Origin of the sequence: Escherichia sp. E13S3 (genome assembly GCF_004212325.1) — a bacterium.
In the GTDB taxonomy this organism is placed as follows: domain Bacteria; phylum Pseudomonadota; class Gammaproteobacteria; order Enterobacterales; family Enterobacteriaceae; genus Escherichia.
The window spans coordinates 57,672-115,342 of the sequence record NZ_RHJR01000015.1; the positions used below are offsets into that span (position 1 = coordinate 57,672).

The 57,671-nt window shown below is 55.3% G+C and carries 35 protein-coding genes and 1 other annotated feature (1 of these 36 only partly in view); of the genes, 14 read left to right on the top strand and 21 right to left on the bottom strand.

The genetic code is table 11. From position 1 onward, the window contains the following. The 3 genes in view from tesA to cnoX are tightly spaced (at most 60 nt apart) and all read left to right on the top strand, a layout consistent with a single transcriptional unit that may run on beyond the window. Window positions 1-41, top strand: the final stretch of a protein-coding gene (tesA, locus tag D9597_RS14935; RefSeq protein WP_001295836.1) for a multifunctional acyl-CoA thioesterase I/protease I/lysophospholipase L1. 583 nt of this gene lie to the left of the window's left edge; 41 of the gene's 624 nt are visible here — the last part of the coding sequence; its start codon lies beyond the left edge, outside the window; the stop codon is at window positions 39-41. Beyond that, a complete protein-coding gene (ybbO, locus tag D9597_RS14940; protein WP_130223164.1) occupies window positions 31-840 on the top strand; it encodes an NADP(+)-dependent aldehyde reductase in 810 nt (269 codons plus the stop codon). Before tesA ends, ybbO begins: the two co-directional genes overlap by 11 nt. Before the next feature lie 60 nt (window positions 841-900). Then, complete coding sequence (gene cnoX, locus D9597_RS14945; RefSeq protein ID WP_016159169.1) at window positions 901-1,755, top strand: chaperedoxin; 855 nt, start codon at window positions 901-903, stop codon at window positions 1,753-1,755. A 62-nt stretch (window positions 1,756-1,817) separates the two neighbouring features. Here the strand turns inward: cnoX and fetB are convergent, their stop codons facing one another. Then, window positions 1,818-2,597, bottom strand: a complete 780-nt coding sequence (gene fetB, locus D9597_RS14950; protein ID WP_130223166.1) for an iron export ABC transporter permease subunit FetB — start codon at window positions 2,595-2,597, stop codon at window positions 1,818-1,820. After that, window positions 2,584-3,261, bottom strand: a complete 678-nt coding sequence (gene fetA / locus D9597_RS14955) for an iron ABC transporter ATP-binding protein FetA (RefSeq protein WP_130223168.1) — start codon at window positions 3,259-3,261, stop codon at window positions 2,584-2,586. The genes fetB and fetA overlap by 14 nt, the downstream gene beginning before the upstream one ends. Before the next feature lie 144 nt (window positions 3,262-3,405). Between fetA and D9597_RS14960 the strand changes: the two genes are divergently transcribed. Then, window positions 3,406-4,323 carry an SPFH domain-containing protein gene (locus tag D9597_RS14960; protein ID WP_000904498.1) on the top strand — a complete coding sequence of 306 codons (918 nt, stop codon included), beginning with the start codon at window positions 3,406-3,408 and terminating at the stop codon, window positions 4,321-4,323. After that, a complete protein-coding gene (locus D9597_RS14965) occupies window positions 4,320-4,778 on the top strand; it encodes an NfeD family protein (protein WP_130223170.1) in 459 nt (152 codons plus the stop codon). Before D9597_RS14960 ends, D9597_RS14965 begins: the two co-directional genes overlap by 4 nt. A gap of 185 nt (window positions 4,779-4,963) precedes the next feature. On the opposite strand, the gene D9597_RS14970 is transcribed toward D9597_RS14965, so the two are convergent. Next, the gene (locus D9597_RS14970) at window positions 4,964-5,326 is read right to left on the bottom strand and encodes a hypothetical protein (protein ID WP_001001643.1); all 363 of its coding nucleotides are present in this window, start codon (window positions 5,324-5,326) and stop codon (window positions 4,964-4,966) included. Window positions 5,327-5,691: 365 nt separating this feature from the next. On the opposite strand from D9597_RS14970, the gene D9597_RS14975 reads away from it, so the two are divergent. The 3 genes from D9597_RS14975 to D9597_RS14985 are packed head-to-tail and all read left to right on the top strand — an operon-like array spanning window position 5,692 to window position 7,783. Continuing rightward, window positions 5,692-7,107: a YadA-like family protein gene (locus D9597_RS14975; protein ID WP_130223172.1), complete on the top strand. Its 1,416-nt coding sequence runs from the start codon at window positions 5,692-5,694 to the stop codon at window positions 7,105-7,107. Between the two features lie 53 nt (window positions 7,108-7,160). Continuing rightward, a complete protein-coding gene (locus D9597_RS14980; RefSeq protein WP_130215525.1) occupies window positions 7,161-7,583 on the top strand; it encodes a hypothetical protein in 423 nt (140 codons plus the stop codon). Then, window positions 7,580-7,783 carry a hypothetical protein gene (locus D9597_RS14985; RefSeq protein ID WP_130215523.1) on the top strand — a complete coding sequence of 68 codons (204 nt, stop codon included), beginning with the start codon at window positions 7,580-7,582 and terminating at the stop codon, window positions 7,781-7,783. Before D9597_RS14980 ends, D9597_RS14985 begins: the two co-directional genes overlap by 4 nt. Window positions 7,784-7,786: 3 nt before the next feature. On the opposite strand, the gene cueR is transcribed toward D9597_RS14985, so the two are convergent. The 7 genes from cueR to glsA form a co-directional block, all read right to left on the bottom strand. Then, on the bottom strand, window positions 7,787-8,194 hold the full coding sequence (gene cueR / locus D9597_RS14990; protein ID WP_001026752.1) for a Cu(I)-responsive transcriptional regulator: 408 nt from the start codon (window positions 8,192-8,194) through the stop codon (window positions 7,787-7,789). Beyond that, window positions 8,191-9,366 (bottom strand): HlyD family type I secretion periplasmic adaptor subunit, encoded by a 1,176-nt coding sequence (locus tag D9597_RS14995; RefSeq protein ID WP_001014326.1) that lies wholly within the window; start codon window positions 9,364-9,366, stop codon window positions 8,191-8,193. Before D9597_RS14995 ends, cueR begins: the two co-directional genes overlap by 4 nt. Continuing rightward, a complete protein-coding gene (locus D9597_RS15000) occupies window positions 9,363-11,525 on the bottom strand; it encodes a type I secretion system permease/ATPase (protein WP_130223174.1) in 2,163 nt (720 codons plus the stop codon). The genes D9597_RS14995 and D9597_RS15000 overlap by 4 nt, the downstream gene beginning before the upstream one ends. A gap of 3 nt (window positions 11,526-11,528) precedes the next feature. After that, window positions 11,529-33,197 (bottom strand): Ig-like domain-containing protein, encoded by a 21,669-nt coding sequence (locus D9597_RS15005; RefSeq protein WP_130223176.1) that lies wholly within the window; start codon window positions 33,195-33,197, stop codon window positions 11,529-11,531. Between the two features lie 108 nt (window positions 33,198-33,305). Then, window positions 33,306-34,661 (bottom strand): TolC family outer membrane protein, encoded by a 1,356-nt coding sequence (locus tag D9597_RS15010; RefSeq protein WP_130223178.1) that lies wholly within the window; start codon window positions 34,659-34,661, stop codon window positions 33,306-33,308. Between the two features lie 342 nt (window positions 34,662-35,003). After that, window positions 35,004-36,296, bottom strand: coding sequence for an APC family permease (locus D9597_RS15015; RefSeq protein ID WP_130223180.1), 1,293 nt, complete (start codon window positions 36,294-36,296; stop codon window positions 35,004-35,006). 2 nt (window positions 36,297-36,298) lie between these two features. Then, the gene (glsA, locus tag D9597_RS15020; RefSeq protein WP_130223182.1) at window positions 36,299-37,231 is read right to left on the bottom strand and encodes a glutaminase A; all 933 of its coding nucleotides are present in this window, start codon (window positions 37,229-37,231) and stop codon (window positions 36,299-36,301) included. 261 nt (window positions 37,232-37,492) lie between these two features. On the opposite strand from glsA, the gene copA reads away from it, so the two are divergent. Beyond that, window positions 37,493-39,997: a copper-exporting P-type ATPase CopA gene (copA, locus tag D9597_RS15025; protein WP_130223184.1), complete on the top strand. Its 2,505-nt coding sequence runs from the start codon at window positions 37,493-37,495 to the stop codon at window positions 39,995-39,997. Between the two features lie 207 nt (window positions 39,998-40,204). Here copA and D9597_RS15030 read toward each other — a convergent pair whose 3' ends face one another. Both D9597_RS15030 and D9597_RS15035 read right to left on the bottom strand, forming a co-directional pair. Continuing rightward, window positions 40,205-40,546, bottom strand: a complete 342-nt coding sequence (locus D9597_RS15030; RefSeq protein WP_000806442.1) for a HigA family addiction module antitoxin — start codon at window positions 40,544-40,546, stop codon at window positions 40,205-40,207. Window positions 40,547-40,581: 35 nt separating this feature from the next. Further along, a complete protein-coding gene (locus tag D9597_RS15035; protein WP_000057523.1) occupies window positions 40,582-40,884 on the bottom strand; it encodes a type II toxin-antitoxin system RelE/ParE family toxin in 303 nt (100 codons plus the stop codon). Window positions 40,885-41,016: 132 nt separating this feature from the next. On the opposite strand from D9597_RS15035, the gene D9597_RS15040 reads away from it, so the two are divergent. Continuing rightward, window positions 41,017-41,811 (top strand): TraB/GumN family protein, encoded by a 795-nt coding sequence (locus D9597_RS15040; RefSeq protein WP_130223185.1) that lies wholly within the window; start codon window positions 41,017-41,019, stop codon window positions 41,809-41,811. A gap of 202 nt (window positions 41,812-42,013) precedes the next feature. Next, window positions 42,014-42,493: a Cys-tRNA(Pro)/Cys-tRNA(Cys) deacylase YbaK gene (ybaK, locus tag D9597_RS15045; RefSeq protein ID WP_130215505.1), complete on the top strand. Its 480-nt coding sequence runs from the start codon at window positions 42,014-42,016 to the stop codon at window positions 42,491-42,493. A 36-nt stretch (window positions 42,494-42,529) separates the two neighbouring features. Here the strand turns inward: ybaK and ushA are convergent, their stop codons facing one another. Beyond that, the gene (gene ushA, locus D9597_RS15050; RefSeq protein WP_130223187.1) at window positions 42,530-44,182 is read right to left on the bottom strand and encodes a bifunctional UDP-sugar hydrolase/5'-nucleotidase; all 1,653 of its coding nucleotides are present in this window, start codon (window positions 44,180-44,182) and stop codon (window positions 42,530-42,532) included. A gap of 217 nt (window positions 44,183-44,399) precedes the next feature. Between ushA and fsr the strand changes: the two genes are divergently transcribed. Further along, entirely contained in the window at window positions 44,400-45,620 is a 1,221-nt protein-coding gene (gene fsr, locus D9597_RS15055; protein ID WP_130223189.1) for a fosmidomycin MFS transporter, read from the top strand. A 238-nt stretch (window positions 45,621-45,858) separates the two neighbouring features. Then, window positions 45,859-47,535, top strand: coding sequence for a YbaL family putative K(+) efflux transporter (ybaL, locus tag D9597_RS15060; RefSeq protein ID WP_130215499.1), 1,677 nt, complete (start codon window positions 45,859-45,861; stop codon window positions 47,533-47,535). A 130-nt stretch (window positions 47,536-47,665) separates the two neighbouring features. Here ybaL and gsk read toward each other — a convergent pair whose 3' ends face one another. Beyond that, window positions 47,666-48,970 (bottom strand): inosine/guanosine kinase, encoded by a 1,305-nt coding sequence (gsk, locus tag D9597_RS15065; RefSeq protein ID WP_130215497.1) that lies wholly within the window; start codon window positions 48,968-48,970, stop codon window positions 47,666-47,668. A gap of 151 nt (window positions 48,971-49,121) precedes the next feature. Here gsk and aes point away from each other — a divergent pair, with 151 nt between their 5' ends. After that, window positions 49,122-50,090: an acetyl esterase gene (aes, locus tag D9597_RS15070; RefSeq protein ID WP_130223191.1), complete on the top strand. Its 969-nt coding sequence runs from the start codon at window positions 49,122-49,124 to the stop codon at window positions 50,088-50,090. Here the strand turns inward: aes and hemH are convergent. The 7 genes from hemH to apt form a co-directional block, all read right to left on the bottom strand. Beyond that, window positions 50,065-51,027 (bottom strand): ferrochelatase, encoded by a 963-nt coding sequence (hemH, locus tag D9597_RS15075; RefSeq protein WP_130206309.1) that lies wholly within the window; start codon window positions 51,025-51,027, stop codon window positions 50,065-50,067. The genes aes and hemH overlap by 26 nt on opposite strands. 131 nt (window positions 51,028-51,158) lie before the next feature. Next, window positions 51,159-51,803: an adenylate kinase gene (adk, locus tag D9597_RS15080; protein ID WP_001313630.1), complete on the bottom strand. Its 645-nt coding sequence runs from the start codon at window positions 51,801-51,803 to the stop codon at window positions 51,159-51,161. Between the two features lie 218 nt (window positions 51,804-52,021). After that, on the bottom strand, window positions 52,022-53,896 hold the full coding sequence (gene htpG / locus D9597_RS15085; protein ID WP_000678201.1) for a molecular chaperone HtpG: 1,875 nt from the start codon (window positions 53,894-53,896) through the stop codon (window positions 52,022-52,024). Between the two features lie 109 nt (window positions 53,897-54,005). Next, window positions 54,006-54,611 carry a recombination mediator RecR gene (gene recR / locus D9597_RS15090; RefSeq protein WP_130206305.1) on the bottom strand — a complete coding sequence of 202 codons (606 nt, stop codon included), beginning with the start codon at window positions 54,609-54,611 and terminating at the stop codon, window positions 54,006-54,008. Beyond that, complete coding sequence (locus tag D9597_RS15095; RefSeq protein ID WP_001515903.1) at window positions 54,611-54,940, bottom strand: YbaB/EbfC family nucleoid-associated protein; 330 nt, start codon at window positions 54,938-54,940, stop codon at window positions 54,611-54,613. The genes recR and D9597_RS15095 overlap by 1 nt, the downstream gene beginning before the upstream one ends. 52 nt (window positions 54,941-54,992) lie before the next feature. After that, window positions 54,993-56,924 carry a DNA polymerase III subunit gamma/tau gene (gene dnaX, locus D9597_RS15100; RefSeq protein WP_130223193.1) on the bottom strand — a complete coding sequence of 644 codons (1,932 nt, stop codon included), beginning with the start codon at window positions 56,922-56,924 and terminating at the stop codon, window positions 54,993-54,995. Continuing rightward, window positions 55,596-55,660, bottom strand: a sequence feature (DnaX frameshifting element). Its footprint overlaps the gene before it by 65 nt. Window positions 56,925-57,042: 118 nt before the next feature. Next, the gene (gene apt, locus D9597_RS15105; protein WP_064529079.1) at window positions 57,043-57,594 is read right to left on the bottom strand and encodes an adenine phosphoribosyltransferase; all 552 of its coding nucleotides are present in this window, start codon (window positions 57,592-57,594) and stop codon (window positions 57,043-57,045) included. Window positions 57,595-57,671 lie beyond the last annotated feature (77 nt).

Here is a 57,671-nt window from a genome sequence, read left to right on the forward strand (position 1 = left end):
TGGCGAAGCAGTTGCAGCCTTTAGTAAATCATGACTCATAAAGCAACGGAGATCCTGACAGGTAAAGTTATGCAAAAATCGGTCTTAATTACCGGATGTTCCAGTGGAATTGGTCTGGAAAGCGCGCTCGAATTAAAACGCCAGGGTTTTCATGTGCTGGCAGGTTGCCGGAAAACGGATGATGTTGAGCGCATGAACAGCATGGGATTCACCGGTGTGTTGATCGATCTGGATTCGCCAGAAAGTGTTGATCGCGCAGCCGACGAAGTGATCGCCCTGACCGATAATTGTCTGTATGGGATCTTTAACAATGCCGGATTCGGCATGTATGGCCCCCTTTCCACCATCAGCCGTGCGCAGATGGAACAGCAGTTTTCCGCCAACTTTTTCGGCGCACACCAGCTCACCATGCGCCTGTTACCGGCTATGTTGCCGCACGGTGAAGGGCGTATTGTGATGACCTCATCGGTGATGGGATTAATCTCCACGCCGGGTCGCGGCGCTTACGCGGCCAGTAAATATGCGCTGGAGGCGTGGTCAGACGCACTGCGCATGGAGCTGCGCCACAGCGGAATTAAAGTTAGCCTGATCGAACCCGGTCCCATTCGTACCCGCTTCACCGACAACGTCAACCAGACGCAAAGCGATAAACCGGTCGAAAATCCCGGCATCGCCGCTCGCTTTACGTTGGGGCCAGAAGCGGTGGTCAACAAAGTGCGCCATGCTTTTATTAGCGAGAAACCGAAGATGCGCTATCCGGTGACGCTGGTGACCTGGGCAGTAATGGTGCTTAAGCGCCTGCTGCCGGGGCGCGTGATGGACAAAATATTGCAGGGGTGAGTTGAAGCGCGCGCTTAAGCCCCCATGTCAAAGAAAATATCGACAACAGAGAGCGACTCCATGTCCGTAGAAAATATTGTCAACATTAACGAATCTAACCTGCAACAGGTTCTTGAACAGTCGATGACCACACCGGTGCTGTTCTATTTTTGGTCTGAACGTAGCCAGCACTGTTTGCAGTTAACCCCAATTCTGGAAAGCCTCGCGGCGCAGTACAACGGGCAATTTATTCTGGCGAAGCTGGACTGCGACGCCGAGCAGATGATTGCTTCCCAGTTTGGTCTGCGCGCGATTCCGACCGTGTATCTGTTCCAGAACGGGCAACCGGTAGACGGCTTCCAGGGACCGCAACCGGAAGAAGCGATCCGCGCCCTGCTGGATAAAGTGCTGCCGCGCGAAGAAGAGCTGAAAGCGCAGCAGGCGATGCAACTGATGCAGGAAGGCAATTACACCGACGCCCTGCCATTGCTGAAAGACGCCTGGCAGTTGTCGAATCAGAACGGGGAAATCGGCCTGCTGCTGGCAGAAACGCTGATTGCGCTGAACCGTTCTGAAGATGCAGAAGCGGTGCTGAAAACCATTCCGTTGCAGGATCAGGACACCCGCTACCAGGGGCTGGTGGCGCAAATCGAACTGCTGAAGCAGGCGGCAGATACGCCGGAAATTCAGCAGCTGCAACAGCAGGTGGCGGAGAACCCAGAAGATGCCGCACTGGCGACGCAACTGGCACTGCAACTGCATCAGGTTGGGCGCAATGAAGAGGCTCTGGAGTTACTGTTTGGGCATCTGCGTAAAGATCTCACCGCCGCAGACGGTCAGACGCGTAAAACGTTCCAGGAGATCCTCGCTGCGCTGGGTACGGGTGATGCACTGGCGTCGAAGTATCGCCGCCAGCTGTATGCGTTGTTGTATTGATTTTCCGTTGATCGGCACATGAACCACAACGCCGGATGCGATGCTGCGCATCCGGCATCGCATTATTTCTTCTTCAATTGCGTCACCACCAACTGGTGGCGCGAATTGTAAAACTTACGATAGGTTAAATAGCAGGCAATAATGGTCGACAGGCTGGCGGTTGAGAGCAGCATAAAGGTCACCATAATCTGATATTTAATCGCCTTCACCGGATCAATCCCGGCAAATATCAGCCCGGACATCATTCCTGGTAAACTCACTAAGCCTACCGTTTTTGCTGAATCGACCGTCGGAATTAAAGCCGCGCGAATACTGTCGCGAATCAATATCGCTGAAGCCTGTTTCGGCGTCGCGCCAAGACTCAGTTTCTCCTGAATCTGTTGCTGTTCGCTGATAAACCGCTGCCCGAGATTGTTATAACACAGCCCGACTGCCACCATGGCGTTACCGGCTATCATCCCGGCGATCGGGATCACCTGCATCGGGATAAACTCAATCGACCCTGAGAGAATCAGCACCGCCAGAGTAATTCCCGCCCCGACCGTAATAGCAATAAATGACGAGACAAAGGCTTTAGCAATATATTTACTGCGTTTTTGCGCATTCCACGCCGCATTAAAGCAGATAAATAACACCATCAATAATGTCAGGCTGGCATCATCCACGCTGAAAATATACTTCAGCACATAGCCGACAATAATCAGCTGAATTATCGCACGCCCCACACTCCAGAGAATATCTTTCTCCAGCGCCAGTTTTTCTTTATGGCTAATTAAGATTGCGACAACCACCAGCATTAATGCCAGTGCCAGTGACTCGTTGGTAATATTATGCGTGTTCATAGCGTGCTTCCTGCATTTCTCCGGCATGCGGTTGCAGTGTAATCACCTTATCCGCATGATTAATTTCGTCTTTATCGTGCGTCACCCACAACACCGCAATATTTTGCTCACGTACATAGCGGTGGATCATCTCATTGACGTTGCGTTTGTTGCTTTCATCCAGCGCACTGGTGATTTCGTCGAGCAATAAAACCTTCGGCATAAATTGTAGGTTACGAATCAATGAGATGCGTTGTTTTTCACCACCAGATAGCTCGGCGATATTTTTCGTCAAAATGGTGTCCGGCAAGGAGAAACGTTCGAGAAAATCGAGAAAAATGGCCGGGTCAGGCTGCTGGTTACGGATCTGCCAGGGAAAGATCAGGTTATCGTAGACCGTGTCGCCAAACAGAGCCGGCGTCTGGGCGCAGTAAGAAACTTGTTGGCGATAGGTTTCTGGCTTTAGTGTGCTGACATCCTCACCTTCAAACAGTAACGTTCCGCTGGTCGGGCTGATTAATGAAGCAACTATTTTTAGTAGCGTACTTTTACCGCAGCCAGAAGGGCCGGTAATTAACTTAAATTCGCCAGCACGCAGCGAAAAATTGATGTTATTGAGAATCTTCGTATCGCCCGCCTGATATCCAACACTTTGTAGTTGGAGCAAAAGACTATTTTCCTGCATTGCCCATCCCTTTTCTGATTTTTACTAAAAACAGTTTATCCTCCGCAAGAATAAGGGGGAACTCTCTTTCAGTAATCAGGTATAATTTGTTTAATCAAGCAGCAATTTTGCTCTTTATGGACGGTACAACAGGAGGTTTTTCCGATGCTTATTTTTATCCCGATTCTCATTTTTGTCGCGCTGGTGATTGTTGGTGCGGGCGTCAAAATCGTTCCGCAGGGCTATCAGTGGACGGTAGAACGATTTGGTCGTTATACCAAAACATTACAGCCGGGGCTCAGTCTGGTGGTGCCGTTTATGGACCGCATTGGTCGTAAGATCAATATGATGGAGCAAGTGCTCGATATCCCATCCCAGGAAGTTATCTCGAAAGATAACGCCAACGTCACTATCGACGCCGTGTGCTTTATTCAGGTGATTGATGCCCCGCGTGCCGCTTATGAAGTCAGCAATCTGGAACTTGCGATCATCAACCTGACCATGACTAATATCCGTACCGTTCTGGGTTCAATGGAACTCGATGAAATGCTCTCTCAGCGCGACAGCATTAACTCGCGTCTGCTGCATATTGTCGATGAAGCCACTAATCCGTGGGGGATAAAAGTCACCCGTATTGAAATTCGCGATGTGCGCCCACCGGCTGAGCTTATCTCTTCGATGAACGCACAGATGAAAGCGGAACGTACCAAACGCGCTTACATCCTTGAAGCGGAAGGGATCCGTCAGGCGGAAATCCTCAAAGCCGAAGGTGAAAAACAGTCACAAATCCTGAAAGCGGAAGGCGAACGTCAGTCGGCATTCTTACAGGCCGAAGCGCGTGAACGTTCTGCCGAAGCGGAAGCCCGCGCGACCCAAATGGTGTCTGAAGCCATTGCTTCTGGTGACATTCAGGCGGTGAATTACTTCGTGGCGCAGAAATACACCGAAGCGTTACAGCAGATTGGTTCCTCCAGTAACAGCAAAGTGGTGATGATGCCATTAGACGCCAGCAGCCTGATGGGGTCGATTGCCGGGATTGCTGAACTGGTGAAAGACAGCGCGAACGAGCGAAATAAATCATGATCGAGATGATAGCTATCCATCCGCATATTTTTTGGCTGAGTCTCGGCGGTCTGCTGCTGGCAGCCGAGATGCTGGGCGGCAATGGTTATCTGTTATGGAGCGGTGCCGCGGCGGTGATTACTGGCCTGGTGGTCTGGCTGCTGCCGCTGGGTTGGGAGTGGCAAGGGGTGATGTTTGCCGTCCTGACGCTACTTGCCGCCTGGCTGTGGTGGAAATGGCTGGCACGAGGCGTGCGCGAACAAAAGCACAGTGACAGTCATTTAAACCAGCGCGGTCAACAGCTGATTGGCCGACGTTTTGTGCTGGAATCACCGTTAGTCAACGGGCGCGGTCATATGCGCGTCGGCGACAGTTCATGGCCCGTCAGCGCCAGCGAGGATCTCGGTGCAGGTACGCATGTTGAGGTGATTGCGATTGAAGGGATAACGCTGATCATCCGTGCGATCATCGCCTGATGCGACGCTGACGCGTCTTATCATGCCTACAAAAATATGCCCGAACCGTAGGCCGGATAAGGCGTTTACGCCGCATCCGGCGGTTATGCGCCAATGCCTGATGCGACGCGGACGCGTCTTATCATGCCTGGAAGTCTGCGCCCGAATCGTAGGCCGCCTCCGCCATATTAACTGGCATTGGCAAATTACTCGTCACTACCTTTATTCATGTTTTTTTGGTCTTCATCCGGATAGTGTTTTTTTAGATATTCCAGGACGTTTTTATTGACCTTGTGTTGGGTATACACCCACCCTTTCCAGTAATCAGGCTGGTCCAGGTAAACTTCTGGCGGAATGGTGAAATCAGAAAGCGTTAACCATTCGGCTAACAGATCGGGGTTTCTCTTCTGGATCAACTGCAACAGCATGATCAGCGACATGGCAGAGGCAGGAGCCGTACTATCGCCGCTTAAATACTTCCACACCGTAGAGCGATTCGAACGAAAAAGGATGGGGAGCAGCGCCCTGTCCAGATTCATTTCATTAAAAATCTTCTCAAATTCATTCATTTAATTTTCCTGCCTGGCGTAAACCTCTTAAAAATTGAGATTTATCAAAGAAACGCATTCTAGCACACATCAGGAACCGCTTCACGTTTAGCCCAGAAACAACATTTATTTCGCTTATCAAAACAAGTCTTTACTCTTTTTTACATTGAAAGAGCACAAAATGATTTTCAATTTTATTTATATAAGAAACATTTTTTGTTTCTTATAGGTGATGTTTACGCTTACACAAGACAAAAACGCGCTTTACATCACACAAATGGCAGCGTAGATTTCGATTAAATTGCAACGCAAATTAATTCTTATAACAACGTTATACGTTGCTTATAGAAACAAATATGTGACTTACTTTGAACGAGAAAAAATGCATGAAAACTGTAAAGCTGTCTTTACTGGCTGTCGTTGTTGCTACCGCGGTAAGTCCATCTGCGTTTGCGGGTGATACTGTTGAGGCAGCAGCGACAGAATTAGCGGCAATCCAGCCAGGAATGTCGCAAATGGAAATTGATCAGAAAATTGGTCGATTTTTAGAAAGGACAGGAAATAGTGCAGCCGCACAAAATTACCTGATTGCGCATGATTACAAAACTACAACGCCTCAGGAAGATACAACTGCTTCTCCCGTACAGCCTACCAGTACGCTGAACCCGATAACCAATCAAGCGCAGATCGACCGCGACAACGGGCAGGATACCGCCATTCAGAACGCGCAGCACACTGCCAACTGGGCATCGCTGAAAGCCGATGATGCGCATCATGCCATTATGGTGGCGCAGACGGATATTGATGCCAATAAAGCCGCCATCACCAACACTCGCAATGATGTCTCCGCCGTACAGTCAGACGTCAGCACCATAAAAGGCGATGTCGCACATGCCCAGTCAACGGCTGACCATGCCAACGCTAACGCCAACACCGCACTGCTGAACGGCGTCAAACTCTCCGCTGCCGTGACGGAAAATAAAAATAATATCGAACAGAACCGCAGCGATATTGCTGGCCAGCAGCAACAGCTCGATGAAACTCAGAAAACCGTTGCCGCCACCGGTGATGTACAGACTGCTGCCCGATATCAGGGCATGATTGACGCCAGGCAGACAGCCGCTACCAACGCGCAGCAGGAACAAGCAGACACCCAGCAGCAACAAATTACCGATCAGCAGAAGCAAATCGACGCGACGCAAAAAACGGTTTCTGCACTTGGCGACGCCCAGACCAGCGCACATTATCAGCAGATGGTTAACGCCAGACTGACCGCACAAAACGATGCGAATGCGCGTACTGCAGCAGAACAAAAACAGAAAATTGATACTCTGGCGACCAACCAGGCAACTCAACAACATATCGATAGCGTGCAGTACGGGGAGCAAATTCAGCGTCTGGCGCAAGACTCAACGCAAACGCATGAACAAATTGACAGCCTGACACAAGACGCAACCCAAACGCATCAGCAGTTAAGCAACACGCAAAAACGAGTAGCGGATAACAGCCAGCAAATTAACACGCTCAATAACAATTTCAGTTCGCTGAAAAACGAAGTTGAAGATAACCGTAAAGATGCTAATGCGGGGATCGCGTCAGCCATTGCCATTGCCTCACAGCCGCAGGTGAAAACCGGTGATTTAATGATGGTGTCAGCGGGAGCAGGAACGTTCAACGGTGAATCTGCGGTGTCTGTCGGAACATCTTTTAATGCTGGAATTCATACGGTAATTAAAGCGGGAGTCTCAGCGGATACACAATCTGATTTCGGCGCAGGTGTCGGCGTGGGATATTCGTTCTAATTTTAATAGCAATTTCTTATTCGCAATTTTCCGCACATTATTTAAGGTTAACAATGATGAATAGCACCATTAAATCGTTTTCCCTGCTGGCGGTTATATTACTGGCTGGCTGTAGTTCACCCACTTCCCGCATCGCAGATTGCCAGGCGCAGGGCGTCAGTCATGACACCTGTTATCTCGCAGAACAACAGCGTCAGGCGGCTATTTTAAGTGCATCCGAGGCACAGGCATTTAAAAATGCAGAAGCCGCACAACATGCCCAGGCCGCTAAAAAATCCATTTATAAAGGATTTGGCGTCACTTTCAGAATGAGCAGTAAAAACTTTGCTTATCTCAATGATTCACTATGTGCCATAGATGAAGATAATACCGATGCTACGGTTTATCAGTCGGGTCTGTATAACGTCATTGTTTATCATCACACAGGAAAAGTCGCCTTAATGAAAGAAGGCCAGTTTGTGGGCTATTTAAAATGAAGGAGCAAAAGAAAATGGCCCTGACGCATATTATGATTATCGGTGCGTTTATTTTTGCCTTCTTGCAAGTAGCATTATTAGCCTCCCTGGTGCACGCTGTGAATGTTAACAACGAAATCCAGGAAGGCTTATTTCAGTCGGGGCGCATTATGGTAGAAAGTTTGCAACATATTCTTTCGGTGCAAACGGGGATTAACTGATTTTCACCCCGCCCGATGATGGCAGCAGCCGGAGAGATTTTCGATAATCGGGCAGTCGGCGCTGTCATCGCCAGGGCAGGCATTCGCCAGCGCCAGTAGCTGGTTGCGCATGGATTGCAGTTCTTCAATGTGGCGCTCGATCTCCGCCACCTTCTCCAGCGTACGACGTTTTACATCGGCGCTATGACGCTGCGGGTCGTTAAACAGATTCACCAGTTCGCCGCTTTCTTCCAGGTTAAAACCCACCTGGCGTGCCTGCCGCAGTAAGGTCAGTTCGTTGAGATGCTGCTGCGTGTAGGTACGATAACCGTTTTCGCTGCGCATCGGCGGTGTCACCAGTCCCTTCTCTTCATAGAAGCGAATGGCTTTGCTGGTCAGGCCGGTAATTTTTGCCACATCGCTAATGTTCATCGTTCGCGCAACGCCTCCTGTGCTTTGTTAAAGGGTTTCAACAGATAATCCAGCACGCTTTTTTTGCCGGTGCGGATATCGACCGTCGCCACCATACCGGGGAATATCGGAAACTGCTGTTTATGTTTATTTTCCAGATGGTTGCTGAAAGTGCGAATGTACACCCGATAGTAATAAACATCGCGCCGCACTTCATCCTGCACGGTGTCTGGTGATATCACTGCCACTTCCCCCGGCAGGCCGCCATAGATGGAGTAATCGTAAGCGGTTATTTTCACCAGCGATTTTTGCCCCGGATGGATAAACGCCACATCGCGCGGGGAGATTTTTGCCTCAATCAGCAGTTGCTCATCCAGCGGCACGATGGTCATTAGTTTACCACCGGGGGCAATGACGCCGCCAACCGTGGTGACGTCAATGTCCTGAACAATGCCACGTACCGGCGCAGTAAAGTTGAGCCTGGTGAGGGAGTCTTCCCGTCCACGGATCACCGAACGCTGGGTTTCCACTTCCGCATTGGCTTTCGCTAACTCTTCCCGCGCCTGAACGTAATATTGCGTGCGCACGTCGCTAAGTTTGTTTTCCAGTTCATTGGCCTGGCGTTGCAGGCGCAGCACTTCGACGCTGCTCGCAGCCCCTTGTTTCACCAGCGGCTGGGTCATCGCCAGTTCACGGTTGACCAGGCTAATCCCCTGCGTCAGCCCGGTGGTGGCTTTGTTCAACCCGTCGCGGCGAGTGTTGTACAACGCCGTTTCCGACTCGATAAGTTCGGGGAATTTATTCAGTTCGTCAGGGAACACCAGCGGTTTATTGCTCACTTCCGCCCGCAGCCGCGCCGAGGTTGCCAGCGCAGCGTACAGCCGCGACATCGCTTCCTGGACGTCGGATTCCGTTTTAGTGCGGTTAAGCTGCGCCAGCGGCTGGCCCTGTTCGACAATATCGCCCACCTTCACGTCGAGATGATACAGAATTCCGCCTTCCAGCGACTGCACCACCTGTTCGCGTCCGGAAGGTTCTACCGTACCGCTGCCGGTGGTCACTTCATCAAGCTGGAAATACCACGCCCAGCCGAGAAAACAGAGCAGCATCACAGCGGTCACACGTACCGCCAGCGCCGAGCGCGGCAGGCGGGGTTCAGTCAGGCCACGGTTATATTGCAGTTGTCCGTTCATGCGGCAGACCCCTTATTCTTCTCCTGCAACACCACCCGTCGCGCCGTGGGTTCGCCCTGTTCACGCAAAATGGCCTCTTTCGCGCCATCCATCACAATCCGCCCCTGATCCATCACGATGATTCTGTCGACCAGTTGCAGCATCGCCGTGCGGTGAGTGGCGATGACCAGCGTGCGATGTCCAATCCACTGTTTCAGTTGTTCGATTAAATACGCTTCCGCCATTTCATCCAGCGAGGCGCTGGGTTCGTCGAGCAGGACGATATTGGGTTGAGAGATGAGGAGCCGCGCCAGCAGCAGCGTTTGCCGCTGACCGCCAGAGAGGCCAAATCCCCCTTCCTGAATCATGTAGTTGAGGCCGTTTTTCTGCTTCTGCACAAACGGCAGCGCCCCGCTGAGGGTTAACGCGCGTTCGATATCTTCATCGCTGGCTTCCGGCATCCCCATCGTCAGGTTTTCCCGCAGCGAGCCGAAGAACAGTCGTCCGGTCTGGCTGAGCAGCCCCATGTCGCGGCGCAGATCCGCCGGATCAAGCTGCCCGATACTGATGTTATCCAGCAGCACCTGCCCCTGCTGGGCGATACGCATTCCGGCGAGCATTTGCAGTAGTGTCGATTTACCCGCGCCGTTGCGCCCAAGAATGGCGATTTTCTCACCCGCCTGAATGTTAAGTTTGCCAATCGCCACATCGGCAATCTTCTCTTCTTCGTCGTAATAAAACACCGCGTTGCTGAACTGATAATTACCGTGCAGCACCGCTTTATGCACCAGTTTGCCGTGTTCCGGTTGATCCACCGGGCGCTTCATCAGTTCATCGAGGCCGTTACGCGCCACTTTCGCCTGCTGCCAGCGCGAGAGCACGCCGGATATCTGCGACAGCGGCGCAATGGTGCGCGAAGCCAGGATCGTCGTCCCGACCAGCGCGCCGGTAGTCATGTCGCCGTTCATCACCATAAAGCAGCCCACCAACAGCACCACCACGTAGACGATGGATTGCACTTCCTGGGTCCAGGTGAGCAGCAGCCCGGTGAGAAAACGTTGCTTCATGCTGATGGACGAGGCCACGTCGTTGGTGTGATTCCACTGATTCTGAAAACGCTGCTCGGCGCGCAACAGTTTAATGTCTTCAATCGACTGCACGGCTTCCACAAGCGTCGCGTTGCGTACCGCCGACTCGCGCATCCCTTCGTTCGCCAGCCGCGCCAACGGGCGTTGCACCAGCAGGCCGGGGATCACTAATAAAGGCAGCGCCAGCAAAACCACCAGCACCAGCCAGCCGCCAATCATCCACAAAATAAAGACAAACAGCAGGAAGAATGGCAGGTCCGCCACCGCGCCAATGGTGGTGGAAGTGATCAGCTCCCGCACCGATTCCAGTTCGCGGATCTGCGAGATAAACGATCCGGTGGATTTCGATCGCACGTTATTTTTCAGCCGTAATGCGTGACCAAAAACACGATCCGAAATGCGCAGATCCGCCCGCTTGCCGATCACATCAGAAAGATGCGTGCGCACCATGCGCATACAGAACTCAAACAGGATCGCCATCATCACCCCGGCGAACAGCACCCATAGCGTCGGGTAGGACTGCGCCGGAACCACCCGGTCGTAAACCTGCATCGAAAAAATCATCGCCGCCAGCGCCAGCACGTTCGCCACCAGTGACGCCAGCATAATGTCGCCATAGCGCCGCCAGTCTTTCAGCGACAGACTCCAGAACCAGTTCGCCTGATACGGGCGAATGTAGTCATCTACGCGCGCATCGGGGATGGCACTGAGCGGGCGCAGCAGCGCCAGTTCGACGATTTTATCTTCAATATCCGCGACGTTAAGCGTAGTTTCCAGCCCTTCGTCACCGCTGAACTGAACGCTGATATTGTCGTGATTATCGCGGCGGGTGATTACGCCAATCTGCTGATTATCAAATACCGCGATCAGCGGCAGCCGCCAGGGGTTAAGCGAATCGGCGGAAAACTCCACCAGCCGCAGCCCCATCCCCAGTTGCCGCGCCATATCGGTAAGTAACTCTTCCCGCTTACTGTCGCGCTCCCAGTTGACGGTCGCGCGCACGTTCTCCTGAGAAAAATCGAGGCGGTAATAACGCGCCACGGCGATCATCGCCTCCAGCCAGGCTTCCACGGACTGGGCATTTTTTTTCATTATTTACACCACCATCAACTGATGATTCGCCAGCAATGTGGCGAGGTCGGTATGCACGCCCGTCAGCGTGACCACGTTAGTTGCCGCAAAAGTGCCGCCCGTGCCGTCGCGGTCGATCTGCACGATGGTGTCGCTGCCGCTCTGGGTGACTTTGACAAAATCACCGATGTTTCCGGCCTGCGCATCCAGCGTCGCCACGCCGTTGACGTAGCTGGCTTTGCCATTACCGGTATAGCCGCTGCCCTGTAACAGCTCGCGGATATCAATGCGATCGGTGTCGGCGGTGCCTTCCCATGTCCCTACCGTAAAACCATTCACCACGTCCGAGCCGTTGCCGCCAGTGGCGTCGCTGGCGTTGAGCAGTTTATAGAGCAAGGTGTCGTGACCGCCGTTGCCGATGTTGAGCGTGTCGTTACCGCCGCGCCCTTCCAGTTGGTTATCGCCGCTGCTGCCCGTCAGGGTGTCGTTAAAGTTTGAGCCGGAAATGCCTTCGATATTGGTAAATGTCGAGGTGTTAAAGCCGGTCGCCTGGGCAGTGGTGGTGCTTAAGTTGGCGGTGATCCCCACTGTGGAGAGGCGGAAATCGACCACGTCCATCCCGCCGTTCGCCAGCCAGGTTCCGGTGCCGGAGCTGTACACCCAGCCGCCGGAACCGTCGTAGGTGTCGGTACCTGCGGTAGCGAAGAAGGTATCGTTATAGCCGGTACCAACGAACTTACCGTTGTTGCTCGCCGTGCCTGCTTCGGCGCTGAGATCGTAAGCGTGGGTAGCATCAGTGGCATGTAAACCGCCCCAACTGGTATTCACCGTCTGGTCGATATTGCTGGCAGTGGTGCCGGTGGATTTGATCAGCACCGCGTTGTAAGTTTCCCCGGCATTCAGTCCGTAGAAATTGACCAGCGCCGAGGTGTCGTTGACGCCCATCCCCGACTGCGGGTTGATGATTTGCGTGGCGACCAGCACTCCCGCCGAGTTGTAGAGTTTTACGGTATTACCGTAATAGACGTTAATGCCGTTGGGATCGGTGATACGCAGGTGCAGCGAGGTGCCGTAGCTCACCGTGTTGGTGTTACGGATGAGGAACACGCTGCCCGACTGTTTGGTCACCAGCACATCCACCGCGCCGTCCCAGTCGTAATCCATTGCCGCCACGCCGCTGGTGATGCCGCTCTGGCTGCCGCCGAGGGTAGATTGTGTCCAGTTACTGGCATTACTGACGTTAGTATAGAGGTACGACTGCCCGGTCTGAGCAATACGCGCGATATCCATTAACCCGTCATGATCCCAGTCCACTGCCACGCTGAACTGGCTGGCATAGGTTGTACCCGTTGCCCCCACCGCCACCGGATTCCCCAACACGCCGTTGGTATTGAATAACAGCGAGCCGTAGTTAGCTCTTCCCTGGCTGGCGGGCAGGAAGAGGTCCATATCGCCGTCACCATCGAAATCTGCCCAGGTCATGGACACAGACGTCGAGTTACCACCACTGCCTGCAACACTGAGGAAGGTGTTGATGGTGTTCTGCCCCCAGACAAACGTACCGTTGCCCTGGCTGATGAGCGATGAAAGGGTGTAGTAGTTATTCAGGTTGAAGGTGTGCTGAACCAGGTCTACCCTGCCGTCATTATTCAGATCGACGCCGGAACCTTCGTTAAGGGAAAGATAGCCGTTTACTACCCCGCCGACCGTGGCGCTTCCTCCGTTGTTGGCGGTGGTGGAGTTGCCTACCAGAGTGCCTGCGTTATTCCACAGGAAGGTATTAGAGTCCGGCCCGCCCGCGTCGCCAATCCAGAAATCGAGATAGCCGTCGCCCTCTTTATCAAACGCCACAATCGAGCCATACCACGTCAGCGTGCCGACGTTCACCTGAATCGCGCTGGAAAAGGTGCCGTCGCCGTTATTGGTAAAGCCGTTGATATAGCCCGTACCGTAGTCATCACGGGTGATAAACAGATCGCCCGTGCCGTTACGGTCATAATCGGCAATTGAACTGGTGGCGTAGTTGTTGCCGCTTTGCACCAGCGTCAGTGCGGTCTTCGACCAGGTGAGCGGATCGGTTGATTGCATAATTTGCTGGTTAGCCAGCACCGTCCACATCCCGTGGTTGTCGAGGCCGTAGGTCAGCCCCCAGGCGGTCGTTTTATTGGCAGTTGTCCAGGCGGGCGTGTAATCAATCGCCGCGTTGACCGTCACCGTGCCGTTGCTGACGTTGGCGGTGTTGCCGTTACCCGCCGAGCTTTTTACCTGCGCGGTGACGTTATAGGCGGTCGCGGACGCCGCCAGCACATCGGTATCCGGTAACTGCACATACCAGGTGTTATGCGCCGGATCGACTACCACCGCACCGCCCGGCTGCGAGGTGTAGGTTTTGCCATTGATGACCACTTCGACATACTGCCCGCTGGCGAGCGCGGCAGTGATCACCCCGCTGATAATCGGCGTGGTATCGCGCGTGGTCTGGCTGGTGATTTGCGCCAGCGTGGTCGGAATAGAAGTATCGACCGTCAGAACAAAATCACTGGAGGAGGTGATATTCCCTGCCAGATCCACTACCCGCGCGCTGTAGGTGTACGCGCCGCTGACCAGCCCGCTGTCGCTGTAGGTCCAGTTCAACGCGCCGACCATCGTCACCGCGCCTAACAGCAGACCGTTACGGTAGAGGTAAACCACTTCGCCGCTGGCCAGCGGACCGGAGAGCACGCCGTTCAGCAGTGGCGAGGTATCGTCGGTGGCCTGCGAACTGCTTAACGTCCCCTGACGCTGCCCGACATCATCGGTATACGACACAATAGTTGGCGTGGCGGTGGGGTTAATCGTATCGACCACCACCGTTTTCGACACCACCGGGCCTGTATTTCCCGCCAGATCCAGCACCCGCACCTGATAAACATAGCTGCCATCGGTCAGCGTGCGGCTGTCGGTGTAAGTCCACTGCGTGCCGTTGGTAGTGAGCGTGGTCCAGGTCGCACCGCCATCAAGGCTAATCTGCGCCACTTCGCCGCTGGCAAGCCCCGCCCCCAGCGAACCGGTCAGCGTGAGCGAGGTATCACTGGTGATAAAGTCGGTGGACGAACTCCCCGTGTCGGTGCTGATGCTGGCGATGGTCAACACCTGCGCCGGGTTAACGGTGTCAATCTGCGCCGTCTGACTGCCCGTTGCGCCAACGTTGCCTGCCAGATCGACCACTCGCACCTGCCAGGTGGTCGTGCCGTTAGTCAACGTGCGCCCGTCAGCGTATGTCCAGTTGAGGCCGTCTGCCGCCAGCGTCACATTCACCCAGGTTGCACCGTTGTCGGTGCTGATTTGCGCGAATTCATTAGTGCCGAGCGCCGCGCCCAGTACGCCGCGCACGGTAAGCGAGGTGTCGCTGGTAATAAAATCGCTGCTGCTGGCTCCGGTGTCGTCACTGATACCGGTAATGGTGATGCTTTTCGCCGCTTCCGGACTGGTGGTATCGACCACCACGTTTTGCGTCGCGGTCTGCCCGACGTTCCCCGCCAGATCCACCACCCGCACCGTGTAGTTCCAGGTGCCGTCGGTCAGTGTGCGACCATCGGCATAGCTCCAGCTGGTGCCGATAACGGTTAACGTGGTCCAGGTAATCCCGCCGTCGAGGCTGATTTGCGCTCGTTCATCAGCGGCCAGCGCCGCACCGAGCGTACCGCGCACGGTCAGCGTGGTGTCGCGAGTAACAAAATCGCTGCTGCTTAACCCGGTGTCATCGCTGATGCCCGCAATGGCGATGGTTTTGCTCGCCAGCGGCGCGGTGGTGTCAACGGTGACAATCTGGCTGGCGGTCGCACCGATATTTCCGGCGGTGTCGATCACCCGCACCTGATAGTTGTAGTTACCGTCAGTCAGCGTGCGTCCGTCAAGGTACGTCCAGGTTAATCCGCTTACGGAAAGATTCTGCCAGGTGGTGCCGCCGTCGATGCTGATTTGCGCGAACTCACCGGCAGCCAGCGTCGCCCCCAGCGTGCCGCTTACCGCTAGCGTCGTGTCGCTGGTGACAAAATCATTAGTGATCAATCCGGTATCGGTGGTGATCGCGCTGATGGCGATGGTTTTTACTGCTGGATCTGGCGCGATGGTGTCGATCACCACGTTCTGGCTGTCGGTCGCGCCGACGTTGCCCGCTGCGTCAATCACCCGCACCTGATAGAGATAGTTGCCATCGGTCAGCGTGCGGCTGTCGTTATAGCGCCAGGTCGTGCCGGTAACGGTAAGCGTGGTCCAGGTTACGCCGCCGTCGATACTGATTTGCGCCGTCTCGTTACTGGCAAGCGCGGCGGTGAGCGAGCCGTTGACCACCACCGGGCTGACGCTAGTGATAAAGTCGCTGGCGCTAAGGCCAGTGTCGGCTTGCAGGGAATCGATATTAATACCCATCGCCGGGGCGCTGAGATCGACGGTAATGGTGTGATTGCTGCTGCCGGTATTGCCAATGGCATTGCTCACCGAGGCGTTAATCACGTAGGCGTTGCCGTCCGCCAGCGCGGTGACATCGGCGCTGCCGAGGGTGTAGCTCCAGCTACCGCCCGTCTGCACCGTGGTGGTGTAGGTTTTGCCGTTTAAGGTCAGGGTCAGCGTCTGCCCGACGGGCGCGGTGGTGGTGCCGCTGATCACCAGCGACGAGCCGTGTTCCGCTGCATTCACCACATCGTCGCCCGCAAAGGTGTTGATGGTGACCGTTGGCACGTCGCCATTGAGGGTCACGCCACGGCTGGCGCTGCCGAGGTTTCCGGCCTGATCGCTGACCGTCGCGCTGATGGTGTAGCTGCCGTCGCTTAATCCGGCAAACTGCTGCGCCGGAATAAAGACCGACCAGCTTCCGCCGCTGCCAACCATTGCGGTCCAGGTTTGCCCGTTAAAGGTAACGGTCACCGTCTGGCCCACTTCGGCGGTGGTGGTGCCGCTGATGGTTTGCCCGGCGAGCTGTTCGGCGTTGTTGATAATATCGTCACCCGCCACGGTGGCGATGGTCACCGTTGGCGCAACGGTATCGACGGTCAGGGCGTGCGTGGTTTGACCGGGGTTACCGGCGCGATCGTTCACGCTGGCGGTAATGGTCTGCGCGCCCTGCCCGAGCGCGGCCAGATCTGCCGCAGGCACGTTCAGCGCCCAGGTGCCATTGGCAGCAACCGTGGCGGTATAGGTTTTGCCGCCAAAGGTGACAGTGACCGTCTGCCCCACTTCCGCGCTGGTCGAGCCGTTAAGGGTTAACGGCTGCTGCTGTTCAGCGGCGTTGAGTCGGTCGTCCGTCGAAACGGTGTTAATGCTGATAACCGGCGCAGTGAGATCCACCGCTACGCTGCGCGAGGCCGTGGCACTGTTTCCGGCGCTGTCCTGCGCGGAGGCGCTAACCGTATAGCTGGTGCCATCTGCCAGTGCCGCGACGTCCGCCGCTGGCACATTCACGCTCCAGCTCCCGTTGCTTTGAATGGTGGCGCTGTAGCCTTTGCCGTTAAGCAACACGGTCACCACTGTACCTGCGGCAAAGTTCGTTCCGGTACCGCTCAGGGTCAGCGCACTGCCTGCTTCAGCGGCGTTAATAAGGTTATCGCCGCTGATGGTGCTGACCGAGAGCGACACTGCCGCCGTGTTCACCTGCACATTGTGCGTCTGCGTGCTGCTGTTGCCTGCGCTATCGGTGATAGTGGCGCTGATGGTCACCGTGCCGTCCGCAAGGCCGGAAATCACGCTGGCAGGCACGCCGACACTCCAGTTGCCGCTGGCATCGGTGCTGGTGACATACTGCTGCCCGGCGATGGTCACCACCAGGCGGTCACCTGCCACCGCGCCCGTGGCGGTGCCGCTGATAATCTGCGCCTGAGTGTGTTCGACGTTGTTAATCACATCATCGCCCGCCACGGTGTTAAAGCTGATCACCGGCGCGGTGGTATCGACGGTCACGCCTTTGCTGGCGCTGCCGGGGTTACCCGCCAGATCGCTGACCGTGGCGGTCAGGGTGTAGCCGTTATTGGCAAGTGCGGTTAAGTCGCTGGCGGGCAGCGTTAAGCTCCAGCTACCGTCTGCCTGCACCGTGGTCTGGTAGGTAGTACCGTTAAGCGTGACGGTGAGCGTCTGCCCGGTTTGCGCGGTGCTGGTGCCGGACACCGTTACGCCCGCCGCCGCTTCGCTGGTATTGATGATGTTATCGCTGGCAATGGTGTTGATAGTCACCGTTGGTGCGGCGCTATCGACGCTGTATTCGTGCGTTGCCGTGGCGCTGTTGCCGTTGACGTTAGTCACCCGCACCTGGGCGCTGGCATCACCGTCACGCAACGTCGCCATATCCGCAGCCGGAACGGTGGTGCTCCAGCTACCGTTAGCCGCCACCGTGGTGGTGTAGGTTTTGCCGCCAAAGGTGACGGTAACGGTTTGCCCCGCTTCGACGCCGGACGTGCTGCCGGAAAGCGTTAGCGCCACGCCTTTTTCGGCGGCGTTAATCACATCATCGCTGGTGATGGCGTTAATACTGACGGCGACGGTAGTGAGATCAACGGTCAGCGGATGGGTAATGCTGGTTTGCGTTCCGGCACTGTTCGCGCCGCTCACGCTAATGTTCAGCGTTCCCGCAGGCCAGTTGCTGACATCCGCCGCCGGAACGCCGACGCTCCAGGTGCCGTTTGCCAGCACCGTGGCGGCGTAAGTTTGGTTATTAATCACCACCGTCAATGCCGTCCCTGCGGCAAAACCGGAACTGCTGCCAGTAATCACCTGCGCCTGACTGTGTTCGATGATATTGACCACATCATCGCCCGCAACGGTATCGACTCGCAGACCTGGCAGACTGGCATCGATGGTGATATCGCGCGTGCCGCTACCGGTGTTGCCAACGGCGTTGGTGACCGAGGCGTTAACGGTTAACTCACCGTTACCCAGCGCCTGCCAGTCGGCTGAGGGGACACTCACGCTCCAGCTTAAATCTGGCTGGACGGTGGCGCTGTAGGTTTTGCCGCCCAGCGCAACGGTGACGGTGCTGCCCGCCGCCGCACCGGTTACCTGACCGCTGATGGTTTGTGCGCTGCCTGCTTCGGCGGCATTGATAATATCGTCCGTCGCCACCGGATTAAGGGTGACGCCCGGCAGCGCGGTATTGACCTGCACGTTATGGCTGGCGGTGCTGCTGTTGCCCTGAGCGTTGGTGACGCTCGCCGTCACGCTGTAGGTGGCTTCGCCCAGCGCACTGACTGCCGAGGCGGGTACGGTAACGCTCCAGTTGCCGGAAGCGTCGGTGGTAGTGCTGTAGTTTTGTCCATTCAGCGTCACGGTGATCGCCGTACCCGCAGGCTGATCGCTGGTGCCAGTCAGTTGTAGGTTCGATCCTTTTTCCGTCGCGTTGATCACATCATCGCCCGCGATGGTGTTGATGCTAATCACTGGTGCGCTGAGGCTGACGGTCACAGTGCGGCTGGCGTCGTCGCTGTTGCCCGCCCGATCGCTGACACTCGCGGTGATCGTCTGCGCACCGCTACCGAGTGCCGTAACATCCGCCGCCGGGACACCGACGCTCCAGTTGCCGGAGGCATCCAGGGTGGTGGTGTAGGTTTTGCCGTTGAGCACAACGCTCACCACATCGCCCGCTTCTCCGCCCGTGCTGGTGCCGGAAATCACCAGCGCCTGCCCGTGTTCGGCGTCGTTGATGATGTCATCGCCCGCCACGGTGTTAATGGTGAGAACGGGCGCGGTGGTGTCTATCGCCAGATTATGGCTGGCGCTGCCGGGGTTGCCCGCTTTGTCGTTGACCGTGGCGCTGACGGTGTAATTGCTTGCGGTCAGCGCACCTAAGGCTGAGGTGGGAACGCTGACGCTCCAGCTACCGTCCGCCTGCACATTACCGCTGTAGGTTGCGCCATTAAGGGTGACGGTGACCGTCTGCCCGGTTTCGGCGGTGCTGGTGCCGCTGATGGTGAGCGGGCTTCCGGCCTCCGTGGCGTTAAGAATATCGTCGCTGGCGATAGTATTAATGGTGAGCGTCGGCGCGCTGGCGTCAACGCTATACGCATGGGTCGCCGAGGCACTGTTACCGCTCGCGCTGCTGACGCTGGCCTGCACGTTCGCCGCGCCGTCTGGCAGAGTTGCCAGATCTGCCGCCGGAACGTTCACGCTCCAGCTTCCGTTGGCGGCGACGCTTGCGGTGTAGGTTTTGCCGCCAAAGGTGACGGTAACGGTTTGCCCGCTTTCAATCCCGCTGGTGCTGCCTGAAAGGGTCAGGTCGGCACCTTTTTCGGCGGCGTTAATCACGTCGTCGCTGGCGACCGTATTGATGCTGATTGCCACCGCCGTTAAATCGACGGTGAACGGATGGCTGACGCTGACCGGGTTTCCGGCACTGCTCTGTCCTGCCACGTCAACGGTTAACGGCCCCGCAGGCCAGGCGCTGACGTTTGCCGCCGGAATGCCGACACTCCAGCTCCCATCCGCCTGTACCGTGGCGGCATAGGCCACACCGTTGATGGTGACCGTCAGCGCTGCGCCTGCATTCAGGCCGCTACTGCCACCAGTGATTACCAGCGCCTGCCCGTGTTCGATACTGTTGACGATATCATCGCCCGCTACCGTATCCACGCGCAGCCCCGGCAGGTTGGCGTCAATGGTGATATCCCGCGTGCCGCTACCCGTATTGCCATTCGCGTTGGTGACCGAGGCGGTAATGGTCAAATCGCCATTGCCCAGCGCCTGGAGATCGGCTGCCGGAACGCTGATACTCCAGCTTAAGTTGCCCTGTACCGTGGTGGTGTAAGTGTTGCCGCCCAGCGTCACGGTGACCGTATCGCCAGCGGCGGCGCGGGTCACTACCCCGCTGATGGTTTGATCGGCCCCCGCTTCAGCGGCGTTGATAATATCGTCACCCGCCACAGTATTGATGGTGACGCCCGGCAGGCCGCTGTCGACCAGTAAATTCGCCTGGCTACTGGCGGTGTTGCCTGCCGGACTGGTGGCGCTGGCGCTGACCGTATAGTTGGCCTGGCCTAAAGCCGCCAGATCGCTCACCGGAACGGTTAAGGTCCAGTTGCCTGCTGCGTCGGTGGTGGCGCTGTAGTTATGACCGTTGAGCGTGACGGTAACCTGTGCGCCTGTCGCCAGCCCCGTACTGCTACCGCTGATGGTCAACGGCTGGCCTTTTTCATCGGCGTTCAGGACGTTATCGCCGCTGATGGCGTTAAAGGTAATTGACGGCAGGCCAGTATTGACCGTCACCTGGTGCGTGGCGCTGCCGCTGTTTCCGGCGGCATCGGTGACGCTGGCGTTAATGGTCACCGTGCCGTTCGCCAGTGCCGTGACGACGCTTGCCGGGACGCCGACGCTCCAGTTACCGCTGGCGTCCAGCACGGTGGTAAAGGTGTTTATGCCGATAGTCACCGTCACGGTGCTACCGGTTGCCGCACCCGTGGCGGAGCCGCTGATAATCTGCGCCTGGGCGTGTTCCGTCGCGTTGATCACATCATCGCCCGCCACCGTGTTGATGGTGACAACCGGAACGGAAGTATCCACCGTCAGGTTGTGATTAACCGAGGCCGGGTTACCGGCTTTGTCGCTCACCGCCGCGCTAACGGTGTAGTTGCTGGCGGTCAGGGCGCTTAAGTCGGCTGTCGGCACGCTGACGCTCCAGCTGCCGTCCGTCTGTACGGTGCCGGTATAGTTTGCGCCATTGAGTGTGACGGTCACCGTCTGCCCCGCTTCCGCCGTGCTGCTGCCAGTGATGGCCAGCGCAGCTCCCGCTTCGGCGGCGTTAAGAATATCGTCGCCCGCGATGGTGTTGATGGTCACCGTTGGCGCACTGGCATCGACGCTGTAAGCGTGGGTCGTGGTGGCGCTGTTGCCGTTAACATTGCTGACGCTGGCCTGCGCGCTGGCATCACCATCACGCAGGGCTGCCATATCTGCCGCCGGAACCGTGGTGCTCCAGGAACCATTCGCCACGACGCTTGCTGTGTAGGTTTTGCCGCCAAAGGTGACGGTGACCGTTTGTCCGGCTTCGACGCCAGAGGTACTGCCAGTGAGCGTTAACGCCGCGCCTTTTTCAGCGGCGTTAATCACATCATCGGCGGTAATGGCGTTGATGCTGACGGCAATCGCCGAGAGATCGACAGTCACCGGATGCGTAACGCTGACCGGATTTCCGGCTGTAGTGCTACCGCTCGCCGTAATCGTGACCGTCCCCGCAGGCCAGGCGCTGACATCCACCGCCGGAACGCCGACGCTCCATGAGCCATCCGCCAGCACCGCCGCAACATAGGTTTGCCCGTTAATGGTCAGCGTGACGTTACTGCCCGTCGCCAGACCGGAACTGCTGCCGGTAATCACCAGCGCCTGCCCGTGCTCGATAATGTTGACCACATCATCGCCAGCTACAGTATCGACCCGCAGACCGGGGAGATTCGCGTCTATGGTAATTTCCCGCGTGCCGTTACCGGTATTGCCTACGCTGTTCGTCACCGAAGCCGAAATGGTCAGTTCGCCGTTGCCCAATGCCTGTAAAGCGGCTGCCGGAACATTAATACTCCAGCTTAAATTCGCCTGCACCGTGGCGGTGTAAGTCGCCCCGCCGAGCGTGACGGTTACCGTGTCGCCTGCCGCCGCGCCTGTGACCTGACCGCTGATGGTCTGGCCCGCGCCCGCTTCGGCAGCGTTAATAATATCGTCGCTCGCCACAACGTTAATGGTGACGCCAGGTAGCGCGGTATTGACCTGCACGTTATGGCTGGCGGAACCGCTGTTGCCATCAACATCGGTTGCGGCGGCGGTTACGGTATAAGTCGCTTCACCGAGCGTACCAACCGCAGACGCCGGAACGGTCACGCTCCAGTTACCGGAAGCATCGGCAGTAGTGGTGTAATTTTGCCCGTTGAGCGTAACGGTTACCTGCGTGCCCGCAGGCTGGTTGCTGCTGCCGGAAATCGCCAGATCCGCGCCTTTCTCCGTGGCGTTGATGATGTCGTCGACGGCGATGGTGTTAATGCCGAGCACGGGTGCACCGAGCGCCACGCTGACAATGTGCGAGGCTGTGCCGCTGTTGCCTGCGGAGTCGGTGACCGTGGCGGTAATGGTCACATCACCCTGCGCCAGTGCGGAAATCACGCTGGCAGGCACGCCGATACTCCAGTTGCCGTTGGCGTCCAGCACGGTGGTGTAGGTGGTCGTGCCAATCGTCACGGAAACTGAGTTACCAGTCGTCGCGCCCGTTGCCGAGCCGCTGATAATCTGCGCCTGAGCATGTTCCGTGGCGTTGATGATGTCATCGCCCGCTACCGTGTTAATGGTGACGACCGGAGCGGCAAGGTCCACCGTCAGGTTATGCGTTGCCGAGGTCGGGTTGCCCGCTTTGTCGCTGACCGCCGCACTCACCGTATAGGGGCTGGCGGTAAGGTTGGCTAAATCGCCAGTCGGGACGCTGACACTCCAGCTTCCGTCTGCTTGTACGTTGCCGCTGTAATCGACGCCGTTTAGCGTCACGGTCACCGTCTGTCCGGCTTCTGCCGTACTGGTGCCGCTGATGGTCAGCGCCGATCCCGCTTCCGCAGCATTAAGAATATCGTCGCTGGCAATGGTGTTGATGGTGATCGTTGGCGCGGTGGCATCAACGCTGTAAGCATGCGTTGCCTGGGCATTGTTACCAGCTACGTTGCTGACGCTGGCTTGTACGTTTGCTGCGCCATCTGGCAAGGTTGCGAGATCCGCTGCCGGAACTGTCAAGCCCCAGCTACCGCCCGTTGCCACGGTGGTGGTGTAGCTTTTGCCGCCGAAAATAACGGTAATGGTCTGCCCCGCTTCCACGCCGGAGGTGGTGCCGGAGAGCTGCAAATCAGAGCCTTTTTCGGCGGCGTTAATGACATCGTCTGTGGAAAGGGTGTTGATGGTGATCGCCACGGTAGCGAGATCGACCGTGACCGGATGAGTAATGCTGGTTGTGGTTCCGGCAGTATTAGTGCCAGAGACGGCAATATTGACCGTCCCCGCAGGCCAGTTTGTGACATCCGCTGCCGGAACGCCGACGCTCCAGGTGCCATCGGCGAGTACCGTTGCGCCGTAGGTGACATTGTTGATAACCACCGTCAACGCCGCCCCCGCCGCCAGTCCGGTGCTGCTACCGGTAACCACCAGCGCCTGACCGTGCTCGATAATATTGACCACATCATCGCCTGCCACCGTATCGACCCGCAGGCCTGGCAGGTTGGCATCTATCACGATATCGTGCGTTGCGGTGCCGGTATTACCCACGTTATTAGTCACCGAGGCGCTGATGGTCAGCTCACCGTTGCCCAGCGCCTGCAAAACGTTCGCAGGTACGCTGACGCTCCAGCTTAAATCTGACTGCACGGTGGCGTTATATTGATTGCCACCAATGGTGACAATCACCGTATTCCCCGCAACCGCCGTTCCCGTCACCTGACCGCTGATGGTCTGCGCCACAGCGATTTCAGCCGCGTTGATAATGTCATCGCCCGCCACGGTATTAATGATTACCCCAGGCAGGAGCGATTCGACATTCACCGTATGGGTGGTACTGCCGCTGTTGCCTGCGCTGTCGGTGGCGCTGGCGCTAATCTGGTACACCGCCTCGCCCAGCGCGCCGACTGCCGAAGCAGGCACGGTAACGCTCCAGTTGCCGGAACCGTCGGTGATGGCGCTGTACGCCAGGCCGTTCAACATCACGGTGACCGTAGTGCCGGTCGCCAGACCGCTGGAGCCGCCGCTGATGGTCAGATCCTGAGTTTTCTCCGCATTATTAATGATGTCGTCGCCGGAGACGACATTGATGGTCAGCGTCGGGCCGCTGAGATCAACGGTCACATCGTGAGTCGTGCTGTCGCTGTTGCCCGCGCGATCGCTCAGGCTGGCGGTGATGGTCTGGCTACCGGTTGCCAGCGCCGTGACATCCGCCGCCGGAATACCCACGCTCCAGTTACCGGAGGCGTCCAGCGTGGTGGTGTAGTTTTTACCGTTCAGGTTAACCGTGACCACATCGCCCGCCGCCGCGCCCGTACTGGTTCCGCTGACGACCAGCGCCTGCCCGTGTTCGATGGCGTTAATAATGTCATCGCCCGCGACGGTGTTAATGGTGAGATCCGGCGCGGTGACGTCCACCGCCAGCGCATGGTCGGCGCTTGCCGGGTTGCCCGCTTTGTCGCTCACCGTCGCAGTCACGGTATAGCTACTGGCGGTTAATCCGCTTAAATCCGTTGCCGGAACATTCACGCTCCAGGTGCCATCCGCGAGAACAGTAGTCTGGTAAGTGTTGTTATTGAGCGTGACGGTCAGCGTCTGCCCGGCCTGCGCCGTGGTGGTGCCGCTGATGGTGATCCCCGCGCCCGCTTCGCTCACGTTAAGGATATCGTCGCTGGCGATGGTGTTGATGGTCACAAGCGGCGCGGTGGCATCGACGCTGTACGCGCGATCCGCCTGGGCGTTATTGCCGTTAATGTTGCTGACGCTTGCCTGCACGTTGCCCGCGCCGTCCGGCAGCGAAGCGAGATCGGCAGGCGGTACATTCACCGTCCAGCTACCGTTGGCTTCCACAGTAGTGGTGTAATTTTTGCCGCCAAAGGTGACGGTCACCGTCTGCCCAGCTTCCACACCGCTGGTACTGCCGCTTACGACCAGCGTTTCGCCTTTTTCGACGGCGTTGATCACATCATCGCCAGAGAGTGTGTTAATGGTGATGGCGACCGCCGCCAGATCGACGGTGACCGGATGGGTGATGGTGGAGGTTGTTCCGGCGCTGTTAGTGCCGCTTACCGTAATATCCACCGTACCCGCAGGCCAGTTGCTAACGTCTGCCGCCGGAACACCGAGGTTCCACGTGCCGTCGGCTAACACCGTCGCGGCGTAAGTGACGTTGTTGATCACAACCGTTAACGCCGTTCCTGCCGTCAGTCCGGTGCTGCTCCCGGTGATCACCAGCGCCTGATTGTGCTCAATGCTGTTAATAACGTCATCGCCCGCTACGGTATCGACACGCAGACCAGGCAGATTGGCGTCGATTGTGATATCCCGCGAGCCGCTGCCCGTGTTGCCAACGCCGTTGGTGACCGAGGCGTTAACTGTCAGAGAACCGTTACCCAGCGCCTGAATATCCGCTGCCGGAACGTCCACACTCCAGCTTAAATTAGCCTGCACCGTGGTGGTGTAGGTGTTGCCACCCAGCGTAACGGTGACCGTATCTCCCTGCGCCGCACCCGTGACCTGGCCGCTGATGGTTTGCGCATTGCCCGATTCGGCAGCGTTAATAATATCGTCAGTCGCCACCGCGTTAATGGTGACAGCAGGCAAGGCGCTGTTGACCTGCACATTATGGCTGGCGGAATTGCTGTTACCTGCCGTATCAGTGACGTTTGCGGTTACCGTGTAGTTGGCCTCACCCAATGCACTGACCGCCGAGGCTGGCACCGTGGCACTCCAGTTGCCGGAAGCATCTGTGGTGGCGGTATAATTTTGCCCGTTCAGCGTCACCGTAATGGTGGTGCCTGCGGGCTGATTACTGGTGCCCGTAATTTGCAGATCCACGCCTTTTTCCGTGGCGTTAATCACGTCATCCGTAGCAATGGTGTTGATGCCAATAGTTGGTAAGGTGAGATTTACGGTAACTGTGCGGCTGGCGTCATCGCTATTACCCGCGATATCCGTAATGGTGGCAGTAATGGTTTGCGGGCCGCTGCCCAGCGCGGTGACATCTGCCGCCGGAACGCCGACGCTCCAGTTGCCGGAAGCGTCCAGCGTGGTGGTGTAGGTTTTACTGTTTAGCGTGACGGTGATGACATCGCCCGCTTCGCCGCCAGTGCTGGAGCCGGAGATCACCAGCGCCTGTCCGTGTTCGGTAGCGTTAATAATGTCATCGCCGGAGACGGTGTTGATTGTCAGCACGGGAACAGTGAGATCCACCGCCAGACCGTGGGTGGCGGTCGCCGAATTACCTGCTTTATCGCTTACCGAGGCGCTGACCGTGTACGGGCTGGCGGTCAGATTGCTGAGATCCGCCGTCGGCACGCTGACGCTCCAGCTTCCGTCCGCCTGAACGGTGCCGCTGTAAGTAATGCCATTCAGGGTGACGGTTACCGTCTGACCCGCTTCGGCGCTACTGCTGCCGCTGATGGTTAACGGATTGCCCGCCTCGGCGGCGTTAAGAATATCGTCGGTGGCGATGGTATTAATGGCAAGCGTCGGTGCCGTGGCGTCGACGCTGTAGGCGTGGGTTGCCGAAGCCGTGTTGCCATTAATATTGCTGACGCTGGCCTGTACCGTAGCGTCGCCGTCTCGTAACGCGCTGAGATCGGCGGCAGGTACGCTGGTTGTCCAGCTACCATCTCCGGCAACGGTGGCGGTGTAGCTTTTACCACCAAAGGTGACGGTGACGGTTTGCCCCGCTTCCACGCCGAATGTGTTGCCGGAAAGGGTTAAATCTGCCCCTTTTTCGGCGGCGTTAATCACATCGTCGCCGGAAACGGTGTTAATGGAAATCGCCACCGCCGCCAGATCGACGGTGACCGGATGGGTGATAGTGACCGGGTTTCCGGCGCTACTGGCGCCTGAAACCGTGATATCCACCGTCCCCGCAGGCCAGTTGCCCACATCTGCCGCCGGAACACCAACGCTCCACGTGCCATCGGCTAATACTGTCGCAGCGTAAGTGACCGTGTTAATCACCACCGTCAGCGCCGCGCCCGTCGCCAGCCCGCTGCTACTACCGGTTATTACCAGCGCCTGAGCGTGCTCGATGCTATTGACCACATCATCGCCCGCCACCGTATCAACGCGCAGACCTGGCAGGTTGGCATCGATAGTTATATCGCGCGAACCGCTGCCGGTATTGCCAACGCCGTTGGTCACCGAGGCGTTAACCGTGAGGTCGCCATTACCGATGGCCTGAATATCCGCTGCCGGAACGTCCACGCTCCAGCTTAAATTCCCCTGCACGGTAGCGGTGTAGGTTTTCCCGCCTAGCGTCACGGTAACCGTATCGCCCGCCGCCGCGCCCGTCACCTGACCGCTGATGGTCTGCGCCACGCCCGATTCGGCGGCGTTAATAATATCGTCAGTCGCTACCGGATTAATGGTGACACCCGGCAACGCGGTATTGACCTGCACGTTATGGCTGGCGGAATTGCTGTTGCCTGCGCTGTCGGTGACGTTCGCCGTCACCGTGTAGCTGGCTTCGCCCAGCGCACCGACGGCAGAGGCTGGCACCGTGGCGCTCCAGTTGCCGGAGGAATCGGTTGTAGCGGTGTAATTTTGCCCGTTAAGCGTCAGCGTAATCGTGGTGCCCGCTGGCTGATTACTGGTGCCGGAAATTTGCAGATCCGCGCCTTTTTCAGTGGCGTTAATGATGTCATCGGTGGCGATGGTGTTAATGCCAATGGTCGGCGCGGTAAGGTTAACGGTGACCGTGTGCGTTTCGCTGTCGCTATTACCTGCCGCATCGGTAATGCTGGCAGTGATGGTTTGCGGGCCGCTACCCAGCGCCGTGACATCCGCCGCCGGAACGCCGACGCTCCAGTTGCCGGAGGCGTCCAGGGTTGTTGTATAGGTTTTACTGTTTAGCGTGACGGTGACGACATCCCCCGCTTCCCCGCCAGTGCTGGAGCCGGAAATCACCAGCGCCTGCCCATGTTCGGTGGCGTTAATAATGTCATCGCCCGCAATGGTGTTAATGGTGAGTACCGGAACGGTGAGATCCACCGCCAGATTATGCGTGGTGCTCGCCGGGTTGCCCGCTTTGTCATTGACCGTGGCGGTCAGGGTGTGGCTGCCATCGGTCAATGCTGCGAGATCTGCCGCCGGAATATTGATGCTCCAGCTGCCGTCCGCCTGCACCGTTGCCTGATAGGTCTGCACGGTCGGGCTGTTAAGCGTTATCGTAACAATCTGCCCCGCTTCGGCGGTGGTACTGCCGCTCACCGTCACGCCCGCATCGGCTTCGCTGGCGTTGACGATATTGTCGCTGGCGACGGTATTGATAATGATGGTTGGCGCGCTGCTGTCGACGCTGTAGTTGTGCACCGCCGAGGCGCTATTGCCGTTGATATTGCTGACGCTGGCCTGTGCGGAGGCGCTGCCCTCGGGTAATGACGCCAGATCGGCGGCGGGTACGGTGGCAGTCCAGCTACCATCGCTCGCTACGCTGGCAGTGTAATTTTTCCCGCCAAAGGTGACGGTGACGGTTTGACCGGGTTCTACGTTAGTGGTGGTGCCGGAAAGGGTTAAATCAGCGCCTTTTTCTGCGGCGTTAATCACGTCATCCGTGGCGATGGTGTTGATGGTGATCGCCGCCGGAGTGAGATCCACCGTTACCGGATGCGTAATGCTTATCGGATTTCCGGCGCTACTTTCCCCGGACACGGCAATATTAACCGTCCCCGCAGGCCAGGCGCTAACCTGCGCCGCCGTAACGCCCACACTCCAGCTGCCATCGGCCTGCACCGCAGTGGTGTAGTCCACATTATTAATTGTGACGGTAAGCGGCGTGCCTTCTGCCAGCCCCGAGCTGCTGCCGGTGACAACCAGCGCCTGCCCGTGTTCGATGATATTGACCACATCATCGCCCGCCACCGTATCGACCCGCAGACCGGGCAGATTGGCGTCGATGGTGATATCCCGCGTGCCGCTACCGGTATTGCCGTTTTGATTGGTGACCGAGGCGCTCACCGTTAAATCGCCATTACCCAGCGCCTGAATATCTGCCGCCGGAACGCTCACGCTCCAGCTTAAATTGGCCTGCACGGTGGTGGTGTAAGTATTACCGCCCAGCGTAATCATTACCGTGTCGCCAACGGCGGCTCCAGTAACCTGCCCGCTGATGGTTTGCGCTACGCCCGCTTCGGCGGCGTTAATAATATCGTCGGTTGCCACCGGGTTAATTGTCACACCGGGCAACGCGCTGTCGACCAGCACGTTATGGCTGGCGGTGGCGCTGTTGCCGATACTGCTTGTCACCGCCGCCGTTACCGTGTAGTTGGCCTGGCCCAGCGCGGTTACCGCCGATGCCGGAACCGTGACGCTCCAGTTGCCGGAGGCGTCGGTCGTCGCCGTATAGTTTTGCCCGTTCAGCGTCACGGTGATGGCGGTATTGGCTGGCTGATCGCTGGTACCGGTAATCTGGACATCGGCCCCTTTTTCGCTGGCGTTAATCACATCATCGCCAGCAATGGTGTTAATACCAATTACTGGCGCGGCGGTATCGACCGTGACGGTCAGCGACTGGCTGCCCGTGTTTCCGGCTTTGTCGGTTACTGAGACGCTGACAGGATAACTGCCGTCCACCAGCCCACTGACCACCGAGGCCGGAACGCCCAGACTCCAGTTGCCGGAAGCATCCACCACCGTGGTGTAATTCACATTATTCAGCGTCACAGTGACGATATCGCCCGCCTGTGCGCCAGTGACCGTGCCGCTGATAATTTGCGCCTGAGTGTGTTCCGGCGTGTTGATGACGTTATCGGTCGCCACCGGATTAATGGTTACTACAGGTGGCGTGGCATCGACCAGCGCTACGCGTGAAACGCTGGTCGGATTACCCGCGACATCGTTCACGCTGGCGGTGACCGTGGCGTTGCCGTCAGCCAGTGCGCCAACGTTGGCGGCAGGTACGGCCACACTCCAGGTGCCGTCTGCCTGCACGACGCCCTGATACGTCTGCCCATTCAGCGTGACGGTCACCGTCTGCCCCGGCTGGGCGTCAGTGGTGCCAGTGATTTGCAGATCCTGACCACTTTCGGCGGCGTTGATGACGTTATCGGCGGTCAGCGAATCGATACTTAAGGCTGGCGCCTGACTGTCGACGGTAATGGTGCGGGAGGTGTCGCCAGTGTTACCGCTGATATTAGTGACGGTCGCGGTGATTTCTGCTGCGCCATCGGGCAGGCTGCTTACCGCACTGGCGGGAACGGTCAGGCTCCAGCCGCCACCGGCCTGAACGGTGGTGGTAAAGGTCTGCCCGGCGAATTTCACTACCACGGTTTGCCCGGTTTCCACCAGCTGCGTGGTGCCAGTCAGCGTTAACGGCGCGCCTTTTTCTGCGGCATTAATAATGTCATCGCCGGAGACGGTATTGATGGTGATAAGCACCGCGCCCGGATTGACTTCCACGTTGCGATCGATGGAAACCGGGTTCCCGGCCGGGTCCGTTGCGCTAGCATTAACCACTATCGTACCCGGCGTCAGCGCCTGTAAATCTGCCGCAGGCACGCCTACCTGCCAGTTGCCGTTGCTGTCGGTCACCCCCTGGTAGGTGTTGCCACCGAGCAAAACAGTGACCACTCTTCCTGCGGGAAGATTGGTACTACTACCGGTGATGATCAGGTTTTGCTGCTGCTCAACGGCATTGATCACATCATCACCTGCGATGGTGTCAATGCGCAGCCCCGGCAGCCCGGCACTGATGGTGATATCAAGCGCACTGCTGCCTGTATTGCCATGTACGGTGGTAACCGAAGCATTAATGGTTAACGCACCGTCGCCCAGCGCCTGTAAATCTGCCGCCGGAACGTTCACGCTCCAGGTGAGATTGCTGCCCACTGTCGCCGTGTAAGTATTGCCGCCCAGCTCAATAGTTACCGTATCGCCCTGCGCGGCGCCCACCACGACGCCGCTCAGGGTTTGATCTGCCCCCGCTTCGGCGTTGTTGACAATGTTGTCGCCCGCAAAGGTGTTGATGATCACCTGCGGCAGCACCGTATCGACCAGCAAATTGCTCTGCGCGGTGCCGGTGTTGCCGGTCACATCGGTGGCGCTGGCGGTAACGGTGTAATTGGTGTTTGCCAGATTCAGGACATCGCTCACCGGAACGTTCAGCGACCAGACGCCGCCGCTGACCTGAGCGCTATACGTGACATTATTCAGCGTCACGTTAACCGTGCCGCCGTCAGGTAAATTGCTGGTGCCACTTAACGTGAGCGGCTGCTGAGATTCCAGCGCATTCAGTACGTTATCACCGCTGATGGTATCTATTGCCACCTGCGGCGCGACGCCTGCCAGCGTGATGTTATGGGTCGCTGTACCGGTATTTCCAGCGGCATCGGTAACCGTGACGATGATGTCGTTAGGGCCACGCGCCAGGGTGCGGGTTACCGCCGGATCCAGCGCCACATTCCATGTGCCGTCCGCCAGCACTACGCCTGTCAGAACAGTGGCACCTAACTTCACGGTGACGATATCCCCCGGAGAAGCCCCACTGACCTGACCGGAAATAATCTGCGCCACAATCTGTTCAGCGGTGTTAAGAATATCGTCGCCAGCGATGGTGTTAACGCTAACCACAGGCGCACTGGTGTCTACCGCGAAATTCGCATTGTTACTGGTGGTATTTCCTGCCCGGTCGCTGACGCTGGCGTTTACGGTGTAGTTGCCATCTGCCAGAGCCTGCACTTCTGCGGCAGGCAGCGTCACTTGCCAGGTTCCGTCACTACCGACGGTTGCTGTGTGGGTGACGCCGTTCAGGTTCAGGGTTACGGTTTGCCCCGCTTCCGCATTCGATGTGCCGCTCAGTACCAGCGCGGCGTTATGCTCGGCGGCGCTGACAATGTTGTCCTGGGCGATGGTGTTGATAGCAAGTGTCGGCGGTTGGGTATCGACCGTTAACAGTTGCGCGCCAGTGACCGTATTGCCCGTGGCATCTTTCCCACTGACCAGCACCGCCTGATTCCCTTCGCCTAACGCTTGCGCATCGGCGGTCGGCACCTGCACGCTCCACCCACCGTTAGCCCCAACGGTGGTGGTGTAGGTTTTGCCGTTTAGCGTAACGGTGAGTTCTGTTCCCTGTGCCAGATGGCTACTGGTGCCAGAAAGCGTAAATCCAGCGGCCTGTTCGCTGGCGTTAATGATGTTATCGCCTGCGGTGGTGGCGAGCTGTACGGCGGCCTGACTATTGTCGATGGTTAACGTTATCGAACCGGCGTTAGTAATGGTGCTACCGACGATTTGCACCACTGACCAGGTATGTTCGCCCGCGCTTTGCGTGGGCAAATCGACGCTCCAGCGTCCATCGCTACCAACCTGAGTACTGGCGATGGTGTCACCATTGCTGTCTTTAATCTGAATGGTCGCCCCCGCCTGTCCGCTGCCGCTAAAGGTTGGCGTAGTGTCATCGGTGGTATCGTTGGCGGAAAGAATACCGCGTTGATCGCCCTGATTATCGGTTACCAAAAACGATGGCGTGGCGTTGCCGGGTTCGGCTGGCGGTGGGTTGTTAACCACTTCAGTTTTTGAGCCATCATCGCCACCGCTTGCCAGTAAAGCGCCAAGCGCGCCGCCACCTACCGCCGCCCCCGCCAGCCATCCCCACGGGAAAGCCGTCGTCTGGCCGACGATATCAAGGTACGGCGCAATGCTTTCAATTGCCGTAGTCTGAGCGGTCAGCTCCACGAGCGCTAATCCACCTGCCGCGGTATCGGCAAAGGTGACATGAGTCAGCTGTTGACCATCGGCAAACACCAGTTCGGATTGTTCGCTGGTATTTGCCGCTTGCAGGAAATAACCGTTGCAGCGGATCACCGTGCCGTCCTGCATATAGATCAACAAGTCATTTCCGTCACGAACATAACGCGCAACGGCAGATGCCTGAGCATGAACCTGCACCACAGAGGGCTCATAAATGACAACCGTAACGTCGCCAGGATTGATCAGCGTTTGTTTGACGGATGTTTTTCGCGAAATAACATCAATAATCAGGCTCATAATGGCATTCCTGATAAATGGCGCACATCCTTAGCGAGTCCATTTATCTAAATAAGACAAAGGTAATCACTCAACAACGATGCATACCTGATATTAATAATGGCAGGATTATTTCAAGTCGGGTAAGTCGTTGTATAAGCCCTGTTTAATTCCCGCTAATGGAATAAGGTTATTAACCGCAGCGGCATAATTCACTGCGGCGACCCAGCCATCATAATTGGCATTTATTTCAGCCGATTGCGCCTGAAAGACATCTTGCTCGACGGTTAATAGATCATTCAGGCTGCGTTTACCCAATTTATATTCATTTTGGTACACATCTCTCGTTTTGTGCGCACTTTCAGATTGCGCTAACCCAGCCTCTTCACGACCCCGTGCGCCAGTCCAGTTGGCATACGCCACCGACGCTCGTTGAAGCACGTCCAGCTTTGCCTGCTCAACCTGCGAGGCAGAGATTTTTTGTTGCCCTTCGGCTTGTTGCACCTGGGCTGAAACCGCGCCGCCCTGATACAGCGGCGCGTTGACGTTCAGTTGTAACTGATCATCCCAATACGAGCGGTCGCTGGTCTGGTAGCGCGTTTTGCCGCCCTGAATACTGAGCGTAGGCCAGTATTGCGATTTAGTTTTTTCCACGCCGTACTGGGCAGACTGGCGTAAGTTTTCTGCCGCCAGTACCAGCGGGATGGACTGATAGTCGATATTTTTTAGCGACACTGGCTGTTCGGCTAATGCGGCTGGCGGCGAAGCTATCGCCTCCGGCTGTACGCCTGTGAGCACCGCCAGCTGTGCTTTGGCGCTTGTCATCTGTGCCTGATATTGTTCCAGCGTCGAGCGCATTCCCGCTATACGCGTTTGCGCCTGTAACTCATCGGATGATGAATTAAGCCCAGCGTTGGCGCGTAGTGCGGCCATGTTGTAGACGTTTTCCAGAGAGTGAATGTTACGTTGCGCTGCGTCGCACAAAGCCTGATAACGACTGACTTCCATATAGATCGTCGCCGTCTTTTCGGCTACGTCGGTTAAGGTTGCCATCAATTTAAAGCGGTAGCTGTCACGAGCAGCAGTTTGCAGTTTGATATCGTTACTGGTTTTACCAAAGTCATACACCAGCTGCGTCAGGGTTATGCCATAAGAAACGTTGTTATCCAGCCTGCCGCTGGAGTCCGTTTGCCGGGAAGGCCCCGCATTACCCGTTAAACCGATGTGCGGATACCAGGCGCTTTTGGCTTCATCGATTTGCGCTTCACCAATACCTATCTGCGCCGCCTGTTGGGTGACGTCGGGGTTTCGCGCAAAGGCACGCAATATGCTTTCCTGTAACGATAAACTGGCAACCGGCGTAACCGCAGGGGCATTCGCCCATTGCGGTAATGGCGCAGCAAGTGTGTCTCCACCCATCACAATAAAACTGATTAAAAATATCAGACCTTTATTTTTACGGTTTTTTAATTGTAATCGCGCCATAGATAAGTCACTTCCTTCCAGGTCATTATTTTAACTGATCTTTATAACCAGCATCATTTTATTTAAGAAGGGTAATAACTTGTGCATCTCTTTTGTTTTTACTTCCCCCATTAAAAGAAATGCAGTGAAAAAGCTTATACGTTATTTATTAAGAATACACTACGACTTTTAGTTTACCATCATCCTCGTTAAGAATAATCCACGATAAGAAGTGATAGAAATCACAGTTTTATCGTCTATATATCTTTTTTGTGTGAATTATTTATTAAAGGCATAAGCAAGGGATTAAATTAAGGATAAAAAATAAAAGCGCAGTGCAGAAAGCACTGCGCACAAGAAGGTTTATACCGTTTTATTCCGTTTCATTACCATTGCCACAATAAGGCTTAGTAATAGTGCGCCTATAATCCACATCAGCGCACTGCTGCCCTGGGACCACAGGCTGTAAATAAAACCGATGATCACCAACAACATAACCAGCGTGCCAACGATGAGGATTGGCAACGAGGCGTGAATATCATGACGCAGGCGGATAGCGACCATAAACACTGCCAGGTAACAGATCAAAAAAGTGGCACTGGCAACGCTGGCGAGCGAGCCTAAATTCAGCGCCGCCGTCATCAGCATGATCAACACCACCACGATGATGTTGCCCCATGTGCTCTGCCGCCACAGGGATTTATTCATTAGCTTCGGCAGTTCATGCTCGCTGCCCATGTTGTCCATGATATTAAATACCGCGAACAGGTTAGCGTTAATGGCTGAAGCCGTCGCCAGTAAAGCGCCGATCACCACAATCACATACCCCACATGCCCGAGCAGCGGAGAAGCGGCCTGCGCTACCGCGGTATCGGCATATTTTTCTAACTCTAATGCCGAAACATCGCTAAGCAGTACCAGCGCTAGTGCGATGTAAAGCAGCGTAGTAACGCCAATCGCCACCAGAAACGCCCGTGGCATAATGACCGCCGGATCTTTTACTTTATCCGCTGCGTTCGCCATCATGCCAAAGCCCGCGTAGGCAAGGAAGGTAATCCCGATACAGGAGAAGAACGCGCCGGAAGTGGGTGGCGCGGAGACAGAAATGTGCGCAGGTTGTAGCGACCAGACGCCCGCAATGATCAACAACAACAGGATCATCATTTTGATGCCAACGAGGATAACTTCCAGTCGGCCTACCGCGTGGTTGCTTAAAGAGTTGAATAACGTCATCAGAGCAATGATAGCCAGCGCGTACAGCAAAATAAGATGCTCATCCTGGCTGCCTTCATGCAGAAACTGCACGGCATAAGCACCAAATGCGCGGGCAACCATAGCAATACTCACCGCCAGCGTCATCAGGTAAAGCAAGGATAATGCCAGTGAAAAGACGCCGTTCCCTAATCCCCGGCGAAAGAAGTCAATAATCCCGCCATTACTGGGATAACTCGCCCCAAGCCGCGCATAGGCATAACCGGAAAACATCGCCACTATGCCGCCAAAGGCAAAAGCGACCCAGGTTGAGGCTTCCATTAACAACGCCGCCTGCCCCAGCAGGGCAAAGATCCCTGCCCCCACCATTGCCCCGATGCCAATGGAAACGACGTTCCATAGCCCGAGGGGTTTGTTACCGTTATCACCTTCCGCGTTCATCATGATCAGCCCTTAAACACGTTATAGCCGAGTTGGTTAGCAACAGATGCCACCATTTTCTGACCCCGAACACTATTACCGTCTTCATCCAGCGGCGGGGAGAACGCGGCAATCCCCATCACGCCAGGTACGACCGCCAGAATGCCGCCGCCAACGCCGCTTTTTCCTGGCAAACCCACGCGATACGCCCAGTCACCGGAGCGACCATACAGCCCTTCCATCATCATTTCGGCCAGAATGTACGGCACGTTGTCGGCCTGCAGAATACGTTTTTGACTTAGCGGATTAACACCGCCCGCCGCCAGCGTCGCGCCAAGCGTCGCCAGTTCCACGGTATTGATGAGCGTGGAACATTGGCGAGTGTAGACATCACAGGCTTCCATCGCATCGCAATACAGATATCCGGCGGAGTACAGCAGCCAGGCAATAGCGCGGTTATGGAAGTTGGTTGTTTGTTCCGACTGGTTGACTTCGTCAGAGAGCGCGACTTGTTCTCCTGCAATCTGTTGTTGAATATGTAAAATTCGCTGCCAGCGTTGTTCTGCATTCTCGGCTTTAATCAGACTGACAGCGGCGATAGCCCCCGCATTAACCAGCGGTGATAACGGTTTGCCACCATGAAGTTCTAAGGCAATGACCGAGTTAAAGGGAAGTCCGGTGGGATCTGCGCCAATTTTATCTTGTACAGCCTGCGGGCCGACATCTTCTAACGCGAGGGCTAGCGTACAGACTTTGGAGATGGATTCCAGCGCAAAGCGGTAATCACTGTCACCGGCACTATAGATATTGCCATCGCAGGTTACGATAGCGACGCTCGCCAGTTGGCTGGGGACATTCGCCAGAAAGGGGATGTAGTCGGCGTTTTGTCCGCCGCTAAGTGAGTGAAATTGGGTATACGCCTGATCCACTGCTTGTTGTAATTTGTTTGCATCTAACATCTTTTGTTAACTCCTTTTTATAGATGCGGGAGGTATTTCCTCACCCCGATGCCAGTTTTCAGGCATCCTGATTTAACTTAGCACCCGTACTTTAGATAAAGGAAAACAAAGAGATAAATGTCTAATTCTGATGCTAATTGCGCCAATTTTTTAATCTCTGCCGACTTTTCATTTCGCTGATAAATAATTTCTTGACCTTCCCCTTGCTGGAAGGTTTACCCTTTATCACAGTCAGTCAACACTGTCTTAAAGGAGTGAACTATGTCTCAAACTATCGACCTGACCCTGGACGGCCTGTCCTGCGGTCACTGCGTTAAACGCGTGAAAGAAAGTCTCGAACAGCGCCCAGACGTTGAGCAGGCTGATGTGTCTGTCACTGAAGCACACGTTACCGGCACTGCCAGTGCAGAACAGCTGATCGAAACCATCAAACAAGCGGGTTATGACGCATCTGTAAGCCACCCAAAGGCTAAACCGCTGGCGGAGTCATCAATCCCGTCGGAAGCACTGACAGCGGTTTCTGATGAGCTTCCGGCAGCGACCGCCGATGACGATGACAGCCAGCAGTTGCTGCTGAGCGGCATGAGCTGCGCCAGCTGTGTCACCCGCGTACAAAATGCGCTGCAAAGCGTACCGGGCGTCACCCAGGCACGGGTAAACCTGGCGGAGCGTACTGCGCTGGTGATGGGCAGTGCCTCCCCACAAGATTTAGTGCAGGCGGTGGAGAAAGCAGGTTACGGCGCGGAAGCGATTGAAGATGACGCTAAACGCCGTGAGCGCCAGCAGGAAACCGCCATCGCTACAATGAAGCGCTTCCGCTGGCAGGCGATTGTCGCCCTGGCGGTGGGTATCCCGGTGATGGTCTGGGGGATGATCGGCGATAACATGATGGTCACCGCTGACAACCGCAGCCTGTGGCTGGTTATCGGCCTGATAACCCTGGCGGTGATGGTCTTCGCGGGCGGACATTTTTACCGCAGCGCGTGGAAAAGCCTGCGCAACGGTGCGGCGACGATGGATACGCTGGTGGCGCTGGGTACGGGCGTGGCGTGGCTCTATTCGATGAGCGTCAACCTGTGGCCGCAGTGGTTCCCGATGGAAGCGCGGCATCTTTATTACGAAGCCAGCGCGATGATTATCGGTCTGATTAATCTCGGCCATATGCTGGAAGCACGCGCACGTCAGCGTTCTTCAAAGGCGCTGGAGAAATTACTCGATTTAACCCCGCCGACGGCACGACTGGTTACTGACGAAGGTGAAAAAAGCGTGCCGCTGGCGGAAGTTCAGCCAGGCATGCTACTGCGCCTGACGACGGGCGACCGCGTGCCGGTAGATGGTGAAATTACACAAGGCGAAGCGTGGCTGGATGAAGCGATGCTGACGGGCGAACCAATCCCGCAGCAAAAAGGCGAAGGCGATAGCGTCCATGCCGGGACAGTGGTACAGGACGGTAGCGTGCTGTTTCGCGCCAGTGCGGTTGGCAGCCATACCACGCTGTCGCGGATTATTCGTATGGTGCGCCAGGCCCAGAGCAGCAAGCCAGAAATCGGTCAGCTGGCGGATAAAATCTCTGCCGTGTTTGTGCCGGTGGTAGTGGTGATTGCGCTGGTCAGTGCGGCAATCTGGTATTTCTTTGGTCCGGCACCGCAGATTGTCTATACCCTGGTGATTGCCACCACAGTGCTGATTATCGCCTGTCCGTGTGCGCTGGGGCTGGCGACGCCGATGTCGATTATTTCTGGCGTCGGGCGGGCGGCTGAGTTTGGCGTGCTGGTGCGAGACGCCGACGCACTGCAACGCGCCAGTACGCTCGATACCGTCGTGTTCGATAAAACCGGGACGCTGACCGAAGGGAAGCCACAGGTTGTCGCAGTGAAAACGTTTGCTGATGTTGATGAAGCGCAGGCATTGCGTCTGGCGGCGGCGCTGGAGCAAGGTTCCAGCCATCCGCTGGCACGAGCGATCCTCGATAAAGCAGGCGATATGCAGCTACCGCAGGTCAACGGTTTCCGCACATTGCGCGGGCTGGGCGTGAGCGGTGAAGCAGAAGGTCATGCGTTATTGCTGGGTAATCAGGCGTTGTTAAATGACCAGCAAGTCGATACTAAAGCGATTGAAGCAGATATTTCAGCTCAGGCATCGCAAGGCGCAACGCCTGTGCTGCTGGCGGTTGACGGGAAAGCGGTGGCCCTGCTGGCAGTACGCGATCCGTTGCGTAGTGATAGCGTGGCGGCGCTGCAACGCCTGCATAAAGCGGGATATCGTCTGGTGATGTTGACCGGGGATAACCCAACCACCGCCAATGCAATCGCCAAAGAAGCGGGAATTGATGAAGTGATTGCCGGGGTGCTGCCGGACGGTAAAGCCGAAGCGATCAAACGTCTGCAAAGTGAAGGACGTCAGGTGGCAATGGTGGGCGACGGCATTAACGACGCGCCAGCGCTGGCCCAGGCGGATGTCGGTATTGCGATGGGTGGCGGCAGTGATGTTGCCATTGAAACCGCGGCGATTACCCTGATGCGCCATAGCCTGATGGGTGTTGCGGATGCGCTCGCTATTTCCCGCGCAACGCTGCGCAACATGAAGCAGAACCTGCTCGGCGCGTTTATCTACAACAGTATCGGTATTCCGGTCGCCGCCGGTATTTTGTGGCCGTTCACTGGAACACTGCTTAACCCGGTAGTTGCCGGAGCGGCAATGGCGCTCTCGTCGATTACCGTAGTGAGTAACGCCAACCGATTGCTGCGGTTTAAACCGAAGGAATAAGTACGTCATTGCGGATGCGCTGCTTTAGGGCGGCGCATTTGGCATCGGCGCATGACTGCCGGATGCGGCGTAAACGCCTTATCCGGCCTACGGTTCAGGCATTGGTTTGTAGGTCTGATAAGACGCGCCAGCGTCGCATCAGGCAATGGTGCTCGGATGCGGCGTGAACGCCTTATCCGACCTACGAGATGAAGCGATGTTTTGACCTTACGCGACCTTTTTTGCACGCTCTTCACGGCGAGCCAAATACTCAGCCACTGTTTCAATCCGTCCCAATTCTTCTTGGGTACGCATGTTGTTTTCAACTTCCCAAAGATCAACCGCCGCCTGGAGGTTTAGCCAAAAATCGACTGTGGTATCAAAAACTTTCGCCAGACGGAATGCCATTTCAGTGGTGAGTTTACGATTGTTATTGATCAGTGCACTGACGCTATTACGATGAACATGCAGCAACTCTGCTAACTCATTGATTTTCAAATCGAGCGGTTCCAGATATTCATAGAGAAGAATATCTCCGGGTGTCGTCGGTTTTCTTGTTGCCTGTTTCATGGTTTTACCTTTCTCGTCAATACGACAGCTATGTTTTAGTAGTTGTGTGGATCTAAAAACAATTCTTCGGCCTTGCCATTAACCCATTTAAATATCAGTCGGTACTGTTTATTCACTCTAATGGAGGAGTATTCCTGTAATTTCCCGGATAACTCTTCGTATCGGTTCCCCGGAGGGGAGCGTAAATCCCGATGAGAAGTGGCAGCATTAATGATGTCCAACTTTCGTGATAACGTGGTATGGATTTCAGCAGGGATCTTTCGATGTGGCGTTGAATGGACAAAAAAATCAGCCAACCAGGCATCACGAAAACTCCTTATATTTTTCTTTTGAGCCATTCCACTCTCATCTCCTTGTCCATTATTTAATCATTGTAATGCACACAAGCACTGTGCACAAGTGCAATAATCAACTCCATTTGCGCCATCCCTCCCCGCGCGCTAGCATGATATTTCACAAAGGGAGGTCGTATGGATCTGTTGTACCGGGTAAAAACGCTTTGGGCCGCGCTGCGCGGTAATCATTACACCTGGCCTGCCATCGATATCTCTCTTCCCGGCAATCGCCATTTTCATCTGATTGGCAGTATTCATATGGGGAGTCACGATATGGCTCCCCTGCCCACCCGTTTGCTCAAAAAGCTCAAAAACGCCGATGCGCTGATCGTCGAGGCGGATGTTTCCACCAGCGATACACCTTTTGCCAATTTGCCAGCCTGCGAGGCGCTGGAAGAGCGCATTAGTGAAGAACAATTGCAAAATCTGCAGCACATTAGCCAGGAGATGGGCATTTCTCCCTCACTCTTTTCTACTCAACCGCTGTGGCAAATCGCGATGGTTCTTCAGGCGACGCAGGCACAAAAGCTGGGGCTGCGGGCAGAATACGGTATCGATTACCAGTTATTGCAGGCGGCGAAGCAACAACATAAACCTGTAATTGAACTGGAAGGGGCAGAAAAGCAAATTGCCATGTTGCTCCAGCTTCCCGACAAAGGACAGGCGCTGCTGGACGATACGCTGACTCACTGGCATACCAATGCACGGTTGCTGCAACAAATGATGAGCTGGTGGCTGAATGCGCCGCCGCAAAATAATGAAATAACGCTGCCCAATACGTTTAGCCAGTCGCTGTATGATGTCCTGATGCACCAGCGCAATCTTGCCTGGCGGGATAAATTACGCGCCATGCCGCCGGGGCGCTATGTGGTCGCGGTCGGTGCTTTACATCTGTATGGAGAAGGAAATTTGCCGCAGATGTTGCGCTAAAAAAATGGCCAATATCGCTATTGGCCCGTCAAAGAGGAATTTCATATTTTTATTATTATGCCGTCGCTTTAAACGACGGTGTAAGTCGATTGTCGCTCAATCTCACCATCCTGCCAATACTCTTAGGCAAGATGACACTTTTTTTTGGGCCGCCATCAGGCGTATGCTTTCTCCGTTTTTTGTTTGAGGCAGGAAAATTACGATGACACCCGCAGTTAAATTACTCGAAAAAAACAAAATTTCTTTTCAGGTTCATACCTACGAACACGATCCGGCTGAAACCAATTTTGGCGATGAAGTCGTCAAAAAATTAGGTTTGAATCCGGATCAGGTCTACAAAACGCTGCTGGTCGCAGTGAACGGCGATATGAAACATCTGGCAGTGGCCGTCACGCCGGTCGCAGGTCAATTGGATCTCAAAAAAGTGGCTAAGGCGCTGGGAGCCAAGAAAGTAGAGATGGCCGATCCGATGGTCGCGCAGCGTTCAACGGGATATCTGGTTGGTGGAATTAGCCCACTAGGGCAGAAAAAACGTCTGCCGACGATTATCGACGCCCCCGCACAAGAATTTGCCACTATTTATGTTTCCGGCGGTAAACGCGGGCTGGATATCGAACTGGCGGCAAGCGATCTGGCGAAGATCCTCGATGCCAAATTTGCCGATATCGCTCGCCGCGATTAAGCATCGTGCCGGATGTGAGCATCCGGCACTTTCAGATTACTGCCAGCTCACCTCACCTTTCGGCTCATAAGCATTCGCATCCAGCGGCGAGTTTTTCTGGATATACGCTTTCAGCACTTCGGCATCAATAAAGCCGGTATTCACATATCCCGGTTTGTTATCAAGGCGCGGGTAACCATCACCGCCAGTAGCATTAAAGTTTAATGTTGCCATGCGGTAGGTTTTTGCCGGATCGACCGGTTCGCCTTTAATTTTCAGGTCGTTGAGTTTGCCGTCTTTCGCCACAAAGCTGACGTTGGCAAATTGCGGGTAGGCACCGGAATCCGGCTTCATCTGCGCGACGGCAGTCAGGTAATCAATCGCCTCTTTACCGGTCATGTCGGCATACACCACCACATTGCCGAACGGCTGCACTTTCAGCACGTTTTTATAGCTGATATTGCCTGCCTCGATAGAATCACGAATTCCGCCTCCGCTCATCACCGCGAAGTCGGCACCAGTACGATCCATTTGGGCTGCCAGAATCAATCGTCCCATATTGGTCTGTACAAAACGCACTTTGTCACGATCGCCTTCCAGACGACCATTGGTTTCGCCAATTTTCACTTCCAGCTGCGCTTTGCCCTTGTTCTGGAAAGGCGATAACAGCGAGATCATTTGCTGATTCTCGGCGATTTCCGGGGTGTACAGCACACGCTCGCTTTTCCCGTCTTCCCAGGTGACTTTTTTCTTCAGGTTCACCGGAATCAGCTGGTAGTTGACCATTTTCATTTCGCCGTTGCGAAACTCAAAGTCGGCCCGACCAACGTACTTGCCCCACTCATGCGCTTGTACAATCCAGATGCCGTTTTGTTGATCCGGTTTGCATGGTGTACCAGGAACGTAATCTACCTGCTTTTTATTTTCAGCTGCCATACAGACGGGATCTTGCGAATGTCCGCCGACAATCATCGCCAGCGATCCGGCAGGTAAACTGCGCGCCATCTCTACATCACCCGGCGCGTTAGAACCGTGCTCACCGTTGTCGTAATGCCCCATATGGGTCGCCGCGATAATAATGTCCGGCTTTTCTGTCTGTTGCAGCTCCTGGATCACCAGTTTGGCTTCGTCGGCAGGTTTACGGAATTCAATGTCGGTGAAGTTTTCTGGGTTACCTAATTTCGCTGTTTCATCAGTTGTTAAACCGATAACGGCGATTTTCAGATCCTGGCGTTTAAACAGCGCCCAGGGTTTAAACAGGCGCTCGCCGGTACTTTTTTGATAGATATTGGCAGAGAGCAACGGGAACTTTGCCCACTTTTCCTGCTGGCGTAATACGGTGAGCGGGTTATCAAATTCATGATTACCAATCGCCATTGCATCATAGCCCACCAGATTCATGCCGCGAAAATCTGGCTCTGCGTCCTGCAAATCGGATTCCGGCACACCGGTATTAATGTCGCCACCAGAAAGTAGCAGCACGCTCCCGCCTTCAGCAGCGACCTCTTTACGAATACCGTCCACCAGCGTTTTTTGTGCCGCCAGACCGTATTCGCCATATTCATTGCGCCAGAAATGACCGTGATGGTCGTTGGTATGCAGAACCGTAATTTTATAGGTTTTATCCTGCTCATAGGCCAACGCAGTTTCACTCGCCAGTGACAATGTGGTTAACAGTGCTAATGCCACACCCCGCTGCAATAATTTCATACTTCTCTCCCTGACCAGATAATAACGTGTTGAAAATTAGTATGACGCGACATCATAGACAAGTCTGCGTTCGGTTACGATAAATCTACATCCAGATTGGAAATTCTGTTTTCCACATTGAGACTTCCTTCAAAAGGCACGTGCAGGTATGTTAGTCAGGTAATAATCACAATTAAGATAAATTTTTACATCGCAACTCTAAAAAAGTGACTTTCCTATGGCAATGAGTGAACAATCCCAGCCTGTGGCGGGCGCGACTGCGTCGGCCACCAAGGCCCGAACATCGTTTGGTATTTTAGGTGCTATCAGCCTCTCACATCTGCTGAACGACATGATCCAATCGCTGATTCTGGCGATTTATCCGCTATTACAGTCAGAGTTTTCCCTGACGTTTATGCAGATTGGGCTGATAACCCTCACCTTCCAGCTCGCCTCTTCGCTGCTGCAACCGGTCGTCGGCTACTGGACAGATAAATACCCAATGCCGTGGTCGTTGCCAATTGGCATGTGCTTTACCTTAAGCGGCCTGGTATTGCTGGCACTGGCGGGCAGTTTTGGCTCGGTGTTGCTGGCGGCAGCGCTGGTCGGTACCGGTTCGTCGGTCTTTCATCCAGAATCTTCCCGCGTGGCACGTATGGCGTCTGGCGGACGTCATGGTCTGGCGCAATCCATCTTCCAGGTCGGCGGTAACTTTGGCAGTTCGTTGGGGCCTTTGCTGGCGGCGGTGCTCATCGCCCCCTATGGCAAAGGCAACGTTGCATGGTTTGTACTGGCGGCACTGCTGGCAATCGTGGTGTTGGCGCAAATCAGCCGCTGGTACTCTGCGCAGCACCGAATGAGTAAAGGCAAGCCGAAAGCGCCAATAATCAATCCGCTGCCACGAAATAAGGTCGTGCTGGCTGTTTGCGTACTGTTAGTGCTGATTTTCTCGAAATATTTCTATATGGCGAGCATCAGCAGCTATTACACCTTTTATCTGATGGAAAAATTCGGATTATCCATCCAGAATGCCCAACTTCATCTGTTTGCCTTCCTGTTTGCCGTTGCGGCGGGGACGGTGATTGGCGGGCCTGTTGGCGATAAGATTGGTCGAAAATATGTAATTTGGGGCTCTATCCTCGGCGTTGCGCCTTTTACGCTTATTTTACCGTACGCAAGCCTGCACTGGACGGGGGTTTTGACGGTGATTATTGGATTTATCCTCGCCTCTGCGTTTTCTGCCATTCTGGTTTATGCGCAAGAGCTGCTTCCAGGGCGTATCGGCATGGTTTCCGGGCTCTTTTTCGGTTTTGCTTTTGGCATGGGTGGCCTTGGAGCCGCAGTTCTGGGGCTTATCGCCGACCATACCAGTATCGAGTTAGTTTATAAAATATGTGCTTTCCTGCCGCTTCTTGGAATGTTGACCATATTCTTACCTGATAATCGGCATAAATCCTGAATTCCCGGCAGCCAAAGGTAAACTTTGGCTGCTTCATTTTGCAGTAACCATAAGCCTTTCCTCTTCATACACCTCATCACTTTTCCGATCCGTGCCTTTTTTGCGGCTAATTCCATTTTTCTGCAAAATTCAACAATTATTCATAAACATCATCTATGAAATTGTCATAAACTATTACCTGTAATTTTGGTTTTCCCGGCCAAAATATGGACAACCACCACCAGGAAAAGGAGACGGAATGCATCACGCCACCCCGCTTATCACCACAATTGTTGGCGGCCTTGTGCTTGCCTTTATCCTCGGCATGCTGGCCAATAAACTGCGTATTTCTCCTCTGGTGGGATATCTGTTAGCGGGTGTGCTGGCAGGCCCCTTTACCCCAGGTTTTGTTGCCGATACAAAACTTGCGCCTGAACTGGCGGAACTGGGCGTTATTTTGCTGATGTTCGGCGTCGGTTTGCATTTTTCGCTCAAGGATTTGATGGCGGTAAAGTCCATCGCCATTCCCGGCGCAATTGCCCAGATAGCCGTGGCGACACTGCTGGGTATGGCGCTCTCCGCCGTGCTGGGCTGGTCGTTGATGACTGGTATCGTGTTCGGTTTGTGTCTTTCCACCGCCAGTACGGTAGTGTTACTTCGTGCACTTGAAGAACGGCAATTAATAGACAGCCAGCGAGGGCAAATCGCCATCGGCTGGCTGATTGTGGAAGACCTGGTGATGGTCCTGACGCTGGTGTTGCTGCCAGCGGTAGCCGGAATGCTGGAACAGGGCGATGTGGGCTTTGCGACGCTGGCGCTGGATATGAGTATCACTATCGGCAAAGTTGTCGCGTTTATTGCCATTATGATGTTGGTAGGTCGCCGTCTGGTGCCGTGGATTATGGCACGTAGCGCGGCAACGGGTTCGCGCGAGTTGTTTACCCTGTCGGTGCTGGCGCTGGCGTTAGGGATTGCTTTTGGCGCGGTGGAGCTGTTTGACGTCTCCTTTGCACTCGGCGCGTTCTTTGCCGGGATGGTGCTGAATGAGTCCGAACTTAGCCACCGTGCCGCCCACGATACGCTGCCATTACGTGATGCGTTTGCAGTGTTGTTCTTCGTCTCTGTCGGGATGTTGTTTGATCCGTTAATCCTGATTCAGCAGCCGTTGGCGGTGCTGGCTACGCTGGCGATTATTCTGTTTGGTAAATCGGTCGCGGCGCTCTTCCTCGTCCGGTTGTTTGGCCACTCCCAGCGTACGGCGTTGACCATCGCCGCCAGCCTGGCGCAGATTGGTGAGTTCGCCTTTATCCTGGCGGGACTGGGGATGGCATTGAATCTGCTGCCGCAGGCGGGGCAAAACCTGGTGCTGGCGGGGGCGATTTTGTCGATTATGCTCAACCCGGTGCTGTTCGCGCTGCTGGAGAAATACCTGGCGAAAACCGAAACGCTGGAAGAGCAGACGCTGGAGGAAGCTATCGAAGAAGAGAAGCAGATTCCGGTGGATATCTGCAACCATGCGCTGCTGGTAGGTTATGGTCGTGTGGGCAGCCTGCTGGGGGAGAAATTGCTCGCGTCTGATATTCCTTTAGTGGTGATTGAGACGTCACGTACTCGCGTCGACGAACTGCGTGAGCGCGGAGTCCGGGCGGTATTAGGCAACGCGGCTAACGAAGAGATCATGCAACTGGCGCATCTGGAATGCGCAAAATGGCTGATCCTGACGATTCCCAACGGTTACGAAGCAGGCGAGATTGTGGCGTCTGCTCGCGCGAAAAACCCGGATATTGAGATTATCGCCCGCGCCCATTATGACGACGAGGTGGCATATATCACCGAACGTGGCGCGAATCAGGTGGTGATGGGCGAGCGTGAAATTGCCCGCACCATGCTGGAACTGCTGGAAACGCCACCGGCAGGTGAAGTGGTGACGGGGTAAACGGTGGTTGCCTGATAACAGGCGCGGATATGTAGGCCTGATAAGACGCGGCCAGCGTCGCATCAGGCATCGAGAGCCAAATGCCAGATGCGGCGTGAACGCCTTATCTGGCCTACGAACCGACGATAACTTAACGATCCCAGTAAGATTCTTCCAGGCTGTCTTCACGCTCCGGCAGCCCGCGCGTTAAGCGTGGAGAATGCTGGTTCAGTACCTGATAGCTCACACGGTTGGCATATTTACACACCTGCGCTAATGACGAATACGTCAGCCAGGTGAATTTATGCTTGCTGGAATTTGGTACGCTGCTACGGTGATAACTGTTAGCGGTAATGTCATGCAACAGCGCCGCCAGCGCCCCATCTCCGGCACCGTTGGTGTTCATGATTTTTTCTGGTCCGCCCATATACGGCGCAATGTGCGAATAGACGCGCAGCGGATTCTGGCAATCCTTGTGGCGCATGGCGCGGCTAAACTCATACTGGTTAAATTCCGCGATAGCGCCCGGCAGCAGCGGATGCTGGGTTTTGCGTTTCGCTTCGTCTTCAGTAAAGCCCGCCATATACAAACCGATTGGCCCGGCGGTGCACAGCACCAGATCCACCCAGTCCAGCGCCTTGTCAGACGCCAGCAGCGGATCGCTCTCTCCGGTCAACGCTTCGGCTTCTTCTTCGTTCATCGCAAGGATGGAAACGTGTTCTTTGAGGAATTGCTGCCACCACTGCGGATTCTCGGCGATGACAAATTTAGTCCCCAGCGTCAGCACCACCGGTACGTTATATTTCTTCGCGTACTCAATGGCTTTCATGGTTGCTTCCGGCATCGGTTCGCCCGGCTTGCAGCGCACCAGATATGAGGTGAGTACCAGCGCCGACGCTCCGGCAATCACATCTTCCGGAATGCTTTCTGCCCGTAGCTGGTTCATGTGGCCAGGGCTAATGGCAAAAGTGCGTTCGCCAGACTCGCCAATCAGCGTAAAACAGCGTCCAATCGGGCCGTCTACGCCTTGCAGATAGTTAAGATCGGTACGGCTGGAGGTATTACACAAATAACGATAGGCGTAGCTGCCAATTTCAATATTGCTGCACATCACGCCCAGTAGTACCGAGCGGTCATCCGCCAGTACCGAGTAGTTATGCATGGTGTTACCAATAGTGCCACCCGCAAACTGATGGGTAATCAGGTTTTTCTCTTTAAGTTCCTGATAGAGTGCTTCGGCAACATCATCTTCAATCACCAGTGAATGCCCGGCACTTAATCCATAACGTTCAATGAACTCATCATCCACTTTCGCTTCTATATCGACCAGAGTCTGGTCGATACCCACTACCCAGGCGGCGCTGGTTTCGTTTTCTGGCTGGAACTGCTGAAGCAGCGGATCGCGTGCGTTTACGGGGAAGTAATGTTTGGATTTACGTTTACCGGGAAATTTCATGGTTGTTTTTACGGGTGGTTAACTGAGCGGCGAATGTTAACACAATCTCACGGGAACGCGCGAGATGCAGCCAGTTTCAATATCAGCAGACGAGATCGCATTATCATGGCAGAGCTTCCTTACAATGGCGTAATTTGAAAGGAGTTTTTCTATGAAGATGGAAAACAAATTACCCGCACTGGAACTGATTTCTGCCGAAATGAGGGCCGTTGTTAATACACTTCAGCCTGATTTACCGCCCTGGCCCGCAGAAGGAACACTTGCCGAGCAGCGTCAGCATTACACGCTCGAGCGGCAATTCTGGAATGCGGGCGCTCCAGAAATGGAAACCAGAGATTACGCAGTTCCGACAAAATATGGACAAGTGGAGGCCCGCTTATTTTGTCCAAATTCAGATAGCCCAGCGACGCTATTTTATCTTCACGGCGGTGGTTTTATTCTCGGCAACCTCGATACCCACGATCGCATCATGCGACTTCTGGCAATCTACACTCAGTGTACGGTGATTGGCATTGATTACACCCTTTCGCCAGAAGCGCGTTTTCCGCAGGCGATAGAGGAAATCGTGGCCGCCTGTTGTCACTTCCACCAGCAGGCGGGCGATTATCAAATCAATATGTCACGTATTGGCTTTGCCGGTGATTCCGCTGGCGCAATGCTGGCGCTAGCCAGCGCCTTGTGGCTGCGGGATAAACAGATCGATTGCGGTAAGGTTGTGGGCGTTTTGCTGTGGTATGGACTTTATGGGTTACGGGATTCCGTGACTCGTCGCCTGCTGGGCGGTGCCTGGGATGGCTTAACGCAACAGGATTTGCAGATGTATGAAGAGGCATATTTAGGCAGCGAAGCGGATCGCGAGTCGCCGTATTACTGCCTGTTTAATAATGATCTCACTCGAAATGTGCCGCCCTGTTATATCGCCGGAGCGGAGTTCGATCCGCTGCTGGATGACAGTCGCCTGCTTTACCAGACGTTAGCGGCACACCAGCAACCTTGTGAGTTCAAACTCTACTCCGGTACGCTGCACGCCTTTTTGCATTATTCACGGATGATGAAAACCGCCGACGATGCTCTACGCGACGGTGCTCGATTCTTTAGCGATAGGCTGCAACAAGATTAGCCATCATTTCGATATGTTCCGGTGTAGCATTAAGCGCCGGAATATATTCGTATTTTTTCCCGCCAGCGCCGAGGAAGACTTCACGGTTTTGCTCGGCAATCTCTTCCAGCGTCTCCAGACAATCCGCAGCAAAGCCCGGGCACATCACCTGAATATGACCGACGCCTTTTTCTCCAAGCATTTTCAGCGTTTCGTCGGTATAAGGCATCAGCCAGGGTTCCCGGCCAAAGCGCGACTGAAAGGTCATCATCACTTTTTCTGGTGCCATTCCCAGTGCGGAAGCCAGTTCACGCGTCGTTGTGCGGCAACGCTGCGGGTAATCATCACCTTCATCCGCGTAACGCTGAGGAATGCCATGATAAGAGAGCAGCAGCAGATCCGGCTCGCCATGTTTTTCGAAAGAGGCCCGCACGCTATTTGCCAGCGCATTAATGTAATCGTGGTTATCGGCGTAATCACGAATAAACGAAATCCCCGGAATGCTACGCTTGCGCGCGAGAATGCGTGCAAGTTCATCCCATACCGCACCGACCGTTGAACAGGAGTATTGCGGATAGAGCGGCAGCACCACAATATGATCAACATGTTCTGCCAGTAGTTCATCTACGGCGCTTTCCAGTGATGGCGAGCCGTAGCTCATGCCCAGCGCCACTGGCGTATCCGGTAAACGTTGTGCCAGCGCCTGCTGTTGCTGGCGGCTGTAAACCATCAGCGGCGAGCCGTCTTCCATCCAGACCGAGGCGTACAGCTTCGCCACGCGCGGTGAGCGCAGCGGCAAAATCACACCACGCAGCAACGGCCACCACAACAGCCGTGAGGTATCGACCACGCGTCTATCGCTTAAAAATTGTTTCAGATAGCGTTTTACCGCTTCAGGAGTGGGGGCATCGGGCGTCCCCAGGTTTGCCAGCAAGATACCGGTTTTAGTCTGACGCATTACCGCCTCTTATCGATTCAACTTGTTGATAATTGTAGCGGAAAAGTGAGGAAGAAGAACTAATTGCTGTGAAAGGTCTGGCCTGAGGAGGATACGCAGACCTGCCCGAGAGCAGATCTGCTGCGGCTTGATTAGCCGAGGATTTTTTCCAGAGCCGCGCGAACTTCAGCAACCGGTTTGGTGCCGTCAACTTTCGCGTATTTGGTGTTACCCGCTTCCGCTTCTTTGGAGTAGTAGCCAATCAGCGGTGCAGTCATCTGATGGTATTCAACCAGACGTTTACGTACGGTTTCTTCCTGATCGTCTTTACGGGTAGTCAGCTCTTCACCGGTCACGTCGTCTTTGCCTTCTACTTTCGGCGGATTGAATTTAACGTGATATACACGACCAGACGGCGCGTGAACGCGGCGACCGACGATACGATCAACAATCAGCTCGTCCGGTACGTCGAATTCCAGAACGTAATCAACGTTGATGCCCGCTTCTTTCATCGCGTCTGCCTGCGGAATGGTACGCGGGAAGCCGTCCAACAGGAAACCATTACGGCAATCTTCCTGAGCAATGCGCTCTTTAACCAGCGCGATCACCAGTTCATCGGTGACCAGTTTGCCAGCGTCCATAATGTCTTTAGCTTGTTTACCCAGCTCGGAGCCAGATTTGACTGCGGCACGCAGCATATCGCCAGTGGAGATTTGCGGAATACCATATTTCTCCATGATGAACTGAGCCTGAGTCCCTTTCCCCGCGCCCGGAGCGCCAAGCAGAATGATACGCATTGCGAAAATCCCCTTAAATTGTGTCGAATTTTTTGAAAAAGCGATAAACGATACCACCAACAGGCGATTGCCTCAAGAAAGGCGCCCGGGGCTGAAACGGTTAATGGTGAGATAATTTGCGGAAAGTGCAGAGGATGAAAAGAAAAATGCCGGATGACACGAAGGTCATCCGGCACCACATTCAGCTGTATGCCGGATAAAATTCATCCGGCATTACATCAGGAAACCAGTAACTGGTTCATACGACGAATAAACAGGTTCGGATCTTCCAGCGTACCGCGTTCTGCCAGCAGCGCCTGATCCAGCAGCAGTTCTACCCACTCGCTGAACTTGGCTTCATCTTCAGTATCTGCCGCACGTTTCACCAGTACGTGATCCGGGTTCAGTTCGAAGATGTATTTCACTTCTGGCACTTTCTGGCCCGCTGCGGCGAACAGTTTCGCCATCTGGGTGCTCATTTCGTCCGCGTCGGTAGAAACGATCGCTGGTGTATCGGTCAGACGATGAGTCAGACGGACATCTTTCACGCGCTCGCCGAGCAGGGCTTTTACGCGGTCGATGAACGGAGTCAGTGCTTTCTCCGCTTCTTTCGCGCTCTCATCAACTTCGTCAGCCAGTTTTTCCAGCGACTCGTCAACTTTAGACACAGACTGGAACGGCTTGCCATCGAACTCAGTCAGATAGTTCATCATCCACTCATCGATGCGGTCAGAAAGCAGCAGAACTTCGATGCCTTTCTTACGCAGCAGTTCCAGGTGCGGGCTGCTCTTCGCTGCCGCATAGCTGTCTGCGGTGATGTAGTAGATTTTCTCCTGCCCTTCTTTCATGCGGGAAACGTAGTCTTCCAGAGACACGGTCTGCGCAGAAGAATCGGTATGGGTAGATGCAAAACGCAGCAGTTTGGCGATCGCTTCCTGGTTAGCGAAATCTTCCGCCGGACCTTCTTTCAGTACCAGGCCAAACTGTTGCCAGAAGGTCTGGTATTTTTCCGCGTCGTCTTTCGCCAGTTTTTCCAGCATTTGCAGCACACGCTTGGTCAGCGCATTGCGCAGATTGCGGGTTACGGTGCTGTCCTGGAGGATTTCACGGGAAACGTTCAGCGGCAGATCGCTGGAGTCAATCAGACCACGCACGAAGCGCAGATAGTTCGGCATGAACTGTTCTGCGTCGTCCATGATGAACACGCGCTGGACGTACAGTTTCAGGCCGTGCTTATGATCGCGGTTCCACATATCCCACGGTGCCTGCGACGGGATGTACAGCAGGCTGGTGTACTCCTGCTTACCTTCAACGCGGTTGTGGCTCCAGGTCAGCGGATCGTTAAAGTCATGGGCGATATGTTTGTAGAACTCTTTGTACTCTTCATCGGTGATTTCCGACTTGTTACGGGTCCACAGCGCCTGCGCTTTGTTGATTTTCTCCCAGGAGATAACGGTTTCGCCATCTTTCTCTTCGCGTTTTTCGATCTCTACCGGCAGCGCGATATGGTCGGAGTATTTGCTGATGATGGAGCGCACGCGCCAATCATCGAGGAACTCGTCTTCGCCTTCACGCAGATGCAGGGTGATTTCAGTGCCACGATCTTCTTTGGTGATGTCGGCAACGGTGTATTCACCTTCACCAGCCGATTCCCAGAACACGCCGTTTTCTGGTTTTTCGCCCGCCGCACGAGTACGCACGGTCACTTTATCGGCCACGATAAACGCGGAGTAGAAACCAACACCAAACTGACCGATCAGCTGGCTGTCTTTCGCCTGGTCAGAACCCAGGGATTCGAGGAATGATTTGGTGCCGGATTTAGCGATAGTCCCCAGATGGTCAATCACTTCGTCGCGGGTCATCCCCACGCCGTTATCGGAAATGGTCAGCGTGCGCTTGTCTTTATCGAAAGAAACACGAACGCGCAGTTCGCCGTCACCTTCGTACAGATCCGGGTTAGAGAGCGCGCGGAAACGCAGCTTGTCCGCCGCATCGGAGGCGTTAGAGATAAGCTCACGCAGGAAGATTTCTTTATTGGAATAGAGAGAATGGATCATCAGGTGCAGAAGCTGCTTCACTTCTGACTGAAAACCACGAGTTTCTTGTCCTTTCATGTAGGTCTACCTCAATAATGCCATTTTAAGGTTAAAAACAGGATGAGGGGTAAATGGGGACAAGGAAGGATAATTTCAAGCGAGAGCAGGTGATCCTGCTCTCGTTTGCTTAAAAACGAATCTTATGACGCCCGGCAAGGGAATGCGACAACGTGGTGCCGTCGACCATTTCCAGCTCGCCGCCAACCGGTACGCCATGAGCGATTCGGCTGGCTTCCACGTCATATTGCGCGCAAAGCTCGGCAATATAGTTGGCGGTGGCTTCACCTTCGACCGTCGGGTTGGTGGCGAGGATCACTTCGGTGATTTTTTCTGCCGCCAGACGCTGTTCCAGTCGATCAAGTCCGATATCATCCGGGCCAATACCGTCCAGCGGTGACAGATGCCCCATCAACACAAAATAACGACCGGAAAACTGCCCCGTCTGCTCAATGGCGTAGATGTCCGCCGGACTCTCTACCACGCAGATTTGACCGTTTTCCTGACGACGCGGATTCGAACAGATATTACAGACTTCCTGTTCAGTGAAGGTGCGGCAATCGGCGCAGTGGCCGATTTCCGACATCGCCCGGGTGAGCGCCTGCGCCAGACGCATCCCGCCGCTACGATCGCGCTGAAGCAGCGTGAACGCCATACGCTGCGCCGACTTCGGGCCAACGCCCGGCAGACAGCGCAGTGCTTCCATAAGCTGTGTTAACAGCGGGCTGGTTTGCATCAGAACGGCATCTTAAAGCCTGGCGGCAGCTGCATTCCGGAGGAAACAGAGGCCATTTTTTCTTTCTGGGTTTCTTCGATGCGACGCGCTGCGTCGTTGAATGCCGCAGCGACCAAATCTTCCAGCATCTCTTTGTCGTCTTCCAGCAGGCTCGGGTCGATCTCTACGCGACGGCAGTTGTGAGCGCCATTGATGGTCACTTTCACCAGACCAGCACCGGATTCGCCAGTCACTTCCAGCTTCGCGATTTCTTCCTGCATCTGCTGCATTTTTTCTTGCATCTGCTGGGCTTGCTTCATCAGGTTGCCCAGACCGCCTTTACCAAACATAGGTTTCTCTCTCAATCACGTTAAGGATGACGATCGTAAGCAGTGCTTACGATCAAATGGGGCGGATACTTTCTTCATCCAGCTCCGCATCAAAGAATCGACGCAGGGTCTGAATATTATTATCCGCAATAATGGACTCGCGCGCCTGCGCAAGTTTTTCTTCGTATATCGCCTGACGCCACTCCAGCGGCGTGCGCACCGCGGGATTATCATCTTCAACGATAGTCAGTTCAACCGTTGAACCTTTTAACGTGCTCAACGCTTCAGCCAGTTTTTGCTGTGCGCCGCGGTTATTCAAATGCCGCTGGGAGGAGCGCAAATGCAGGCATACTGCGTTGTCGCTCTCCTCTTTCCAGGCATTTAACGCCACCTGCTCGACCAGTTTGGGTAGCGAAAGTTGGCTCACCTGTGCCGCCCACGGGTCGCGCTCAATGGCTTCTGCCGCCAGCTTCGCCGCCAGTTCCGGCGTTTTTTCATGCTCCAGCGCTTTTTTCAGCGCCTTCGGCGTGGCGACCACTTCTTTTTGCTGCATCACTGGGGTTGTAGATTTCCAGCGATACGCTTCTTTTTTGGCTGGCGCTTTTTCCAGCGCCGATGGCACCGGACGCGACTGAACGCGATCGGTGACCGAAGCCAGTCTTTCCAGCGCAGCGTTATTCACCGGCCGCGCGCGGGTAGCGGCTGCCGGTTCACTCTTTTTTGCTTTGGTTGCTCCCTGAGCGCGCTGCAGTTGCTGACGCGCCGCCAGCACCTGGCTGGTGGTTTCTGAGAGCGGTACAGTCGGTGCCTGCTGTGGCGCTGATTGCGGTTGTGGCGGCACCTGGGTTGGCGTCATTACCGCCGTTGGCGCGACGGGCGCAAAGGACTGGCGTGGCACTTCTGGCTCAGGCAGCGGCATACGCGGATGGAACGCCAGCGCGCGCAGCAGCGTCATCTCAACGCCCATGCGGCGGTCCGGCGCATACGGTAATTCTTTGCGACCAATCAACAGCGTCTGATAGTAAAGCTGAATATCCGTCGGCGGTATGGTGCGCGCCAGTTCACGCATCCGCAGCTCGATGGCGGCCATGTCGTTGCCAAGTGCAGCAGGCGAAAGTTGTACCATCGCAATGCGGTGCAACAGACCGAGCATTTCCACCAGCAACGCTTCCCACTCGATACCACGGGCAGCGGCTTCATTAATCAGCGCCATTACGCGCTCGCCGTTGGCCTCGACCATCGCTTCAACCAGCGACAGCGCCTGATCGTCGTCAAGCGTACCCAGCATCGCACTGACCGCCTGGGTTGAAACCTGGCCGTCACCGCTGGCAATTGCCTGGTCGGTCAGACTTAAGGCGTCTCGCAGGCTGCCTTCAGCGGCGCGCGCCAGCAGCTGCAACGCACGTGGCTCGTGGGCGATATGTTCTTCGTTGAGGATGTGCTCAAGCTGATGGCGAATTTGCTCGACATCCAGCGCCTTGAGATGGAATTGCAGACAGCGTGACAAAATCGTCACCGGCAATTTCTGCGGATCGGTCGTCGCCAGCAGGAACTTGACGTGCTCTGGCGGCTCTTCAAGGGTTTTTAACAGTGCGTTAAAGCTGTGACGCGACAGCATATGCACTTCGTCGATCAGATAGACTTTAAAACGACCACGCGCCGGAGCGTACTGAACGTTATCCAGCAGGTCGCGGGTATCTTCAACTTTAGTGCGCGAGGCGGCGTCGATTTCAATCAAATCGACAAAGCGCCCCTGCTCGATTTCACGGCAGTTATCGCATACGCCGCACGGCGTCGCGGTAATGCCGGTTTCGCAGTTTAGCCCCTTCGCCAGCAGTCGGGCGATAGAGGTTTTTCCGACGCCACGGGTGCCGGAAAAAAGATAAGCATGATGAATACGCCCTAACGACAAGCCGTTCGCCAGTGCGGTCAGCACATGTTCCTGGCCGACGACGTCAGCAAAGGTTTGTGGGCGCCATTTTCGGGCTAAGACCTGATAACTCATTGGCAGGCTCTGAAACGCTGGAAGGTGGATTCACGAAGGGGTAATGCTAACACAGCCCCGTCAGAACGGCGAGGCTGAATGTACAACTTGTGCTGCCCATGACGTGGGCTGGCGAAAATTAATGGCCCGGGAACGGGACAAGGCTATAACAGGTAATGCCCTGCTTTTCGAGGCGCTGTTCGCCGCCAAGATCGAACAGATTAATGATGAATGCAGCGTCAGTAACTTCACCACCTAAACGGCGGATCAGTTTAACCGTCGCTTCAATGGTGCCGCCTGTTGCCAGCAAATCATCAACCACCAGCACTTTGTCGCCAGGTTTAATGGCATCAACGTGGATTTCCAGCTTATCGGTGCCGTATTCCAGTTCGTAAGATTCGTTGATAGTTTCGCGCGGCAGTTTGCCTGGTTTACGTACCGGCACAAAACCAACGCCCAGACCCAATGCTACCGGAGCGCCGAACAAGAAGCCACGAGCTTCAGTGCCGACAACTTTGGTAATGCCCGCATTTTTGTAACGCTCAACCAGTAAATCGATGCTGAGAGCGTAAGCTTTCGGGTCTTCCAGTAAGCTGGTGACATCGCGGAAAAGAATGCCGGGTTTCGGGTAGTCCTGAATGCTTTTGATGCTATTTTTGAGATACTCAAGCTGCTGTGCAGTCGCGGTCATAAGTGTATGCCTGCTTGTTACGGTGGTACTCACGGCGCGTTTTAAACGAGTCAAAAGTAACAGTTGTTTAACCTTTG

Bases quoted from the DNA above. Each gene is read 5' to 3' on its own strand.
- copA (WP_130223184.1), top strand. From the start codon at position 37,493: ATGTCTCAAACTATCGACCTGACCCTGGACGGCCTGTCCTGCGGTCAC.
- recR (WP_130206305.1), bottom strand. From the start codon at position 54,611: ATGCAAACCAGCCCGCTGTTAACACAGCTTATGGAAGCACTGCGCTGT.
- D9597_RS15040 (WP_130223185.1), top strand. From the start codon at position 41,017: ATGGATCTGTTGTACCGGGTAAAAACGCTTTGGGCCGCGCTGCGCGGT.
- D9597_RS15005 (WP_130223176.1), bottom strand. From the start codon at position 33,197: ATGAGCCTGATTATTGATGTTATTTCGCGAAAAACATCCGTCAAACAA.
- aes (WP_130223191.1), top strand. From the start codon at position 49,122: ATGAAGATGGAAAACAAATTACCCGCACTGGAACTGATTTCTGCCGAA.
- D9597_RS15030 (WP_000806442.1), bottom strand. From the start codon at position 40,546: ATGAAACAGGCAACAAGAAAACCGACGACACCCGGAGATATTCTTCTC.
- D9597_RS15015 (WP_130223180.1), bottom strand. From the start codon at position 36,296: ATGATGAACGCGGAAGGTGATAACGGTAACAAACCCCTCGGGCTATGG.
- fsr (WP_130223189.1), top strand. From the start codon at position 44,400: ATGGCAATGAGTGAACAATCCCAGCCTGTGGCGGGCGCGACTGCGTCG.
- cnoX (WP_016159169.1), top strand. From the start codon at position 901: ATGTCCGTAGAAAATATTGTCAACATTAACGAATCTAACCTGCAACAG.
- D9597_RS15095 (WP_001515903.1), bottom strand. From the start codon at position 54,940: ATGTTTGGTAAAGGCGGTCTGGGCAACCTGATGAAGCAAGCCCAGCAG.
- D9597_RS15000 (WP_130223174.1), bottom strand. From the start codon at position 11,525: ATGAAAAAAAATGCCCAGTCCGTGGAAGCCTGGCTGGAGGCGATGATC.
- glsA (WP_130223182.1), bottom strand. From the start codon at position 37,231: ATGTTAGATGCAAACAAATTACAACAAGCAGTGGATCAGGCGTATACC.
- D9597_RS14970 (WP_001001643.1), bottom strand. From the start codon at position 5,326: ATGAATGAATTTGAGAAGATTTTTAATGAAATGAATCTGGACAGGGCG.
- D9597_RS14985 (WP_130215523.1), top strand. From the start codon at position 7,580: ATGAAGGAGCAAAAGAAAATGGCCCTGACGCATATTATGATTATCGGT.
- D9597_RS15035 (WP_000057523.1), bottom strand. From the start codon at position 40,884: ATGGCTCAAAAGAAAAATATAAGGAGTTTTCGTGATGCCTGGTTGGCT.
- D9597_RS14975 (WP_130223172.1), top strand. From the start codon at position 5,692: ATGAAAACTGTAAAGCTGTCTTTACTGGCTGTCGTTGTTGCTACCGCG.
- D9597_RS14995 (WP_001014326.1), bottom strand. From the start codon at position 9,366: ATGAACGGACAACTGCAATATAACCGTGGCCTGACTGAACCCCGCCTG.
- fetA (WP_130223168.1), bottom strand. From the start codon at position 3,261: ATGCAGGAAAATAGTCTTTTGCTCCAACTACAAAGTGTTGGATATCAG.
- ybaK (WP_130215505.1), top strand. From the start codon at position 42,014: ATGACACCCGCAGTTAAATTACTCGAAAAAAACAAAATTTCTTTTCAG.
- apt (WP_064529079.1), bottom strand. From the start codon at position 57,594: ATGACCGCGACTGCACAGCAGCTTGAGTATCTCAAAAATAGCATCAAA.
- ybaL (WP_130215499.1), top strand. From the start codon at position 45,859: ATGCATCACGCCACCCCGCTTATCACCACAATTGTTGGCGGCCTTGTG.
- D9597_RS14965 (WP_130223170.1), top strand. From the start codon at position 4,320: ATGATCGAGATGATAGCTATCCATCCGCATATTTTTTGGCTGAGTCTC.
- cueR (WP_001026752.1), bottom strand. From the start codon at position 8,194: ATGAACATTAGCGATGTGGCAAAAATTACCGGCCTGACCAGCAAAGCC.
- fetB (WP_130223166.1), bottom strand. From the start codon at position 2,597: ATGAACACGCATAATATTACCAACGAGTCACTGGCACTGGCATTAATG.
- adk (WP_001313630.1), bottom strand. From the start codon at position 51,803: ATGCGTATCATTCTGCTTGGCGCTCCGGGCGCGGGGAAAGGGACTCAG.
- hemH (WP_130206309.1), bottom strand. From the start codon at position 51,027: ATGCGTCAGACTAAAACCGGTATCTTGCTGGCAAACCTGGGGACGCCC.
- gsk (WP_130215497.1), bottom strand. From the start codon at position 48,970: ATGAAATTTCCCGGTAAACGTAAATCCAAACATTACTTCCCCGTAAAC.
- D9597_RS15010 (WP_130223178.1), bottom strand. From the start codon at position 34,661: ATGGCGCGATTACAATTAAAAAACCGTAAAAATAAAGGTCTGATATTT.
- dnaX (WP_130223193.1), bottom strand. From the start codon at position 56,924: ATGAGTTATCAGGTCTTAGCCCGAAAATGGCGCCCACAAACCTTTGCT.
- ybbO (WP_130223164.1), top strand. From the start codon at position 31: ATGACTCATAAAGCAACGGAGATCCTGACAGGTAAAGTTATGCAAAAA.
- ushA (WP_130223187.1), bottom strand. From the start codon at position 44,182: ATGAAATTATTGCAGCGGGGTGTGGCATTAGCACTGTTAACCACATTG.
- D9597_RS14960 (WP_000904498.1), top strand. From the start codon at position 3,406: ATGCTTATTTTTATCCCGATTCTCATTTTTGTCGCGCTGGTGATTGTT.
- D9597_RS14980 (WP_130215525.1), top strand. From the start codon at position 7,161: ATGATGAATAGCACCATTAAATCGTTTTCCCTGCTGGCGGTTATATTA.
- htpG (WP_000678201.1), bottom strand. From the start codon at position 53,896: ATGAAAGGACAAGAAACTCGTGGTTTTCAGTCAGAAGTGAAGCAGCTT.